The organism is Nocardia sp. NBC_00881 (assembly GCF_045207455.1).
Lineage (GTDB): Bacteria > Actinomycetota > Actinomycetes > Mycobacteriales > Mycobacteriaceae > Nocardia.
In genome coordinates this window covers 7587387-7645057 of record NZ_CP108798.1, presented here as the reverse complement: position 1 = coordinate 7645057, position 57671 = coordinate 7587387, and the positions used below count along the sequence as shown (strand labels likewise).

47 protein-coding genes and 2 pseudogenes (2 of these 49 cut by a window edge) are annotated in these 57671 nt (G+C 67.3%); 14 read left to right on the top strand and 35 right to left on the bottom strand.

Annotation, left to right across the window (positions count from 1 at the left end; translation table 11 throughout):
- On the bottom strand, positions 1–177 hold the beginning of the coding sequence (locus tag OH799_RS32410) for a flavin monoamine oxidase family protein (RefSeq protein ID WP_406272191.1). 1245 nt of this gene lie to the left of the window's left edge; 177 of the gene's 1422 nt are visible here — the first part of the coding sequence; the start codon lies at positions 175–177; the stop codon falls past the left edge of the window.
- Between the two features lie 99 nt (positions 178–276).
- On the opposite strand from OH799_RS32410, the gene OH799_RS32405 reads away from it, so the two are divergent.
- Entirely contained in the window at positions 277–954 is a 678-nt protein-coding gene (locus tag OH799_RS32405; protein ID WP_406272188.1) for a TetR/AcrR family transcriptional regulator, read from the top strand.
- Between the two features lie 262 nt (positions 955–1216).
- Here the strand turns inward: OH799_RS32405 and OH799_RS32400 are convergent, their stop codons facing one another.
- Positions 1217–2011, bottom strand: coding sequence for an HAD-IIB family hydrolase (locus OH799_RS32400; RefSeq protein WP_406272185.1), 795 nt, complete (start codon positions 2009–2011; stop codon positions 1217–1219).
- Positions 2012–2109: 98 nt separating this feature from the next.
- A complete protein-coding gene (locus OH799_RS32395) occupies positions 2110–4416 on the bottom strand; it encodes an Hsp70 family protein (protein WP_406272182.1) in 2307 nt (768 codons plus the stop codon).
- A 500-nt stretch (positions 4417–4916) separates the two neighbouring features.
- Between OH799_RS32395 and OH799_RS32390 the strand changes: the two genes are divergently transcribed.
- A complete protein-coding gene (locus tag OH799_RS32390; protein WP_406272179.1) occupies positions 4917–5678 on the top strand; it encodes an SDR family NAD(P)-dependent oxidoreductase in 762 nt (253 codons plus the stop codon).
- 159 nt (positions 5679–5837) lie between these two features.
- Here the strand turns inward: OH799_RS32390 and OH799_RS32385 are convergent, their stop codons facing one another.
- The 8 genes from OH799_RS32385 to OH799_RS32350 form a co-directional block, all read right to left on the bottom strand.
- A complete protein-coding gene (locus tag OH799_RS32385; RefSeq protein ID WP_406272176.1) occupies positions 5838–7421 on the bottom strand; it encodes an FAD-dependent oxidoreductase in 1584 nt (527 codons plus the stop codon).
- Positions 7422–7428: 7 nt separating this feature from the next.
- Positions 7429–8436: a diiron oxygenase gene (locus OH799_RS32380; RefSeq protein WP_406282791.1), complete on the bottom strand. Its 1008-nt coding sequence runs from the start codon at positions 8434–8436 to the stop codon at positions 7429–7431.
- A gap of 137 nt (positions 8437–8573) precedes the next feature.
- Entirely contained in the window at positions 8574–9737 is a 1164-nt protein-coding gene (locus tag OH799_RS32375; RefSeq protein ID WP_406272173.1) for an Hsp70 family protein, read from the bottom strand.
- 560 nt (positions 9738–10297) lie between these two features.
- The gene (locus tag OH799_RS32370; RefSeq protein WP_357266481.1) at positions 10298–11293 is read right to left on the bottom strand and encodes a sulfate ABC transporter ATP-binding protein; all 996 of its coding nucleotides are present in this window, start codon (positions 11291–11293) and stop codon (positions 10298–10300) included.
- Positions 11290–12096, bottom strand: a complete 807-nt coding sequence (cysW, locus tag OH799_RS32365) for a sulfate ABC transporter permease subunit CysW (protein ID WP_406272170.1) — start codon at positions 12094–12096, stop codon at positions 11290–11292. Before cysW ends, OH799_RS32370 begins: the two co-directional genes overlap by 4 nt.
- A gap of 138 nt (positions 12097–12234) precedes the next feature.
- On the bottom strand, positions 12235–13035 hold the full coding sequence (cysT, locus tag OH799_RS32360; protein ID WP_357266627.1) for a sulfate ABC transporter permease subunit CysT: 801 nt from the start codon (positions 13033–13035) through the stop codon (positions 12235–12237).
- 136 nt (positions 13036–13171) lie between these two features.
- Complete coding sequence (locus OH799_RS32355; protein ID WP_406272167.1) at positions 13172–14218, bottom strand: sulfate ABC transporter substrate-binding protein; 1047 nt, start codon at positions 14216–14218, stop codon at positions 13172–13174.
- 205 nt (positions 14219–14423) lie between these two features.
- Positions 14424–14513, bottom strand: coding sequence for an Ms4533A family Cys-rich leader peptide (locus OH799_RS32350; protein WP_406272165.1), 90 nt, complete (start codon positions 14511–14513; stop codon positions 14424–14426).
- Between the two features lie 71 nt (positions 14514–14584).
- Between OH799_RS32350 and OH799_RS32345 the strand changes: the two genes are divergently transcribed.
- A complete protein-coding gene (locus OH799_RS32345) occupies positions 14585–15640 on the top strand; it encodes a M48 family metallopeptidase (protein ID WP_406272162.1) in 1056 nt (351 codons plus the stop codon).
- 84 nt (positions 15641–15724) lie between these two features.
- Here the strand turns inward: OH799_RS32345 and OH799_RS32340 are convergent, their stop codons facing one another.
- Positions 15725–16003, bottom strand: a complete 279-nt coding sequence (locus tag OH799_RS32340; RefSeq protein WP_406272159.1) for a hypothetical protein — start codon at positions 16001–16003, stop codon at positions 15725–15727.
- A gap of 108 nt (positions 16004–16111) precedes the next feature.
- Between OH799_RS32340 and OH799_RS32335 the strand changes: the two genes are divergently transcribed.
- Positions 16112–18100, top strand: a complete 1989-nt coding sequence (locus tag OH799_RS32335; RefSeq protein ID WP_406272157.1) for a glycoside hydrolase family 15 protein — start codon at positions 16112–16114, stop codon at positions 18098–18100.
- 23 nt (positions 18101–18123) lie between these two features.
- Here the strand turns inward: OH799_RS32335 and OH799_RS32330 are convergent, their stop codons facing one another.
- Together OH799_RS32330 and OH799_RS32325 are read right to left on the bottom strand one after the other, a co-directional pair.
- A complete protein-coding gene (locus tag OH799_RS32330) occupies positions 18124–19929 on the bottom strand; it encodes a dynamin family protein (protein ID WP_406272154.1) in 1806 nt (601 codons plus the stop codon).
- A 79-nt stretch (positions 19930–20008) separates the two neighbouring features.
- Positions 20009–22339, bottom strand: coding sequence for a hypothetical protein (locus tag OH799_RS32325; RefSeq protein WP_406272152.1), 2331 nt, complete (start codon positions 22337–22339; stop codon positions 20009–20011).
- A 609-nt stretch (positions 22340–22948) separates the two neighbouring features.
- Between OH799_RS32325 and OH799_RS32320 the strand changes: the two are divergent.
- Positions 22949–23104, top strand: a pseudogene (locus OH799_RS32320) (sensor histidine kinase); the annotation flags it as partial.
- Positions 23105–23141: 37 nt separating this feature from the next.
- Here the strand turns inward: OH799_RS32320 and lepA are convergent.
- Complete coding sequence (lepA, locus tag OH799_RS32315; protein ID WP_406272149.1) at positions 23142–25019, bottom strand: translation elongation factor 4; 1878 nt, start codon at positions 25017–25019, stop codon at positions 23142–23144.
- Between the two features lie 281 nt (positions 25020–25300).
- Between lepA and OH799_RS32310 the strand changes: the two genes are divergently transcribed.
- Positions 25301–25855 carry a type II toxin-antitoxin system PemK/MazF family toxin gene (locus OH799_RS32310; RefSeq protein ID WP_357266452.1) on the top strand — a complete coding sequence of 185 codons (555 nt, stop codon included), beginning with the start codon at positions 25301–25303 and terminating at the stop codon, positions 25853–25855.
- Positions 25856–25917: 62 nt separating this feature from the next.
- On the opposite strand, the gene OH799_RS32305 is transcribed toward OH799_RS32310, so the two are convergent.
- Positions 25918–26706: an aquaporin gene (locus OH799_RS32305; RefSeq protein ID WP_406272146.1), complete on the bottom strand. Its 789-nt coding sequence runs from the start codon at positions 26704–26706 to the stop codon at positions 25918–25920.
- A 96-nt stretch (positions 26707–26802) separates the two neighbouring features.
- A pseudogene (locus OH799_RS32300) lies at positions 26803–27121 on the bottom strand (transglutaminase family protein); the annotation flags it as partial.
- Positions 27122–27394: 273 nt separating this feature from the next.
- Here OH799_RS32300 and rpsT point away from each other — a divergent pair.
- Both rpsT and OH799_RS32290 read left to right on the top strand, forming a co-directional pair.
- A complete protein-coding gene (gene rpsT, locus OH799_RS32295) occupies positions 27395–27655 on the top strand; it encodes a 30S ribosomal protein S20 (RefSeq protein ID WP_327113827.1) in 261 nt (86 codons plus the stop codon).
- Between the two features lie 204 nt (positions 27656–27859).
- The gene (locus OH799_RS32290; RefSeq protein WP_357266444.1) at positions 27860–28108 is read left to right on the top strand and encodes a hypothetical protein; all 249 of its coding nucleotides are present in this window, start codon (positions 27860–27862) and stop codon (positions 28106–28108) included.
- Here OH799_RS32290 and OH799_RS32285 read toward each other — a convergent pair.
- Positions 28092–28940: a helix-turn-helix domain-containing protein gene (locus tag OH799_RS32285; RefSeq protein ID WP_406272142.1), complete on the bottom strand. Its 849-nt coding sequence runs from the start codon at positions 28938–28940 to the stop codon at positions 28092–28094. The genes OH799_RS32290 and OH799_RS32285 overlap by 17 nt on opposite strands.
- A gap of 283 nt (positions 28941–29223) precedes the next feature.
- Here OH799_RS32285 and OH799_RS32280 point away from each other — a divergent pair, with 283 nt between their 5' ends.
- The 3 genes from OH799_RS32280 to OH799_RS32270 all read left to right on the top strand — a co-directional run bounded on the left by OH799_RS32280 (position 29224) and on the right by OH799_RS32270 (position 31427).
- A complete protein-coding gene (locus tag OH799_RS32280) occupies positions 29224–30294 on the top strand; it encodes an aldo/keto reductase (protein WP_406272140.1) in 1071 nt (356 codons plus the stop codon).
- Between the two features lie 162 nt (positions 30295–30456).
- Positions 30457–30714 (top strand): DUF2798 domain-containing protein, encoded by a 258-nt coding sequence (locus OH799_RS32275; RefSeq protein ID WP_406272137.1) that lies wholly within the window; start codon positions 30457–30459, stop codon positions 30712–30714.
- A gap of 80 nt (positions 30715–30794) precedes the next feature.
- Positions 30795–31427, top strand: a complete 633-nt coding sequence (locus tag OH799_RS32270) for a maleylpyruvate isomerase family mycothiol-dependent enzyme (RefSeq protein WP_406272134.1) — start codon at positions 30795–30797, stop codon at positions 31425–31427.
- Positions 31428–31818: 391 nt separating this feature from the next.
- Here the strand turns inward: OH799_RS32270 and holA are convergent, their stop codons facing one another.
- The 10 genes from holA to OH799_RS32220 all read right to left on the bottom strand — a co-directional run bounded on the left by holA (position 31819) and on the right by OH799_RS32220 (position 43274).
- Positions 31819–32790 carry a DNA polymerase III subunit delta gene (holA, locus tag OH799_RS32265; RefSeq protein ID WP_406272132.1) on the bottom strand — a complete coding sequence of 324 codons (972 nt, stop codon included), beginning with the start codon at positions 32788–32790 and terminating at the stop codon, positions 31819–31821.
- A 489-nt stretch (positions 32791–33279) separates the two neighbouring features.
- Positions 33280–36123 (bottom strand): ComEC/Rec2 family competence protein, encoded by a 2844-nt coding sequence (locus tag OH799_RS32260; protein ID WP_406272130.1) that lies wholly within the window; start codon positions 36121–36123, stop codon positions 33280–33282.
- Positions 36120–37103 (bottom strand): helix-hairpin-helix domain-containing protein, encoded by a 984-nt coding sequence (locus OH799_RS32255; RefSeq protein ID WP_406272128.1) that lies wholly within the window; start codon positions 37101–37103, stop codon positions 36120–36122. The genes OH799_RS32260 and OH799_RS32255 overlap by 4 nt, the downstream gene beginning before the upstream one ends.
- Before the next feature lie 188 nt (positions 37104–37291).
- A complete protein-coding gene (locus OH799_RS32250) occupies positions 37292–37780 on the bottom strand; it encodes a GNAT family N-acetyltransferase (protein WP_406272126.1) in 489 nt (162 codons plus the stop codon).
- A 283-nt stretch (positions 37781–38063) separates the two neighbouring features.
- Positions 38064–38906: a DegV family protein gene (locus tag OH799_RS32245; protein ID WP_406272123.1), complete on the bottom strand. Its 843-nt coding sequence runs from the start codon at positions 38904–38906 to the stop codon at positions 38064–38066.
- Between the two features lie 3 nt (positions 38907–38909).
- Complete coding sequence (gene octT, locus OH799_RS32240; RefSeq protein ID WP_406282788.1) at positions 38910–39644, bottom strand: diglucosylglycerate octanoyltransferase; 735 nt, start codon at positions 39642–39644, stop codon at positions 38910–38912.
- An 802-nt stretch (positions 39645–40446) separates the two neighbouring features.
- A complete protein-coding gene (locus OH799_RS32235; protein ID WP_406272121.1) occupies positions 40447–41106 on the bottom strand; it encodes a histidine phosphatase family protein in 660 nt (219 codons plus the stop codon).
- A 61-nt stretch (positions 41107–41167) separates the two neighbouring features.
- Positions 41168–41578, bottom strand: a complete 411-nt coding sequence (gene rsfS, locus OH799_RS32230) for a ribosome silencing factor (protein ID WP_406272118.1) — start codon at positions 41576–41578, stop codon at positions 41168–41170.
- Positions 41579–41630: 52 nt separating this feature from the next.
- The gene (gene nadD / locus OH799_RS32225) at positions 41631–42272 is read right to left on the bottom strand and encodes a nicotinate-nucleotide adenylyltransferase (RefSeq protein ID WP_406272115.1); all 642 of its coding nucleotides are present in this window, start codon (positions 42270–42272) and stop codon (positions 41631–41633) included.
- Positions 42273–42596: 324 nt separating this feature from the next.
- Positions 42597–43274 (bottom strand): macro domain-containing protein, encoded by a 678-nt coding sequence (locus OH799_RS32220; RefSeq protein ID WP_406272112.1) that lies wholly within the window; start codon positions 43272–43274, stop codon positions 42597–42599.
- A gap of 105 nt (positions 43275–43379) precedes the next feature.
- Between OH799_RS32220 and OH799_RS32215 the strand changes: the two genes are divergently transcribed.
- Complete coding sequence (locus OH799_RS32215) at positions 43380–44969, top strand: ADP-ribosyltransferase domain-containing protein (RefSeq protein WP_406272109.1); 1590 nt, start codon at positions 43380–43382, stop codon at positions 44967–44969.
- A gap of 149 nt (positions 44970–45118) precedes the next feature.
- Here the strand turns inward: OH799_RS32215 and OH799_RS32210 are convergent, their stop codons facing one another.
- The 5 genes from OH799_RS32210 to OH799_RS32190 all read right to left on the bottom strand — a co-directional run bounded on the left by OH799_RS32210 (position 45119) and on the right by OH799_RS32190 (position 53404).
- Positions 45119–46627 (bottom strand): FAD-binding oxidoreductase, encoded by a 1509-nt coding sequence (locus OH799_RS32210; protein WP_406272106.1) that lies wholly within the window; start codon positions 46625–46627, stop codon positions 45119–45121.
- Between the two features lie 24 nt (positions 46628–46651).
- A complete protein-coding gene (locus OH799_RS32205; protein ID WP_406272103.1) occupies positions 46652–48082 on the bottom strand; it encodes an aminobutyraldehyde dehydrogenase in 1431 nt (476 codons plus the stop codon).
- Positions 48083–48125: 43 nt separating this feature from the next.
- On the bottom strand, positions 48126–49373 hold the full coding sequence (locus OH799_RS32200; RefSeq protein ID WP_406272100.1) for a cytochrome P450: 1248 nt from the start codon (positions 49371–49373) through the stop codon (positions 48126–48128).
- A gap of 216 nt (positions 49374–49589) precedes the next feature.
- A complete protein-coding gene (locus tag OH799_RS32195) occupies positions 49590–51551 on the bottom strand; it encodes a hypothetical protein (RefSeq protein ID WP_406272097.1) in 1962 nt (653 codons plus the stop codon).
- A 2-nt stretch (positions 51552–51553) separates the two neighbouring features.
- On the bottom strand, positions 51554–53404 hold the full coding sequence (locus OH799_RS32190; protein ID WP_406272095.1) for an HSP90 family protein: 1851 nt from the start codon (positions 53402–53404) through the stop codon (positions 51554–51556).
- Between the two features lie 327 nt (positions 53405–53731).
- Between OH799_RS32190 and OH799_RS32185 the strand changes: the two genes are divergently transcribed.
- On the top strand, positions 53732–53977 hold the full coding sequence (locus OH799_RS32185) for a hypothetical protein (RefSeq protein WP_406272091.1): 246 nt from the start codon (positions 53732–53734) through the stop codon (positions 53975–53977).
- A 65-nt stretch (positions 53978–54042) separates the two neighbouring features.
- Here the strand turns inward: OH799_RS32185 and OH799_RS32180 are convergent, their stop codons facing one another.
- On the bottom strand, positions 54043–55470 hold the full coding sequence (locus OH799_RS32180; RefSeq protein ID WP_406272088.1) for a vWA domain-containing protein: 1428 nt from the start codon (positions 55468–55470) through the stop codon (positions 54043–54045).
- 3 nt (positions 55471–55473) lie between these two features.
- Positions 55474–56352, bottom strand: a complete 879-nt coding sequence (locus OH799_RS32175; protein ID WP_406272085.1) for an AAA family ATPase — start codon at positions 56350–56352, stop codon at positions 55474–55476.
- A 500-nt stretch (positions 56353–56852) separates the two neighbouring features.
- On the opposite strand from OH799_RS32175, the gene OH799_RS32170 reads away from it, so the two are divergent.
- Positions 56853–57671, top strand: partial view of an arylsulfatase gene (locus OH799_RS32170; RefSeq protein ID WP_406272082.1) — the beginning only. Its footprint extends 1539 nt past the window's final position; only the first 819 of its 2358 coding nucleotides appear in the window; the start codon lies at positions 56853–56855; the stop codon falls past the right edge of the window.

Here is a 57671-nt window from a genome sequence, read left to right as displayed (position 1 = left end):
TTGGTCCAACGCGAGATCGCCCGCCCAGCCGGTCAGTGTTCGTCCGCCGACGCGCGCTCCGGCCTCCAGCACTCTAACCGAACGGCCGTGCTCGACCAGCCGCCGCGCGGCGGCCAGTCCGGACAATCCGCCACCGACGACCACCACATCGGTCTTGCGCACGTTACGTGTCGACATCATTACCTCCCGGATTCGAGCACTGGCCGTACATTGTACGTTCAGACCGTACAATGTACGTAACATCGTTCAATGTACGCGGTCCCGTATGATCGGGCAATGCCCGAGAGGAAGTCGATATGGCTGCGCCCGGCGAAGGCCGGGCGCGGTCGGCCTTCGCTGGATCTCGACCGGATCGTGACGGCCGCGGTCGCGCTGCTCGACGAGGAATCAGTCGCCGGATTGACCATGCGCAAGCTGGCCGAGCGGCTCGGCGTCCCGCCGATGACGCTCTACGGCTACATCGCCACGAAGGATGACCTGCTCGAATACGCGCTGGACGCGGTCTTCGCCGAGACGCTGGAAGATGCCGAACCCCGCGCGATTTGGCGAGCCGAGCTCGCCGCGATCGGACGACGCACCTTCGAAGCGCTGCTGCGCCACCACTGGGCGGCCGCACTGGTCGGCGACAACCCGCCGATGGGACCCGCGGCCGTCGCTCAATTCGGTGCGATCCTGCGAGTGCTCACCGCCGCGGGATTCACCGGCGAGCGACTGGAATCCGCGACAACGGGCTTCTACTACTACGTGCTCGGCGCGGCGCTTGCCGAATCGGCCTGGGCTGGAACCAGTTCGACCGTAGCGGAACTCACCGCCGATCTACCACGTCTGAGCTCTGCCGACGGCGCGGAGATCGCGCCTGCGGCCGAGTTCCTCACCGGCTACGCGAAGGCCGACGCGGGCCAACGCTTCGAGCGCGGTCTCGGCGCGATCCTGGACGGTCTTCGGCCCGCATAGCCACGGATTGCACGGACTTTCGCCGCCTGCCGGTGACGTCAGCATCGTGCCGCCTGCTTCCGGGCGATACACACCGCGGGTGAGCGTGACAGGCAGCGACTCGTCGGTGCGCAGCAGTACCGGTTGCCGCGATCACCTGGCAACTCGATCGCGTCGATGGGACTCATCCGGCGAACCACAGCTCAGCGGCATGGCCATTCGCCACTTCGCACGCAACGAACCTGACCGCGATGGGCGCGACCCGACCGAAAGGACGACCACGTCAGGCGCGGAACCATCGCTCCAAGACGGTCGCGACGCCGTCCTCGAGTACGTGGTCGGTAACCTCATCAGCCAGGCTCCGCACCTCTGCGGGGGCATTCGCCATCGCCACGGAATGCGCTGCCCAACGGAGCATCTCCCGGTCGTTGTAACCGTCGCCGATGGCCAAGGTCGCGTCGTGTGGAATGCCGAGGGACATGCGCAGTCGCTCGAGCGCCCAGCCCTTGGACACCCCCTGACGGGAGACGGTCAACCACGGGCCGAACTCACCGTGCACCCAGCTCGCTCCCGGCACCTGGAGGGTGCGCAACGCACGGAGCATCTCCGCCGGCGACCCGTCCGGCCACCAGCCGTTCAGCCGCGGGGTGGGTTCGCTGCTCAACGCGTGGTAGTCGACGAGCAGGTACTCCCCGATCGAGAACTCGCCTGGACTGATGCCGGTGGCCCAGGTTCCGATTCCGACCTTCTCCACGGCAAAGATCATTTCCGGGAACAGCGCACGCAGCGCGGTGACGGCCGGTGCGGGGTCGAAGGCCTGCACGGTGACCGGCTCCCCCTTCGCCACGTCGATGTGCACCGCCCCGTTCGAGCACAGCGCGTGCCCTTCGTTCAGACCGAGTTCGGTCAGCACGGACCGCGTCGTCAGCAGGGTGCGCCCGGTCGTCACGATGACATGCGCGCCTGCCTCGACGGCAGCACGCACGGCAGCGATCACGCGCGCACTGACCGGTGTCCCGGTGTCCAGCAGCGTCCCATCCACGTCCAGCGCGATCAGCTGGGGTCCCCCGCATACCACTAACCCATTGTGCCTCCGCACCGCGGCCCTCGTCAGCCGATCGACAGCACCGAGATACCTGCTCGCGCCGGAGAATTCGGCGCCGACTCGGCTGGGGTCTAACGACCGCGAGCTCCGCTCCCGCCTGCGCCGCCGACGCCACCGGGCGACGAACCGCCGGAGGTCGGCCCTCCGCCCGAGCCGAAACGGCCCGTGGAACCACCGGAAGATGAAGCCCCCGGGGAATTTCCGGCCGAGGACCCGCCGCTGGAAGACGGACGCCCAGCGCCACCACCCGACGCGGAACCACCGGGCGACGCACCTCCGGCATAGCCACCAGAGGACGCACCACCGGAGGTAGACGCCCCATTCGAGCCAGGACGCCCTGCCGCACCACCGGAAGACGAAGCCCCCGCGGAGTTTCCGGCCGACGCCGCGCCACTGGAAGATGAAGCCCCCGCGGAGTTCCCGGCCGACGCGCCACTGGAAGACGGACGCCCAGCGCCACCACCCGACGAGGAACCACCAGGCGACGTACCCGCTGTGGTGTCGCCCGACGACGCACCACCCGCGGGACCACCAGTAGAACTGTCCGAGGCGGAACCACCTGTCGAGGAACCTCCTGAGGTGGTACCGCCGGGGGCACCGTTGCCCGAAGACGCTCCACCGGTCCAGGTTCCCTCAGACGCTTCTGACGACGCGCCACCGGTTGAAGCACCGCCAGAGGAGGAGTCCGGTGGGGTGGCATCAGAGGGGTCGCCGTAATTTCCACCATGCGTTCCGGATGCCGGAGTACCAGACACACCCCCGGTGGACGGAGCTTCGGTCGAACGACCCGGCCTCGTCGCGCCGGGGCTGGTCGGGGTGGACCCGCGGTTCGGAACCCCAGGTGTCGAACCCGACTGGCGCGCAGGTGCGGTCGCGCCCGGTGCCGGGACCGGCGCCCCCACAGACGGTGCGGTCGGCGTCTCGTTACCCGACGCGGGCGGCTCAGCAGGCACCGGCGGCTCAGCAGGCACCAGCGGCCGAGTAGGCACGGGCGGCTGATCGGGGACTTTGGGGACGCGGTGGACGAAAGGACCGAACGGCAGCGGGTTCACGAAGTAGGCCGGGTTGGAGTACGTCCCGCCTCGGGATCCCTCCGGGCCGCAGCATGTTCGAGGCTCCCGATGCGGGCCGCTCGGTGAGTTGGACACCGAAGGACCAGGCGCCGTGCTGCGAGGCGCCGGCTTGACGAACCGGCTGTACGCGGAGGTTCGCGGCGAAAGCAACGACGGCATCACCTGCCCTGAGTTCCATCGCACGGGGGCGGCCATCCAGGACCAGGCCTCGGCGGCCTCGCCCCGCGCGTCGTACAGGATGGCGTCGGTCGGCGCGTCGATATCCGGTAAGCGGTCGAGCATCGGTGACAGCTCGGGAACAGTGGGACCGCCGAAGACGGTGACGGCCGACATGGCGACCGCTGAAACCACAGCGGCGCTGGAGAACACGGCCACGCGCTGCGCGCCGGCCCGGCCGCCGGACGCGCCGAGTGCCATGGTCCGCGCCGCCATGAGGGCGGCGCCCGCTGCGACAGTCTGCCCGGGGTCGGCCGAAATCACCACGGGTCGGCCGAGTTCGGCGAGCGTGCGCGCCACTTCGGCGGGCCGGGACGCGCCGCCGACCAGGAGGACACGACCGATGTCGGACATCGTGATCTCTGCCTGCCGGACGCAGGCACGGACCACCTCGAGCGAGTCGTGCACATGTGCGGTGCGGAGCCCGTCGATGTCGACGATCGACGTCATCGACACGCCCGCGGACCGCGGCGTGACGTCCGGGGCGTAACGCGCGATCATCGATCCCAGCGGCCTGCCACCGAAATCGTAGGAGCGAACCGGCTTTCCGATCATCGGATGGTTATCCCAATCCGGGCCGACGCGCACGACGGTCACGTCGAGGCTGGTGCCGCCGAGGTCATAGACCAGGACGAAGCTCGACTCCAGGGGGCCGTGCTCATGTTCCAACCATTCGGCCGCCGCCACCGGTTCGGGCACCAGCAGCACGTCGCCGCCACCGGAGAGGTCCAGCGCCTGGCGTAGCAGCGCGACCTGCTTGTCGGAATAGCTTGCCGGATAGGTCGCGATTACGCCGGACGCACATGCGCCGGGCTCGGCCGCGCGCAGTTCGTTCACCACCGCCGCGACCAGGTTGGCGGGCGACCAGATGCGGCCCCCGACGATCACGGTATCCGGGTCGCGGCTCAGGTCGGCGAAATCTTTGACTGCCGTCGTGAATTGGGGAATTCCGCCGATACGGAGTCTACCCGCACTGTCGAACGTCACCGCGGTGCGCCGCGAACGCACCACGGGACGAGTGCGCTCTCCGGTCACCGATGCCGTCACGGAGTTCACTGCACCGATGCTGAAACCCAAGCCTGTGGTCATCTGCTATCCCGTCAACGCACCGTGACCACGTCCATCACATAGGAGAACCATGTGGCCGCGGTCGTCTTCCAAACAGCGACTACAGGTTAGCTGCTTCGAGTCAATACATATGCGTAATTGATATGCAGTGTTTCGCTGATAGCCATGATCAATCCGAACATGCAGGTAGAACGATTAAGATCTCGCGTTCAGCACCCTCGACATGCCAATTCGACTGCGAGCCGCATATTTCCGCTACTTTACAGCGATTGCGATATGGCGGTCATAACCCAACCGAAGGACGGCTTTCCCACCCAGAAACACACCGCGCGATCGACACCGACCGGTCGGTAACCAGATCATTGCCATCGCTGGGGATTTCATGGAACGGCCGCGCCGCAGCAATTAATGACACGTCAAACGCAAAGTCCGATATACGCCAGCCTCGGCCGCTTCCGCCAGCTTGACTCGACAGCGCGACCACCACCGAGGTGGGTCGCGAGTGGAAAGGGAGTGCAGAGATGGGAACACGGTTCGCCGAGCAGGTCGTCCTGATCACCGGCGCCAGCTCGGGGGTGGGCAAGGCGGTGGCGATGCGGGTCGCCGGCGAAGGCGCCGCAGTCGTCCTCGGCGCGCGTGGCAAGGACGCGGGCGAGCAGGTTGCCACCGAGATCCGCGCGGCCGGCGGACATGCGCTGTTCGTGCCGACCGATGTCACGGTGGAGCAGGACGTGGCGCGTCTGACCCAGGCAGCGCTGTCCGAATACGGCCGTCTGGACGCGGCATTCAACAATGCGGGCGCCGTGCACGCGTTCGGGCCGATCGAAGAGATCGAGGAGCCGGGCTGGCGCGCCGACCTCGAGCTCAACCTCACCAGTGTGTACTACGGCCTGCGGCACCAGATTCCCGCGCTCGTCGCCTCGGGTGGCGGAGCGATCCTGAACAACGCCTCGAATCTCGGCGTGGTCGGAATGGGCTCTGTGGCGCCGTACGTGGCGGCCAAGCACGGCGTGGTCGGGTTGACCAGGGCGGCGGCATTGGAGGCTGCTGACAAAGGTATTCGGGTCAACGCACTGGTGTCCGGGGCGGTGGACACACCGGCGTTCCGGAACACGATGGGTGCGACGCCAGAGGCTGTGGCGACCATCGCCGCGCTGCACCCGCTGGGCCGGATCAGCACGCCGGAGGAGATCGCGTCGTTCTGCGCGTACCTGCTCAGCCGCGAGGCGAGCTTCGTCACCGGTGCGGCGCTGGCCGTCGACGGCGGGTTCACCGCGCGCTGACCATCCGGGTTCGGTCGCCGCGAGCGCCGAAGGGCCGGATGCCTGGTCCACGTCCTCATAGCGTGGGCCTGTGGCCGAAACGGCGGACGCTGGAAACGAAATACCGCGATGTGTGACCTCGAGGTACCGGCGGTGGCGGTACCTCGAGGCGGGGTTAGGTCAGGTGCGGGTCAGCAGACGGCGGACGCGGCTCGGGCGAGCGACGGCTCCCCCGGCGTGGACCGCGGGCCGGCGCCGACGCACCAAGCGGTCGAACTCCGCGGCGGTGCCGCCGGGTTCGGCCAGTCGGCCCGCGTTGAAGTCCGCGGCGAGCTGCCGCACCGTCTCCTGCGCGCAGGACTTGTTGGTTCCGATGAAGCCGGTGGGACCGCGCTTGATCCAGCCGGTGACGTAGCTGCCCGGCAGCAGCGCGCCGCCGACACGGTCCAGTACCCGCCCGTCCTGGTTCGGAATCACGGCCGCGGTCTCGTCGAACGGCAGACCTGGCACCGGAACGCCGCGGTAGCCGACCGAAGTGAGGACCAGGCCCGCGTCGAGCCGATCGGTCTCCCCCGTCGCGACCGCGCGGACGCGTCCGTCCGGATCGATGACGAGGTCGGTGCGGCCGACCTCGACGCCGGTCACCCGGTCGCTACCGAGGATCGCGGTGGGCGCGGCCAAGTATCGGAACACGATCCGCTTGCGCGTGCCGCCGGGGCGGGTGTGCAGGCTGTGCAGTAGCCGCAGCTTCTGTTCGACCTGATAGGGCAGCTCCGCATCGAGCTCGGGTAGCTCCCCCTCGATCACGACATTCACATCGGAGCCGAGCAGGCCGACGAATTCCGGCACAGTGAACGCGGATTCGAGCGGACCGCGGCGGCCGAGCACGACCACTTCCTCGAGCTTGCTCTCCCGCAACGCGCGCAGCGCGTACGGGGCGATATCGGTGTCGGCCAGCGTGTCGGGGTCACTGGTCAGAATGCGCGCGACGTCCAAGGCGACGTTCCCGTTGCCGACGATCACCGCGCGCTGCCCAGACAAGTCGAAGACACGGGCGGTGTGATCAGGATGTCCGTTGTACCAGGCGACGAAGTCGGTGGCCGACGCGCTGCCCGCCAGCCCTTCACCCGGGATGCCGAGCTTGCGGTCCGAGGACGCACCCACCGCGTAGATCACCGCGTGGAAGTGGTCGAGCAGCTCGGCCTGCGAAATGTGCGCCCCGATCTCGACATTCAGGTACGACCCGAACCCCGGCTGCGCCGAGATCACATCGAACAGTTCGCTGACCTTGCGTGTCTTGGGGTGGTCGGGCGCGACGCCGTGCCTGGCGAGTCCGTAGGGCGTCGGCAGCCGGTCGAACACGGTCACCGACACATCCGGCTGGGTCAGCAACTCGTCCGCCGCATACATCGCCGACGGCCCGGACCCCACGATCGCCACCCGGAGCGGCTGCCGCTCGGTATGGATCTTCGCCGCGGGCACCGGCCGCGCCAGCAGCGGGCGCGGGCGCGTCTGCCGGTAAAAATCCGCGTTGATCTCGATGAACGGCTTCTGCTCCTCGGTCAGCTTCTTCGATGACACGATGGCGTCGACTGGGCACGCGGTGGCGCAGGCGCCGCAGTCGACGCACGCCTCGGGGTCCACATACAGCATCTCCGCCGTCGGAAAGTCCGGTTCGTCGGGTGTGGGATGGATACAGTTGACCGGGCAGGCGTACACGCACGACGCGTCGCTGCAACAGGACTGGGTGACGACGTAGGGCATGGTCGGCTCAGGCGACCTTGCTCACTGCGCGACGCGGCTCGGAGCGGTACCGGGTGGTGTGGCCATCGATCCGAAGCAGCTTCCAGACCGCCTTGGCGGCCGGGTTGATCAGCCCGATGTCCTTGGCCAGGGTGCGCACATCGCAAAAGTAGTCACTGAAGGTCTGTTTGGCCTCCTCGGACCCGTAGAAGAGCTCCTTGCGGACCTTCTCCGGGATGTCGAACTTCTCGAAGAACGACCGCGGCGGGGTCACGATGGCGCGGCCGAGGATCCACATGACGATCGGCATGGCCAGTGACAGCACGAACTTCTGGCCCGTTTTCGTCTGGGGCACATGGTTCTTCAGGAACTCGTGCGCAAAGGAGATGTGCCGCGCCTCTTCCGCCACATGGATGGCCATGACCCCGCGCATGATCGGGTGCACCTCTTCGCCCGAGCGCAGGATCTGCTTCTGGATGTGGTCGATCGGCTCCTCGCCGGCCAGGACGGCCATGAAGAACAGGTTCGGGAACAAAGCCGCCACCGGCGCGCCCAAGTACTTGAATTTGCTGACCAGCGGACCCATCCCGGGAACGTCCAGCCCGATTCGGTTGACCATCTCCTGGAACATCAGCGTGTGGTTGTGCTCCTCGATCATCTCGTGGGAGCAGTACCGGAACTCCGGCGAGCCGTTGGGCAGGCCGAAGTTGTGAATGACCATGCCGCTGATCAAGATCGACTCGAACTGCAGACCGACCTTGGCGATATTGGACTGCCGATACTTGCCGACCGCGATCTTGGTTTCGGTCGGCAGCGCCTGATACCAGGGGTGGCGACCGAGCGTATCGGCGGACACGGGCAGGATCCAGCGATCTTCACCAGCGTCGGCGGCGAAGTCGGGGTTGTCCCAGTCGATGTCCTCGAACGGGTCGAAGTGCTTGTCGACCGAACCCTCGGAGAGGAGCAGCAGCTTCGCGGCGTACTCCTGCGCCTTCGCCAGATCGGGATCGACTGTGGGCGTCACGGCTGTGGACATCGTCGTCACTGCCTCTCCTTGGTGGGACCTTTATCTGTATCCCATAGTTACACCAACGGAGAGTTACGTCAACCCGATAGTCGCCAGGATGGTCCGGCGATGCCCGCCCTCATCGCGGGCATCGCCGGACAGCCCGCCTACCGCAGCCCGAGCTGCGACAATCCCACGATCACCCCATCACTGGGCACGACGGACAGACCGATACCGGCCAACGACAGCGCCGCGACGACGACACCCCTGGCCAACCGGCGTTTGGTCCGACGCGACAGAAGCAAGGCACGGGTGGCCGCGGGACGACCGGCGCCCCCGCGGCGGCCGCCCCGGCGCTGGTCGGCCGGCGGCTCGGCGGCAGCCTCGGCCTCGGCGGCCGCCCTGCGCCCGATGATCGCGGCGCCGTCGGCGATGGTGCGCTCCGGGTCCGGCGCGGTGATCACCGGCCTGGCCAGCTCGTCCGCGAGGACTCGCGCCACCTCCACCGGCCGGGCCGCACCGCCGACCACGAGGACGCGATCGACGTCGGCCATGGTGACGTCCGCCGTCCGCAGGCAGCGGTACACGAGTTCGAGGGATTTCTTGATATGCGCCGAACGCAGCTCGTCGGCATCGGCGACCGACTCCGTTATCGAAGACGAGGGCAGACCGTGTCCGGCGCGTTCGGCGCACCGCGCCCCGAACGCGCGTCCGCCGAACTCGGTGGAGCGCAACGACTCACCGACGATCGGATTGCGTGGACGTCCCACGCCGACCCGGACCAGCGTGACGTCGAGGCCGGCGCCACCGAGGTCGTAGACCAGCGCGAGGCCGGGCATGAGCGGGCCGCGATCGGCCTCGAGCCAAGTTGCCGCCGCGATGGGTTCGGCGACCAAAGCCACCTGGGTGAGGTCCGCGCCGTCCAGCGCGGCACGTAGCTCCCCTACCTGCTCGTCGGTATAGCGGGCCGGATGGGTCAGCGCGATCCCGACACCGGCGCCACGGGACGGATGATCATGCAGCACCTCACGGATCACGCAGTCGGCGACCGTCGCGACGAGATTCGCCGGCGAGAGCGTACGGCGCCCGACCCGCGCCCGGGTGGTCGAGCGCTGGGTGAGGTCGGCGAATTCGGTGATCGCGCGACCGTGCCGGGGAATCATGCCAACCCTGGCGACTCCGGTGCTGTAGAACGTCAGCGTGGTGCGGCGGGTAATCGCCTGCGGGCGCAGCTTTTTGCGCGGCCCCGGCGGAGCCTTGGCCGAACCTTCCTCCGCCAGAGCGGAAACCGTGTTCACCGTACCGATGCTCAAACCGAGACCAACCGCCATCGCAATCCACCTGATCGCCGTGCCGATTTGCTTCGAACGCCGTCCAGGCAACCACTCCGCGATCTTCGTGCCAACCCCGGACAACCAATTGTCCGCATGCCGCCTGTTCCGAGCCGCGGCACACAGCTCGACCCATCGATCGGTCCACCCGCGCGCCGCCCCTCACACAGGCCGACCGGTCGGATTTCCTTGTGCCACGCCGGGTTCGGCGCGGCAATCCCAATGTTTGCCAAACGGCGGTCATCATCGCATCAATCTCGCTTTGATGCCTTTCCAACTGCGGTGATATCCCAGAACAAATGGAAGCGAGCAATTAGCTGAACCAGATCGGCGTACTGATTCCGGAACGACGCCGAGCTGACTCGGAAGCCGTGACCGGCAGGATGCCCGACCACGAAAGGGAGCCTTCCCCGGCGGTTTCAGCGCGGCCGGAGACTGCCGTCCATGCCCGCACGAGACGGCATCCGCCGAGAACTCGAGGAGCTCAGCTACATTCCAGCTGCCAAGCGACATGCGGCGCGTCGAGAACGACGCGCCGTTGGCCGAATTCGCACCGACCGCTAATGCGTAGGCAGTTCCGGGATACGGGTGGCGCGGGCGTAGACCGTCTCGCCGTCCGACAGCCGCAGTGCCTCCGCGTCACCGCGAGTGACCTGCGCGGCGAACAGGTCGCCGGTCGCGGCATTACGCATTTCGACACGCACCTCGAAACCGAGATGGACCACGCGCTCCACCGTCGCCCTTGTGACGCCCGCCGATTCCGCGGTGCCCTCGTGCTCGGCGAGCGCCATGCTCGGGTCGCGGCCGACGCGAATGTCGTGCGGGCGCACCAGATGTCCGTTGAGCCGGGCCACCGCGCCGAGGAAGGACATGACGAACTCGTTGGCGGGACGGTCGTACACGTCCTCCGGACTGCCGATCTGCTCGATGCGCCCCTTGTTCATCACCGCGATCCGGTCGGCGACGTCGAGCGCCTCCTCCTGGTCGTGCGTGACCAGCACAGTGGTCACGTGGACTTCCTCATGCAGGCGGCGCAGCCAGGTGCGCAGGTCTGCGCGGACCTTCGCGTCCAGCGCGCCGAACGGCTCGTCCAGCAGCAGCACTTGCGGGTCGACGGCCAGCGCGCGGGCCAGCGCCATGCGCTGCCGCTGCCCTCCCGACAGCTGCGCCGGGTAGCGGTGCTGGAAGCCGTCCAGCCCAACGATGCCGAGCAGTTCGTCAACGCGCTTGCGGATCTCGCCCTTGGGGCGCTTACGGATCTTCAGGCCGAACGCCACATTGTCGCGCACCGTCATGTGCTTGAACGCCGCGTAATGCTGGAACACGAAACCGATGTCGCGCTTCTGCGGCGCCACCCTGGTGACGTCACGGCCCGCGATGGTGACCACCCCGGAGTCCAGCGACTCGAGCCCGGCGATCGAGCGCAGAAGCGTCGACTTGCCGGAGCCGGAGGGGCCGAGCAGTGCGGTCAGCTCACCGGACGGGATGTCGATGGTGACGTCGTCGAGGGCCGCGAACGAGCCGTAGTTCTTTTTCGCGTTGGTCACGGTGATCACTTGGTGCCCCGCTTACGTTCGAGGAGGGTCATCAGCAGGAGGCTGACGAGAGCGATGCCCATCAGCAAGGTTGCGGCAGCGTAGGCACCGAAGGTGTTGTGATCGTTGATGTATCGCCCGTGCACGAGCAGCGTCAACGTCTGCGACTTGCCGGGGAGGGCAGAGGACACCATGATCACCGCGCCGAACTCCCCAAGCGCGCGAGCCACCGTGAGCACCACACCATAGGTGAGGCCCCACCGGATTGCGGGCAAGGTGATCCGCCAGAACGTCTGCCATCGAGACGCGCCGAGGGTGGCCGCGGCCTGCTCCTGGTCATCGCCGATCTCGTGGAGCACCGGCTCGACCTCGCGCACCACGAACGGCAGGGTGACGAATATGGTGGCGATCACCATGCCAGGCAAGTTGAAGATCACCTCGAGTCCCAAGGCTTCGAGCCCGCCGAACCAGCCGCCCGCGCCCCACAGCAGGATCAGCGACACGCCGACCACCACCGGTGAGACGGCGAACGGCAGGTCCACGATGCCCTGGACCAGGCTACGGCCGGGGAACTTCCCGCGGACCAGCGCGATCGCGGTGACGATGCCGAAGACGACGTTCACCGGAACGACGATCGCCACGATGAGAATGGACAGCTGGAAGGCCGAGATAGCCGCGGGCGTGCTGATCGAGTCGATGAACGCGCCGACGCCCCGCTCGAAAGTGCGCCACAGAATGATGACCAACGGCAGAACCAGCAACACGAACAGATAACCCAGCGCCACCGTCCGGAGTGAGACGCGGGTCGGTGCGGACAGTTTCATCGGGCGGGTTCCATCCTGCGGGGGTTCCCGCACCCCGGCGACCCGACGAGCGCTGCGCGATTATGTCTCATCGGGTCGGCTCCATCCTGCGGGGGTTCCCGCACCCCGGCGACCCGACGAGCGCTGCGCGATTATGTCTCATCGGGTCGCCTGTTCCTTGCGCGCGGCGCGTTCGGCGAGCAGCCGCAGCACCAGCAGCGTCGCGAACGAGATGGCCAGTAGCGCGACCGAGACGGCCGCCGCGTTCACCGGCCGGTCGATCTCGATCTGCTTCTGGATGTACTGCGAAGCCATCTCCGTCTTGCGCGGAATAGCACCGCCGATCAGCACCACCGACCCGTATTCGCCGATCGCGCGAGCGAAGGCCAAGCCTCCGCCGCTGATGATCGCGGGCGCCAGCGTAGGCAGCACGATCCGGCGGAAGGTGGTCCAGTTGTCCGCTCCGAGCGAGAGCGCAGCCTGCTCGACCTCGAGGTCGGCCTCGATGAGCACCGGCTGCACCGAACGCACCACGAACGGCAGGGTAACGAACGCCAATGCCACGACCAGACCGGGCTGCGTCGCGTTGAGGTGGATATCGATCGGGCTCTGCGGCCCATACAGCGACAGCAGCACGATGCTCGCCACGATTGTCGGTAGCGCGAACGGTAGATCGATCAACGCGTTGACGATGCTTTTACCAGGGAACTCGTCGCGGACCAGGACCCAGGCGATCAGCGTTCCCATCACCACGTTGATCAGCCCCACCACCACCGACACCAGCACGGTGATACGGAGCGAGTCCAGCGCGGCGGGCGCGGTGACCGCATCCCAGAAGCCGGACCAGCCGTCCTCGAAGCTGGTCACGGTGAGCGCGGCCAGCGGCAGCAGCACGATGATGCTGAGCCACAGCACCGCGGTGGCGATGCCAAGCGGACCCACCGAGCCGGTCACGCGCAGCCACGACCAATTCCAGCGTCCAGCTCGGCGCGCGGAACCGGTCTCGGTGCCGGAGCCGCCGGGACCGGCCGGATCGGTCCCGGCGTTCCTGCTGTCAGTCACGATCGTTCAGTTTCCCGTATCCGAAAACGCCCGGTTACTTGGTCGCCTTGTCGTAGATCACCGCGACGGATCCGGTGTTCGGCGTGAACAGCTCCTTGTCCACGGTCTTCCAGCCACCGAGGTCGGCGATCGTCCACAGCTTCTGGGGCGTCGGGAAGTCCTCGGCGTAGTCGGCGGCCACGTTCGGGTCGACCGGCCGGAAACCGGCCGTGGCCCATGCCTTCTGTCCCTCGGTGGTGAACAGGAAGTCTCGGAAGGCCACGGCCTTCTCCTTGTTCTTGCTGTTCTTCAGCACCGCGACCGGGTTCTCGATCTTGAAGGTGACCGGCGGGACGGTGTGCTCGATCGGGTCGCCGTTGCGCTCCGAGAAGATCGCCTCGTTCTCGTAGCTCAGCAGCACGTCACCGGTGCCCTGCAAGAAGGTCTCGGTCGCCTCGCGGCCCGACTTGGGCTGTACCTTCACGTGGTCCGTGGAGATCAGCTGGCTCAGAAAGTCCAGGCCCGCCTGCGGGTTCTTGCCGCCATCACTCTTGGCCGCGTATGGCGCGAGCAAGTTCCACTTGGCCGAACCGGAGCTGAACGGGTTCGGTGTGACCACTTCGACGCCCGGCTTCAGCAGGTCGTCCCAATCTTTGACGCCCTTCGGGTTTCCCTTGCGGACCACGATCGCGACGACCGAGCCGAATGGAATCCCCTTGGTGGCGTCGGCATTCCAGCTCTCGTCCACCAGGCCGGCGTCGACAAGGCGGGTGATGTCGGGCTCGACGGAGAAGTTCACGATGTCGGCCTCGGCGCCGTCCTTCACCTTGCGGGACTGATCGCCCGAAGCGCCGTAGGACTGCTGGATCTGGATGCCTTTGCCCTGCTCGGTCTTGTTGAACTCGGGGATTACTTTGTCGAAGCCGGGCTTCGGCACAGCGTAGGCATAGAGGTTCAGGGTGCCACCGCTGCCGTCGGCGCCGCCTCCCCCGGTCGAGTCGCTGGCTCCGCCGCCGCACGCGGTGAGCGCGACCGCCGCGAGCGCAGTGAGTGCGACGGCGCCGTAGCGTCGGCGCGAGGAGAGCCAGGATTTGCGAGACATCAGGGTTGGCCTTTCCTGCGGACCGCCATTGTCCGGTAGTAGTCATCGGTGGCGGAGACATTGCGGTAATCAGTAGACCTGCCGCCAGTGTTATGGCGATGGCGCGATTGTCGGCCGAATCGACCGCCGGGGTTCGGGTACGTCTGCGGAAAGGTTGCGCGCCAGTCTACGAGGGCAGGGAGGCACAGAAGGACCCGGTCTCCGATCAGCGACAGAGAATGTCCGCGACCGCGAGATCCCCGATAGCGATCAACGCCAATTCATGGCGGACCCGCGGCACGGCACTCGAAGACACGGGCAGACTGTAGCAGAGCACAGCGTCTGAGTTCGAATCATAGAGTTTCGACATAAAGGGGGGTTCATCCCATGACCACCAGCCCAGACCGGGTCCGCACGCGGTTCCCCGGCATCAGCACGCGCGCATGGGAACACCCCGCGGACCGCACCGCCCTGGTGACGCTGCGCTCGCTGCCCGGGTTCGATGTCGTGCTGCGGACGCTGTCGAGTTTGCTGCGGGAACGCCAGCACCGGCTGCTGTACCTGGCCACCGCGGTCCGGGTGGACGAGCGTCAATTCCGCACGCTGCACCACCTGCGCCAGGACTGCATGGAGATCCTCGATGCGCGCACGACGCCGGAGCTCTTCGTGCTACAGAGCCCGCAGGTGAACGCCTTCACCATCGGAATGGACCAGCCGTTCATCGTGCTGACGACCGGACTGATCGACCTGATGGACACCGAGGAACTGCGCTTCGTGATCGGACATGAGCTCGGGCACGCGCTGTCCGGGCACGCGGTGTACCGCACCATGCTGATGCACCTGCTGCGGATCACGGCAAGCGTCGGATGGATGCCGGTGGGTGGCTGGGCGCTGCGCGCCATTGTCGCGGCGCTGATGGAGTGGAGCCGCAAGTCCGAGCTGTCCGGCGACCGCGCCGGACTGCTGTGCGGCCAGGACGTCGACGCCTCGGTGCGGGTGCACATGAAGACGGCGGGCGGCACCTGGATCAAGGAGATGAACCACGGGGCGTTCCTCGCCCAGGCCGACGACTACGAGCGGTCCGGCGACCTGCGCGACGGGGTGCTCAAACTACTCAACCTGGAACTACAGAGCCACCCGTTCTCCGTGCTGCGCGCCGCCGAGCTGCGCCGCTGGATTCAGAGCGGCGACTACGACCGCATGGTTGCCGGCGACTATCCCCGCCGCGAGCAGGACAAGAACACCCGGATCGGCGACGAGATGAGGGAGGCGGCTCGCGCCTACAAGGCGAACTTCGACCAGTCGGAGGACCCGCTGATCCGGACCGTGCGCACCCTCGGTAGGGATGTCGGCTCGGCGGCGAGCACGGTCGCACACGAAGTCGGCGGCACTGTCTCGAAGCTCGGCAAGCGGTTCAACGACTGGCGGACGGGCGAGAACTAACCGGCGCTCAGCGGGTGAACAACCAGGCGACGACGACGAGCAAGAGCAGCGCGACCAGCGCGAGCTGGACCCGCGAACGAGGCATCAACGCGCCCCGCTCTGCACGGGCTGACGGTTCTCGGCGGTGACGACGAGCTCGGGTTCCTCGGCGGACGAACCGGACCTGATCGCGGGCGGCGCCGCCAAGGTGGCGTTCCTGCGGTCGAGCATGCGCAGCACGGAGCGCAGAAGGCGGTCCAGCCCATAAGCGATGGCGAAGCTGATCGGAACCATCCCCACGAGAACCACGAGGAACTGCGGAATGAATGGCAATCCCGCAACCCACAGCTCGAAGCCGTCCCACCAACCTGCTATGCGATGCACGGCTCCAGCCTAGTAGGTCCGCCCAGGTGCGCCTCGACACCGACCACCCCGGGACCGACAAGACGCTGTAGCAGTAGACGACGGGGCGGATCGGTCCGAAGATGGGGTATGGCGTCCTCCGATGATCTCACCGTCGACGAACCGTACGACCTACCGGTGCCGACTTCGTTGATCGAAACGCGGCGCTACGGCGCCTATCCCCCGATCGACGACTATGCCTTCTTGTCCGACTGCGAGACCTGCTGTCTGGTCGCCAGCAACGGCGCGGTCGAATGGATGTGCGTGCCACGCCCGGATTCGCCGAGCGTCTTCGGCGCGATGCTGGACCGCAGCGCCGGGCACTTCCGGATCGGACCCTACGGCGTCAGCGTCCCCGCCGCCCGCCGCTACCTGCCCGGCGGGATGATCCTGGAGACCACCTGGCAGACCGACACCGGATGGCTGATCGTGCGCGACGCGCTGGCGCTCGGGCCGTGGCACAACAACGATCAGCGCAGCAAGACGCACCGACGCACGCCGATGGACTGGGATGCCGAGCACTTGCTGCTGCGCACGGTGAAATGCGTGAGCGGCACGGTAGAACTCGAGATGAGCTGTGAGCCCGCATTCGAGTACCACCGCGCCACCGCCCGCTGGGAATACACCGGCAAGGTGTACGAGGAGGCGACCGCGGTCCGCAGCGACGACCCGAGCGCGGGCCCGAGCCTGGTGCTCACCACCGATCTGCGCCTCGGCCTGGAGGGCAGGGAGGCGCGCGCCCGCACCAGGATGAAGGAGGGCGACGAGGTTTTCGTCGCGCTCACCTGGTCGGATCTGCCCGCGCCGCGCAGCTTCGAGGAGGCCGCACAGCGGATGTGGCAGACCACCGAGTGCTGGCGCCAGTGGATTACGCTCGGCAACTTCCCGGATCATCCATGGCGCGACTACTTGCAACGCAGCGCGCTCACACTCAAGGGCCTCACCTACGCTCCGACCGGAGCACTGCTCGCGGCGGCGACCACCTCACTACCGGAAACACCTTGCGGACAACGCAATTGGGACTACCGCTACACCTGGGTGCGGGACGCCAGCTTCGCGCTGTGGGGCTTGTACACGCTAGGTCTCGACCGCGAGGCCGACGACTTCTTCGCCTTCCTCAACGACTCGACCACCGGCGAGAACGGCGAACCCGTCCCGCTGCAGGTGCTCTACGGCATCGGCGGCGAGCGCGATATCACCGAGAGCATCCTCGACCACCTCGGCGGTTACGACAACGCCCGGCCGGTGCGGATCGGCAACGGCGCCTACAACCAGGACCAGCACGACATCTGGGGCACCATGCTCGACGCGGTGTACCTGCACGTGAAGTCGCGCCAGCAGGTACCGGAGACGTTGTGGCCGTTCCTGGTTCGCCAGGTGCACGCGGCCATCGCGTACTGGAGGGAACCCGATCGCGGCATCTGGGAGATCCGGGGCGAACCGCAGCACTTCACCTCCTCCAAGGTGATGTGCTGGGTGGCATTGGACCGCGGCGCGAAACTCGCCGAACTGCACGGCCAGTACGAGCACGCCACCGAGTGGCACACCATCGCCGACGAGATCAAGGACGACGTCCTCGCCAACGGCGTGAACTCCGAAGGCGTGTTCACCCAGACCTATGGCGGCAACACTCTGGACGCCTCACTGCTGTTGGTGGTGCTCACGCGCTTCCTGCCGCCGGAGGATCACCGGGTGCGCGCCACGGTGCTGTCCATCGCCGATCGGCTCACCGAGAACGGCTTGGTACTGCGGTACCGGACCGAAACCACTGACGACGGATTGACCGGAGCGGAAGGAGCTTTCACGATCTGCTCGTTCTGGCTGGTGTCCGCGCTGGTGGAGATCGGCGAGCTCCAGCGTGCCAGGCATCTGTGCGAGCGACTGCTCGGCTTTGCCAGCCCGCTGAGCCTCTACGCCGAGGAGATCGATCCACGCAGCGGCCGCCACCTCGGCAACTTCCCGCAAGCGTTCACCCACCTGGCGCTGATCAACGCCCTGACCCATGTGATCAGGGCTGAGGAATCCCGGCACGCGGGCCAATTCCAGCCCGCGCACGCGCCACAGGGCCATCCGGTCTGACCGACCCTCCGGCCGATGGCTGCTTACTCGGCGACGAGGCCGTCGGCCTCCGCACGGAGCACACGCAGTTTGCGGAGCCTCGCGTCGAGGTCGGCGATTCGCTCTTCCCTGCGATCGCCGTACTTCCCGTAGGCCTCCTCCGCGACGCGCAACGCCTCGTCCGCGCGGCGCGACGCCTCCGTCGCGATGTCGGTGAAGTAGTCGCGCAACACCCGCTGCATGCCGCGCAAGCGGTTGCGCGACTCCTTTCCGACCTGGAAGATCACATCGTCCATCAGCCGGGCGACCGCGACCTTCGCCTCGGCGCGCCTGCGCAGCTTGCGGTTCTTGCGGTCGTCCCACAGCGCGTTGACGCCGAGCAGCACGCCCGCGCCCGCCGAGTACCAGTTCACCAGCGACATGCCGAGCAAGCTGGTGGCGAGCCCGACCATCAGGATGCCGCCGTAGGACCCACGCAAACCGGTCAGGAACTGCTGGGTGACCCCGGCTTTCGCACTCTCCAGCGGTTCCAGCGGCTGCACGTGTCGAAGCACCTCTTCCGGGTCGGCCAGACGCAGGTCGAGCAGTGGCGCGGTGTGGTTGTCGGCCGGGAACTTCGCGGCAACCTGCTCGCTCAGCTCCATGGAGCGGTAGTGCGCTACGGCGAAGTTCTCCTCCACCGCTTGGCAGATCCGGGTGTCCAGGTCGTCGCCGAAGTCCCGCCATCGGCGAGCCGGATCGGACTTGGCAATCTCGGCCTCCGCGTCGCGGATCAGGCTGCGCAGTCGGTGCCGCAGATCGTGCTCGATATCGGCCATCAGTTCCGTACTGCCGTCGACCAGGGCGACCTGCCAGTTCGCCGTGCGCTGCCGCAGCTGATCGGCCTCGTCGCGGGCACGGACGAGCTGGCCGGTGAGCTCGGCCCTGCGCCGCGTATCGCGCAGCGCCTCGGACTCGGTCCGCAACGTCACCGCGAGGTGGTCGCCGACCAGGCGGATGTCCTGCACCGCTGCTTCCAGCGCGACCGCGTCGGCGCGTGTGATCACATAGTCGCGCAGGTGGTCGATCAGTTGTGGGACACCGGATTCGATGTCGCGCTGATGGTCGCCCGACAACCCCGCCTGCCGGTGCAGCGCCGCCGACACCGGCGCCACCGCGAAACCCAGACCCGCCACGTCGAGCAGTTCTCGGTTCCGCTGCTGGATGTGCGACCAGTTCGGGTGCAGGTCGATCTTGTTCAGCACGCACACCACGGTGGGGCAGATCTGCTGGATGCGTTGCAGCTGAGCGATCTGCTCCATGGTCAGCTCCGCGCCCGCGTCACCGATGTAGAGCACGGCGTCGGCGGCAGCGATCATCGACCAAGTGGTGCGGTTGTCGCCGAGCGCGCCCGGCGCGTCCATGACTACGACTCCGTCGGCGAGCAGCGGGCTCGGATGAGTGAATTCAGCCCGTACGACGCCCTGGGTGGCCAGCGCCGGGCCCGGATCGAGCGGATCGACCGAATGACGCTCGGTGCGGCCCGACTCGGTCTGACGCACCAGCGTCGCGGTCGGCTCTGGACCGTACTCGACGATCACCGGGACGCTCAGATCGCTGTTCGTCGCGCTGACCGACGCACCGACCAAGCTGTTGACCAGCGTGCTCATGCCGTTCTTCGGCTCGCCGACGACCGCGAGCCGTACTCGCGGATCGGTCACCCTGGCGTGGACCATGTTCAGCCGACTGCCCAGGTCGTCACGTCCCGCGAATCGGGCCGTCTCCCGCAGCTCGTCGAGTATTCGGATGAGCGGGGCCATCGCGTCCGGATGTTTCACCGTCGCGGCCTTCAGCCCGGCAGCGGCAGACAACCCTCCTCCTTACTCTCGGTGACTCTTGATCGATATACCCCCTGCGAATACTCCGCAGTCGTCCAATCTTTCAACCCCGCTACATGAGCGGGAAGTCCAGCCCACCGAACGTCATGTGGTGTGTCTCGGTCATGGTCGTCTCCGGCAGCAGTGCACCGGACAGGCTGCCGCCTGAGACCATCGCGAGCACCGAGTGGTCGGCGAACGTGTGGTCGGCGATCGGGAGCGGGGCGTAAACGGGGTCGGCGGGATGGTCAACCGCGAGCGGAGCGGAAATCCCGTGCGGCTTGGGGTCCATGACCGGTGGCTTGACCGGAGCGGGTACATGGGTCGGCGCGGGAGCGATGTGGGTGGGCGCGACCGGGGTGGGCGGATCGATGTCGACCGTGGGCGGGTGAGCGGGCGCACTGTAGGTCGGCGGCTCTGGCGCGGAATACGTGGGCTCGGACGGACGGGATACGGTCGGCAGGTCGTTGGTCGGCAGGTCGTCGGTTGGCAGGTCGTCGGTCGGCTGGGTGTGCGAGGTACCCGCTCCGGTGCTCGGGCGGCCCGTGCCACCCGGGGTCGTCACGTCGTCGTCCGGTGTAGAAGTCGGGTGCACCGGGGTGTGGGTGATCGTCGCGCCGGGCGGCTTGGTAATCGTCACGTCCGGACCGGTGACACCGCCGTTCGGCACCGTGATGGTGCCCGCGCCCGGGATTCTGGTGATGTCGTCGTCCGGCGTTGTCGGCACGGACGGGATGGTCGGCGGCGTGGTGACGTGGCCGGAGATGGCCGGCGTCGGCGTGGTCTTGATGATCGTCGTCGGCGTGGTCACCGTCGTGATGGGCAACTGGGTCGGGTCGGACGGATGCGAATCGGTCATCGGCGCCGGTTTCACCACAGGCGTCGGCCGCACCGCGTCGAACAGCGCGGGGACGGCCGCGGCCGGAGCCGTCAACACCGACGGCCCCTCTGACGCGGCAAGCACATTCGCGATCGGTGTGGAGGCCGCGTCCGGCTGGATGGTGGTCTGCAACGGGGTGGCCGCGACGATCGGAGCGGCCGCGGACGCGGCCTGGGCCGGGGCCACCGTGGCGGCGGGGGCGACGGGGGCGACGGGCACCACCGACGCGGTCGGAGCGGACCCGGCGGCGATCGGCATCGAGGTCGCCAGCGGCTGGGCCGCCCCGGTCGCCGCCGAGAACTGCCCGGCGGACGTGCCGGCGGGGGGCATCGTGACGCCGCCGGCGAGACCGGGATTGCCCTGGCCCGGCGATTGCGCCTCGGTGACCATGCGATCGGTGCCGTACGGCACGTGCATGCCGTCCGAGAGCCAGTCGGTGTAATCGTCGAGCTGGTCCCCAACCTGGCCGACCGCGACGTCGACCTCCAGCTCCGAGGTGAAGTAGACCCCGTTCTGGCCGCCGAGCCCGAAGTCGACCGACCACTGCGTGCCGATGAAAACCCCGAGCTGATCGCCGCCCACGCCGATGCCGTCGAACGGATCTGCCGTCGTCGGCGTCGCACCGAGGCCGTTGCTGCCCGGAAGGTCGAAGATCGTGGAGCCGGGCGCGGCGAAGCCGTTCGCGCCGGGCAAGCCGAAGCCGTGCCCGGCCTGGCCGAGTCCGTGGCCGGGCAGACCGAAGCCGTGGCCGCCGGGAAGGTCGGCATCACCGGACGATTCGGTGCGGGCGGCTTCGAGCGTCGACAGTTCGTCGGACACAAAACCGTCCGTTCCGGCGATGGGCAGCGCGGCGTTGTGACCGGCGATGCCGGGAATACCAGGCACACCGGGAATACCAGGGAGACCAGGGATACCCGACATACCAGGGATACCAGGGATACCAGGGATACCAGGGATACCAGGTGCAGGATGTATGCCCGGCACACCGGGGATTCCGCCCAGTCCGGGGATTCCGGCACCGGACGATCCGGGCACCTGCGTTCCGTGCCCGCCATCGTCGGCGCCCAGCGGGGTCTGCATCGGCACGCCCGCATCGGTTCCGCTGTAATCGCCGTCGAACGTGGGCATCGGCGCGTTACCGGTACCGCCAACGCGAACGTCGACGTGAACATCAACGTGCAGTGTGAAGCCCGGTGCACCCGCTCCTTGCGCGACAGGGGCGATCGGTGGATGCGGCGGTGTGAACGGCGCGGGCTCCACCACGGGGTCCGGGAAGGTGATCACCGGGCTCGGCTCGTCGGGATCGGGGTCGCTGTTGTGCGCCCAGCCGGTGTTCCAGCTGTCGAGCCGGGATTCGCCCGGCTGCGCGGGAACACCACCGCCGTTCGCGGCCACGAGAGCGCCGCCCGTGACATACGCACCCGCACGCGCAACCCGCGCGACGCCGGTTGCCACACGATAGGCGGTGTCACCCGCGCGTTCGGCCGCTTCGGTGTCGTCGTCGAAGGGCAGATCACGCGTCATAGAAACTCCACTCTCGGGTGTCCAGCATCCCCACCGCGCCGGACCGACCGAGTGAAGATCACCTAACAATATTTCGGGAATACGCGCCTGTCACATTCTTCAGGACTGTAGAGAATACGACCGTGGCGAGCAACACGACCTTGCCATCAGCGTTTCAGGAACGAAAGCCCTATTTCGGGTGGCTTTACGGACTGGACGCAGTCTCGAAAACGCAGTGTTGCCAGGTGCCCGGTACTTTCCGGTGGTTGCTTCGACCATCCACCCGCCGAATGGGCGAGAACTAACGAATTTCTAACAGCAGCCTGAGGAGTGCTGAAGATCCGCTTCCGACTGTCGAATTCGCCGAACCACAGGGTCGGCCGCATCGCGAAGGAGACAGCACCACGGCCACATCTACCGGGCGCCCTCGGGCGCGCATTGCCGTCGTCGTCACCGGAGCCCGCGTCGCCGCCGCGCTGACCGCCGGTGGCCACGGCGGCTGCCGTGCAGCGGCTCCAGCCCGCCGCTACCTGCGAGGTCGTCGTCCGTATCCGACCGGACGTGTCGCCGCCCGGCACAATGATCCCCCGCCCGGCATGTTGATCGCTCCACCCGGGCGTCGATGACGACGGTCGCGGCGTCCCGGACGCCGTGCGCGCCGCCGCCTTCGACTGCTTCGTCAAGAGGCCCGGCTCCCCCGGCTCCCTCCTGGGGCTCGCCCTGGTCCGTCAGCAGGCCGAATTGCATTCCGGCACCGCCGAACTCGACGAAAGCCCGCTGGGGGCATCCACTTGCGCGTGCTTCTACGCGGGCCGGGCCAGCGCTATTTTTTGTCCTTCGGTTTGTCGGAGGCGGCATCCGAGGACAGCGCGGCCACGAAGGCTTCCTGCGGGACGTCGACGCGGCCGATCGTCTTCATCCGCTTCTTGCCTTCCTTCTGCTTCTCGAGCAGCTTGCGCTTACGGCTGATGTCACCGCCGTAGCACTTCGCGAGCACGTCCTTGCGGATGGCCCGGATGTTCTCGCGCGCGATGATCTTCGAGCCGATCGCGGCCTGGATCGGCACCTCGAACTGCTGGCGTGGGATCAGCTCGCGCAACTTGGTGGTCATCTTGTGGCCGTAGGCTTGGGCAGCGTCCTTGTGCACGATCGCGCTGAACGCGTCCACCGCCTCGCCCTGCAACAGGATGTCCACCTTCACCAGCTGCGACTCCTGCTCACCCGCCTCTTCGTAATCGAGACTCGCGTACCCGCGGGTGCGCGACTTCAGCGAGTCGAAGAAATCGAAGATGATCTCGGCCATCGGCATGGTGTAGCGCAGCTCGACGCGGGTCTCGGACAGGTAGTCCATGCCGCCGAGCTCGCCGCGGCGGGACTGGCACAGCTCCATGATCGAGCCGATGAACTCGCTCGGGGAGATGATGGTGCACTTCACGATCGGCTCGTAAACGTTGCGCACCTTGCCTTCCGGCCAATAAGAGGGATTGGTGACAACCTGTTCGGCACCGTCTTCCATCTCCACCCGGTACACCACGTTCGGCGCGGTCGAGATCAGATCCAGGTCGAATTCGCGCTGCAACCGCTCACGGGTGATCTCCATGTGCAGCAGTCCGAGGAAGCCGCAGCGGAAACCGAACCCGAGCGCGACCGATGTCTCCGGGGTGTAGGTCAGCGCGGCGTCGTTGAGCTGGAGCTTCTCCAGGGCATCACGCAGGTCCGGATAGTCGGAGCCGTCGACCGGGTAGAGGCCGGAGTAAACCATCGGGCGCGGCTCGCGGTACCCGGTGAGCGGTTCGGTCGCGCCGCCGCGCGCGCCGGTCACCGTGTCGCCGACCTTCGACTGGCGCACGTCCTTCACGCCGGTGATCAGGTAGCCGACCTCGCCGACGCCGAGCCCCTGAGTCGGCTTGGGCTCCGGAGAGACGATGCCGATCTCCAGCAGCTCGTGCGTGGCGCCAGTAGACATCATCTTGATCTTCTCGCGCGGGGTCAGCTTGCCGTCCACCACGCGGACGTAGGTGACCACGCCACGGTAGGTGTCGTAGACCGAGTCGAAGATCATCGCGCGGGCGGGCGCGTCGGCGTCGCCGACCGGCGGCGGCACCTGGGCGATCACCTGGTCGAGCAGGTCGGCCACGCCCTCACCGGTCTTGCCGGACACGCGCAGCACGTCCGACGGCTCACAACCCACGATGTGGGCCAGCTCGGCGGCATAGCGCTCCGGGTCGGCGGCGGGCAGGTCGATCTTGTTCAGTACCGGGATGACCGTCAGATCCTTGTCCAGCGCCAGGTACAGGTTGGCCAGTGTCTGTGCCTCGATGCCCTGCGCGGCGTCGACCAGCAGGATCGCGCCCTCACACGCCTCGAGCGCACGCGACACCTCGTAGGTGAAGTCCACGTGGCCGGGCGTGTCGATGAGATGCAGTACGAAATCGGTGCCCACGCTCTCCCCCGTCCGGGGATTCCAGGGCAGCCGCACGTTCTGGGCCTTGATCGTGATGCCGCGTTCGCGCTCGATATCCATCCGGTCCAGATACTGAGCGCGCATCTGCCGCTCCTCGACCACACCGGTCAGTTGCAGCATCCGGTCGGCCAGCGTCGACTTGCCGTGGTCGATGTGCGCGATGATGCAGAAGTTCCGGATCCGGGTGGGATCGGTGAAAGTCGTGTCGGCGAAGCTGGCGGGCACTCCACTCCTCATGGGTATCGGCAAACTGCCGTCTATCGTCCCATGAGCAGTGCGAAGGCTCCGCCAGTGGTGCTGTGTTGGTTTTGCAGCGCCTGCGGCGCTGCGTGTTCGCGCCTCGATGGCTCGCGTCCGAGCGGGCGAGACTCGCACCCGACGGGGCTGAGAATCTCGTGGCTTGCCCCCGGTTCCCGCCGCACTCCGCAATCATGTGCCGCCCAGATCGCGGATAACCTCGGCGACACGGCGAATCGGGCGCGGATGAGAAGAGGCTGACGCGCCGTTATTCTCCAGGGATGGCCCGAAGTTGGAACTCTCTCGGCAAGCAACTCGGTCTCCTCGCGAAGGAGCAGGGGCCCAAGATCGTCAAGCAGCAGGGACCCAAGCTGGTGGAACGACTGGTGGGGACGCTGGCGCAGCGTCGCGCGCCCAGCGGCGTGTCCGTGCGTCCTGCCGCGTCGACACCGGTCCCGACGGCCGAGCGGGCACGACAGATCGTTTATTCGCCGCAGCTGGACGGACGGGCCGATCCGGGCGAGATCGTCTGGACCTGGGTGCCCTTCGAGGAGGATCCGAGCAACGGCAAGGACCGGCCGGTGCTGGTGGTCGGCCGCGACCGCCGCACGCTGCTGGGCCTGATGCTGTCGTCGAATCCCGAACGCGCGTACGACCACAACTGGATCGGCATCGGCAGCGGGTCCTGGGACCACGACGCACGGCCCAGCTGGGTCCGGCTCGACCGGGTACTCGACGTGCCGGAGGCGAGCATCCGCCGCGAGGGAGCGATCCTGCCACGCAAGACCTTCGACTTGGTCGCACACCGGCTGGTGATCGAATACCGGTGGAGCTGATCCGCTCCGGAAGTGTGGGGCCCGGACCGACACGGCCCAGTGTCCGGCCCGGTGCCACGCCATCAGGAGAGCATCTCGCGGGAACGGCCGAACAGCAGGCCGTACACCAACGCGCCGAGCACGCCGCCGATCAGCGGGAACACCACGAACGCCCAGACCTGTCCCATCGCACCGTTCTGGTAGGGGGCCACGGCGAGGCTGCGGGCCGGGTTGACCGAGGTGCCGTCCACCGGAATCGAGACCAAGTGGATCACCGCCAGCGTGACACCGATGGACAGCCCGGCCAGCGGTACGTCGGAGATCTGGTCGGTGGAGGCCAGCACCACGAATACCAGCAGTGCCGTCAGCATCACCTCGATGATGATCATGGCAGCCATCCCGTAGCCGTTCTGCACGACCACCTCACCGAGCGGCCCGGTCTTCGCCGACGGACTGTGCGCGCCCCACCCGTTCGCACCGAGCCCGTCTAACGAACGGTCATAGGATGGCAAATTCTTGGCCAGCGCGAACAACACGAGGCCGGCCAAGAAACCGCCGATCAACTGGGCGATCACGTATCCGGCCGCGGACAACGCCCCCACCCGGCCGAGCAGCAGCTGACCGATCGTGACCGCCGGGTTGACATGGCAACCCGAGATCGGCCCGATCGCGTAGACCAGGAAAATCAGCGTGAGTCCGAAGGCCAGCGCAATCCCGAGCGCGCCGACCCGCTCCCCCGCCAGCACCGCCGTGCCGACGCCGCCGATCACCAGGACAAAGGTGCCGATCGCCTCGGCGCCCCATTTCTTGCTGTCGGGAATCGGTTTGTTCTCGGCAACCTCTTCCACGACTTCCTGAGCCGTTGGAGACATCTGTCCACCTTCCGTGTTCCAGACGTGGTGCTCTTGCGAGCCGTGGTACCGCTTCGACAACAGAGCCGCTCGAGATCAACGGTTGCTCGCCGGACGCTACGCGAGTCTGGTGATCTCTACATCGACTTCGAGATCGGTGGAGCCACCTACGGAGAATATGCCCTTCAGAGGCGGAGCATCGGCATAATCGCGGCCGACCTCCATGGAAACGTGCTGTTCAGTGCTGGAGATGTTGTTCGTCGGGGCTGTTCATCGGGACGTAACCCCATCAGGCGCCGGTTCACGCCTCCATCCAGGCTCGCGACTATCCAGCAACCGTTAGGCCGATCTCGGCGGACGGGTCGCGGTACAGATAGCCGGAACGTACCGGCTTGGACGCCCTGCTGCGCAGCGACGCCAGGGCCGAGTGCGCATAGGCGCCGTCCGCCCATCCCGGACGCAACGGCCCGACCCAGCTGGTCGCGCCGAAAGTTCCGCGCGTCACTCGCCGCCGCCCGGTGGAACTCCTGCGGCCGGACGCAGCGGTCGTCCGCACTTCAGGTCGGACACGCACCGATTTCGTGTGCCGAAGGGCGACTGGTACCCTCGATCTTCGGCGCTGCGTTACCCATTTACCCGGGGTTGTGTCGCGCGCTCCCGAACTTTTTCAGGACAGACATCCACCAGACAGGAACACGAGGAAACAGGCGTGGCCAACATCAAGTCCCAGATGAAGCGGATCCGCACCAACGAGGAAGCGCGCAAGCGCAACCAGTCGGTCAAGTCCGCGCTGCGCACCGCCATCCGCAGCTTCCGGGAGGCTGCGGCCACCGGTGACAAGGAGCAGGCCACCGAGCGTCTGCAGTTCGCCAGCCGCAAGCTGGACAAGGCCGCCTCGAAGGGCGTCATCCACGCCAACCAGGCCGCCAACAAGAAATCGGCCCTGGCGTTGGCCCTCAACAAGCTCTGACGCACCGGTACCGCACGCCGATACCGCCCACGCTCTGACGCAGCCGCCGTGGCCTCGATGACCACGGCGGCTTTTGTCGTGCCCAGACCGCGTCGCCGACGTTCGGCGGATCCGTCCTTCGTCCATTCGGTTCCCACCTCGCACTCTCCAGGGGATTCCGGATCAGCCCGCGCCGTGTCTATGGTTCCAGCTACCATTCGGCGCATGGTAACCGTGTATGCCAATCAGACCGTCGTCCGCGCCGAGGACCTGCCGGATGTGATCCGGGCGGCCGAGGTGCTCGGATTCGGCTTGAAGATCGAGAATGTGCTGGTTCCCGACGATGACGGCGGTTACTCGTTGGAGTGGATCGTCACGCGGGACGAGGACGTGCCCGCCTTCGAGGAGTGGGAAGGCCGCTACGAGGACGCGGAGGACGACGAGGAGCTGGTGGTACTCAGCTCCGCGGAGTAGTCCCGGTCACGGCTGGATCGGCGGCCAGCCGATCCAGCGTGGTCTGGGAATCCTCGTCCGCCGCCCGGTAGATGATGATCCGCTGGTCCGGATCCTGCACCGGCATCAGGACCTCATAGGTGACCACCAGCGGGCCCACCACCGGATGGCGCAGCGGCTTGTTCCCGCGCCCCTGCACTCGGACGTCGTGGCGGGCCCACGCTTGTTCGAACTCAGGGCTGTGCGCGGTGAACTCGGCGATCAAGTCGGCCAGCACCTGGTCGTCGGGGTGGGCGGCCCACGCCGCGCGCAGATCCGCGATGCCCTCGCGGATGATGCGTTCCCGTTCGACGTAGAACTCTCGCATGCCCGGGGCCATCAGGCACAGCCACATGGAGTTTCGCTGCCGCTCCGGCAGGGCTCCGAAGTCGGTGATCAGCCACGCCATCTCCCGGTTCCAGGCCAGGATGTCGTAGCGGTGGTTCACCAGCATCGCGGGCAACGGCGATAGATCGCGCACCAGCATGGCCAGCGCCGGCGCGGGCACCGTGCTCGGTTTGCCGTTGTTCGGCAGCCGCTGCAGCGCCAGATCGAACAGGTAGACGCGCTCGTCGCTGTTCAGCCGAAGCGCCTGTGACAGCGCCTCGAGTACTTCCGCCGACGGCCGCAGCCCGCGTCCCTGTTCGAGTCGCACGATGTAGTCCGTGCTCACTCCCGCCAGCTCGGCGACCTCCTCACGCCGCAGTCCCGGCGTCCGCCGCGCCTGTCTGCGCTGCGGCAATCCGAGGTCGCGTGGGGTCAGGCGTTCTCGCCGGGCCCGCAGGAAGGCCGCCAGTTCCTGTGTTCGATCCACGCCGCTCCCGGCCCCTCCGTGGTTACGCAAGCTTCCGCCTCCAGGCCTGAGATCGCGGCGCGGTGTTGGATCTGCGCCGCTCTCGGGCCCTCCGTGGTTACGCAAGCTTCCGCCTCCAGGCCTGAGATCGCGGCGCGGTCGCATTCACCGTGCCAGTCATCACCGTCGATCCTACGGCTGCCTAGGACTGGCTTTCCCAGGAAGAAGCCTCCCTTACCCTGCACCGCGCGCAGCTGAAGACTGGGTACCGACAACGCAGCATCTCGACGACAAGGAGCTGGACATGTCCGGAGCCCGCACCCTCGACACCTATCGGCTGCTCGGCCGCTCAGGTCTTCGGGTGTCTCCCCTGTCCCTCGGAACCATGACCTTCGGCGCCGACTGGGGGTGGGGCGCCGACAAGGACGAGGCACGCAAGATCTTCGACACCTACGTCGACCGCGGCGGCAACTTCATCGACACGGCCAACCAGTACACCAACGGCACCTCCGAGCAACTGCTTGGCGAATTCACCGCGGACAACCGCGAAAGCCTGGTGCTGGCAACCAAGTACACGATGCTGCGCCGCCCGGGCGACCCGAATTCCGGTGGCAACCACCGCAAGAGCATGTTCGCCTCGGTCGAGGCCAGCCTGCGCAGGCTGAACACCGACTACATCGACTTGCTCTACCTGCACGCCTGGGACTTCCTGACCCCGGTCGAGGAAATCCTGCGCGGCATGGACGATCTGGTGCGCACGGGCAAGGTGCTCTACGTGGGCATCTCCGACGCACCGGCCTGGCAGGTCTCCCGGATGCAGACCATCGCCGACCTACGTGGCTGGTCGCCGCTGATCGCGCTACAGATCGAATACAGCCTGATCGAGCGGACCGTGGAACGCGACCTCATCCCGATGGCGCGTGAGCTGGGCCTCGGGGTGATCCCGTGGTCACCGCTGGCCAGCGGCGTACTCACCGGCAAGTACAGCCGCGCCGATCTGGACCACGAGGCGGAAAGTTCGCCCGAGGGCAGCCGCAAGAACGTGGCCGCCGCCAACGGCTCGCTCACCGAACGCGGCCTCGCCATCGCCGACGTGGTGAAGGAGGTCGCGGGCGAAATCGGCACGACCCCCTCACAAGTCGCGTTGGCTTGGACCCTGCGCAACCCCGGTGTCACGTCGCCGATCATCGGCGCGCGTACCGCCGCGCAGCTCGAGGACAACCTAGGGGCGCTCGACGTCGAATTCGACGCGGCCCAGCTCGTCCGGCTGGAGCAGGCCAGCGCCCTCGACCTCGGCTTCCCGCACGAGATGCTCGCCCGCCCGATGACGCGCAGCGTTACCTTCGGAGACCTGAAAATCGAAGGGCGCGACTGATCATCGGCCCGTGCGGCGGTGCGACCGGAATTTGCACCGCCGTATGGGGCTGTCCTAGGCTCGTGTCGCGACCTCACGTCGTCGTAAGCGTTCACGTCAACCAACGCACCGGCCCGCCGCCCGGCGGAGTCGTTGCTTGACGAGAAACCTTCGGAGCGACCGATGAATTCCGCGAAGTCCCATTCCCGCATCCGATTCGGCAAGCTGCCCGCCCGCTACGCGGCGGTACTCATGCCCATGCTGCTGTCGATCCTGATGACCTGCATAGTTTCCCTGATCAGCACCCTGATGAGCGACGGCGTCGCGGTCGGCGTGTGGCTGCGTTCTTGGGCCGTGTCCTGGCCCATCGCGTTTCCGACGCTGCTGCTGGTCCTGCCTTTGGTTCGCCGCGCCACCGCAGCACTGGTCCAGACGCCGTAGCCACGTCACCGCTCGGGGCGATGAATTCCGGTCCGCCGAATCGTCTGTATCGGTGACAGCACCGACCGCGGAGAGTGACGATGGACTTGGACGAGATCATGGTGTGGACCCGCGCCGAACGGCTCGGGCTCGCCGAATTCCTCGATGACCTGGACGAACACGAGTGGTTGGCCGACTCCCTGTGTCCCGGCTGGACCGTACACGACGTGCTCGCCCACGTCACGCTGTCCAACCGGGTCACCTTCTGGCCGACGGTCGCCGGAGTGATCCGGGCTCTGGGGAACTGGAATCGGATGACCGAGCGGATGGCACGCGATCGCGCCGCCCGCTACACACCGGCCGAGCTGATCGCGCAATTACGCGAGGGTGCCGGATCGGCGCGGCGGGCGCCGGGAGCAGGTCCCCTGGATCCTTTGGTGGACACCATGATCCATGGACAGGACATCGCGCGGCCACTCGGACGGGGGCGGGCGATGCCGACCGAACAGGCGGTCGTCGCGCTGGAACATGTACTGCGCAGCCCGTTCTACGGCGCGGAGAAGCGGGTGCACGGCGTTCGGCTGATATCCACGGACGCGGACTGGTCGACAGGTGCCGGGACAGAGGAGATTCGCGGACCACTGAGCGACCTGCTGCTTATGGCGACCGGGCGCACAGCCGGGCTCGACGGCGTGACCGGGACGGGTGTGCAGCGTGTCGCGAACAGACTGTAGGTGTCCGGAAGTCCGCACAACCGAAGACGCGGACAGAGGCGACTGAAGCGCGCAACTGGCCAACCGGGCGACAACCCAGTGGTGTGTGGGGCGACGCAGGATAAGCGAAGGCGCGAGCCAAGTCCGTTCGCAGAACCGATTGGATTCGCCGGCGCGAGTCGACTCGGCAGTCCGGAAGCCGCACCGATCGACTGGCACGGCGCGGCGTGTCGCTCCACCACACTGTTCGGCACCACCACACCGCGACCGCGACGGTCGAGGTGGGACGGCCCGCCCGACGGCCGAAGGAAAGGCCGACAGTCGGCTACCTCTGTGGGCCTAGCGCGCCGCGATCAGCACCCACCGGCGAAACTGGTGACCACCTCAGGAGTCCCCGGTGGATCCACCTCAGTCAGCTTGCGCCGTGCAGGTCCAGGATCTGGGTGAGGGCATGTTCGAGGGCGTAACCGGCGTCGGCGGCGCCGCCTTTGACGTCGGCGTTGAGAGTGGCGACCACCTGGAGGGCCGAGCCGATAGTCGCCGGGGTCCAGCTGCGGGCTTGCGCCTGCGCCTTTTTAACCTTCCAGGGCGGCATGCCGAGCTGCTGGGCCAGTTTGAACGGGTCGCCGCGGCCTGCCGAGCCGACCCGCGCGATGGTGTGCACCGAATCGGCGAGGGCGTCGGCGAGCAGGACATACGGCACGCCACGGTCGTTCGCCCAACGCAGTGCCTCCATCGCGCCGGGGCGGTCGCCCGCGACGGCGAGTTCGGCCACATCGAACCCGGAGACTTCGGCCTTGCCCGAGTAGTAACGACGCACAGCCGCGCCATCGATCTTGCCTCCGGTGTCGGCGGCCAGCTGCGCGCACGCGGCCGCCAACTCGCGTAAATCCGAGCCCACCGCTTCCACCAAGACCTGCACGACTTCGCCCGACACCCGGACACCGGCGTTGCGGAACTCGCCGCGAACGAACTCGATCCGCTGCGCGGCCTTGGTCAGCTTCGCGCAGTCGTGGGTGACGGCTCCAGCCTTCTGCAACGCGGGCACCAGAGCCTTTGCCCGCCCGCCCCCGGAGTGCAGGACCACCAGTACTACGCCCTCGGGCGGGTCCTGGGCCGCCTCGGTGATCACCGCGACCGCGTCTTTGCCCGCCTCGGCCGCCGCCTCGAGAACGATCACCCGATCCTCGGCAAACAGCGACGGGCTCAGCAGTTCGGCCAGCTCGGCAGTGCTCGCATCCCCCGCCCGCAGCCGATCCACCGGCACCGCGTCCCCGTCCGGCGCCGACGCCCGCACCTGCGCGGTAACCTCCGCCAACGCGCGCTCGATCAGCAGTTCTTCTTCCCCGAGCGCCAAGTGCAACTGCGCGGGACGCCCGCTCACCACAGCGCCTTCCCCATACCCGACTCCACCGCGCCCGAGGGCCATGCCTCGGTAGTTCGCTCCCTCATGCCTCCACCTCGCTAGCGCTCGGCTCCACCATGACCGAGAACTCGGCTGTGCCCATCGCTCGCTCGCTGCGCTCGCCCACGGCCTGATCCTACGATCTCCCACCAAGGATCGGAGCCCGGCACCTAGTCGGCCGAAGCCGCCGAATCGCCTCGGCTCCCGCCGTCGGTGCGCTGCGGCGGTCGCCGAATGCCACCGTGCGTCCGACACGGGCTCGCACACCGCGATGCAGCTCTCGCCTTGGTCGCCGCCGCGGCCAACTCCGAAGTCAGCTGACGACACCGAAAACTACACCGCCGCGAATTCTCCGGAGCCGTGCGCACCGAGCCAGCGGCACATCTCAACTGCATCACCATGCTTCGTGGCCCCCGGCGATCGACAAGCCGCATCGACCATTCGATGAGCACCTTCCGACCTCGTGACTCACCGGGAGGTCGTCATGCCCAGGCTTCGGCCGTCGCCGACGATCACGATGTCGCCACGCTGGTCGGTGCGTGCCACCGTCGCGCCGAGAGCCGACAGTTCCGCGAGGACGGCGGGATTCGGGTGGCCGAAAGTGTTGTCCGCGCCGACGCTGACGAGAACGACGCGGGGACGCACCGAGTCGAGGAAATCCCTTGTGGTAGTGCGTGATCCGTGGTGTGGAAGCTTGAGGATGTCGGCCTGGATGGGGATTCCGGCATGCATCAGCGCGCGCTGCGCGGGTGCTTCGATATCACCGGTGAGCAGGATGCGACCAGCAGGAGTGCTGGCGGCGACAACCACGGAGCGGTCGTTCGCGTCATCGGCTTCGGCTCCGCGGATGGGCCGTGGCCCATGCGGGTTCGGCGCCAGCACTTCGAGTTCGACCGCGCCGAAACTCAACGCCTGTCCGGCGGACAGCTCCAACAGCGGCACCCCTGCATTTCTGGCGACGGTCGCGACCTGCGACAGACCCGCGACCGGCACCAGTGGGTCGGTGCTGCCGGCCCGATTCACCGTCGGCGCATGCCCGTATCCCCCAGGCCGGCAAGGAATGTCCGCCCGTGTCGAAGCGCCGTCGCCGGTCCGGTTGCCTCCGGACAGTCGCCACTCGGCCACGGATGCCGTCTTGTCGTGGGTACGTATCTGCACACCCGCGTCACGCTCGGCTGCATTATCGAGCCCGTCGCCGGTTCGGAACCGCGCACCTCTGGGCACCACGCGGATGTCGCGCACACGGCTGGGCCAGGCGTCCGCATGTCTCCGCTCGCCTGACGGTGTTGCGGGATTATTTGATTCGCAGTTCGCGTCGGCCCCAGGGGGCGGGTGCGCGTGTTCGGATGCGATGGCCGGTGGGAGTCCGTCGAGCTCGTGCAGGCCGACAGCTATAGCGGCGACCGCTCGGTGCTGCAAGGCGCCGGTCAGGCCGCCGATGTGGTCGGCATGCGGATGGGTGAGGATGAGCAGGGGGATCTGCGAGATATGGAGGCGGTCCAGACAGGTTCGGATCGGACCCGGGTCGGGTCCGACGTCGATCACCACGGCGGTGCCGGGACCGACCGCGAGGGCAAGGCCGTCGCCTTGGCCGACGTCGCAAGCCGCGAGGATCCAGCCGTTCGGCGGCCAGCCGGGATGCCAGACGCGGACCGGGACCAGGACCGCCGCGACACCGAGCGCGACCGCGGCGGCGATTCGACGCACGGCACGCGAGCGCAGCGCCACGATTGCGGTCGCGATGGCGATGCTCGCCATCAGCCCACCCGCGACACCGCCCGGCACCGCGACAGACGCCCCGGGTAGGGCGGCCGCATGTTCGGCGACGAACAACAACCACCACATCGGTGGAGCGACGCACCGTAGAACGAGACCGGCGAGTGGCGAGCAGAGGCAGGACAGGACCGCACCACCTGCCCCTATTACGGTGATCGGCGCGACAACCGGTGCCACAAGAACATTCGCGAGGACGGCAATGAGGCTGAGCCGCCCCGTAAGTGCGATCATGATCGGCGCGGTGACCACGAACGCTCCCGCGGACACCGCGACGATCTCGGCGGGTGCGCGCCACCAACCCCTGGCCCGCAACCAATCGGCCCAGCTGGGCGCCACCAGAATCAGACCGGCGGTCGCGACAACCGACAGCGCGAAACCAGCGTTTACGGCGAGTCCGGGCCACAAGGCGAGCAGCGCGATGGTCGCGGCGCACAGCGCGGGCAGTGCCTGTTTCCGACGACCGGTGATCAAGGCCAGCACCGTGATCGCACCCATCGCCCCGGCACGCAGCACACTCGGGTCCGGACGCGCGACGACCACGAACATGAGCAGCGCCGCCGCCGCGACAGCCGCCGCGGTACGCGGGCCGAGGGTCAACAGCCGCACGGCGAACAACACGACGGATAAGAGAATGGTGAAGTTCGCGCCACTGACCACACAGAGGTGTTGCATCCCCGCGATGTCGAACTCGCCGCGAACCTGGGCGGGCAGCGCCGAGGTGTCGCCGACGACGAGCGCAGGCAGGAGCCCCGCGGCATCGGCCGGCAGGACCCGTGCGGCCGCCGCCGCGAAATCGGCACGCACCGAGCCAGCGACGCCCTGCCACCACGGCAGCGGTCCGACGACCTTCGGCGGTCCGTGCGCGCTCAGCGCCACGACGGTGAGATCGGCTCGACGCGGCTGATCCACCCGCGCGAGGAACTCGACCGGCCTGCCGGGCGACAGCTCGGCCCACTCCTCCCCGGTGGCAAGGACCACCACCGCACCACCGGCACGAACTGTCGCGTCGCCGCGCCGGAACTCCCGCAGATCCGCCCGGATCACCCATTGCTTATCACCACCGAATGTCTTGCTGCGCACCGCTTTCGGATCGTCGGTCGGCGCCGCTACTACGTGTAGCGACTGTCCCGACGCTGCCCGCAGCGGATGTGTCGCCACCCGATGTGCCCGCCACGCCGCGGCGGCCGCGAATCCCGCGCCGAGCACCACGGCCGCGAGTGCCACCACCGCCACGGCCCGCCATCGTTCACCGCGGTGCGCGATCGCCCACAGCAACAGCACCCACAGCCCGATAGCCAACACGGCCAATGCGGCGGCCAGCATCACTCCCGTCCTCCACCCCGCCGTCAACGCCACGATCGTCGCTGCCCAGCAGCACAGGGCCGCGGGCAATAGCCTGGCATCGAGCACCTGCGCGGCATCGGAATCGTCTCGAGCCGAACGGTGACCGCCGACGTGCGCAGTGGCGTCGTCCCCCTCCGAACGTGCACCTGTTGCGCTCGTCGAGCCGATCTCGCCGCTCGAGCCGGACCTCATACCGTCACCAGATCGCGCAGCCGGGCAAGCCGGGCGGGGCCGATTCCCTCGACCTCCCCGAGTTGCTCCACGGAGGTGAAGCGACCATTGGTGGTACGCCAGCTGACGATGGCGCGGGCGGTGACCGGCCCGACACCCGGAAGGGCGTCGAGTTCGGTCTCGGAAGCGGTATTGAGGTCGACCCTGGCCGCCGGTCCCGACGGGCGGCCCGAGGAAGACGACGAGCCGGACGGTGGGCGACCGCCCGCGCTGATCGTCGAGCTGCCGGGCTGCGGCAGACCCGGGTTCGGTGTAACCGGACCGACCAGCACCTGGTCTCCATCCGACAGACGCTGGGCGAGGTTGAGGCCGCTGGTGTCGGCGCCGTCGATCGGTCCGCCTGCCGCGGCGATCGCGTCGGCGACCCGCGACCCCCCGGGCAGCCGGACCAGACCGGTGTGATGGACCAGGCCGACGACGCTGACGACCAGTTCGGTCGCCGACTGGCCCGGATCAGTGTGCACCGGCAACGCACCGGGCGGCGCGGCCATGCTCGCCGACAGAACCGCGGCAGGTCGCGAAGCGGCCGTCGGCCGTATCGCGGGCAGCGGCGGAACCACCTGGGCTATCGGACGCTCACGGAACACGACCACCGCGGCGACCGCCATCGCGGCCAGCCCGACCACCACCAGCGCGCGCACACCGCGACGGCCCGGATCGAGCCGGACACCCCGGAACCGCACCGGCACAAGGCGATCCCGCCAGCCCGAGCCGGCAACCGGTTCCTCGAGCCAGCCGGGAGACCGCACGCGACAGACCTCGCGCTCGTTCTCCTCCGCCGGGTCCAGGTCGGCGGGCAACTGCTCGAGATCCCATTGCCCCAACCCGGCGGGCGGACCGGCCGCGCGGATGCCGGCACCGGCCGTTCCGCTCGCCCCGATCTGGGCGGTCAGGGCGCCCAGTCGCCGTCGCACTCGCTCGCGTTCGTCCTGTCGTGACATGGCGGCGACGGTAATGCCACGGCACGGCGCAAGGCCCCACACGACCAGCCGATTCAATGAACCTGTTGATAGCGATCGCACTGTGGACAACTCGATCCGGAGACACGGGTCAGCGACTGCGACGAGCCCTCGGCGCGACACCGACTGCGCCCCGCCATTCCTCCTCCGCAATACGCTGATCCGACACGTCAGCTCAGATCTTTGGCGAAGCAGTTCGACAACGGCAGCGGCTCGTAAGGCGAGAAGATCGGAATCCGATGGTAGCCACTGCGTCGGTAGAACCGAACCGCTTCCGGTTGCAGGTGACCGGTCTGCAAAATCAGTCGCGGGCGCCCCGCCGCGCGGGCGGCGTCCTCGGCGGCGCCCAGGAGCAGCGCCGCGGCGCCGGAACCGCGGCGCGCTGGACGAACGAACATCCGTTTGACTTCGAGATCGTCGGCGTTCCAGCGGATCCCGGCGTGGCCGGCGGGCTCATCCGAGTACGCGACGAAGGTGCGGTGCACAGTGGCGGGATCGACCGCATGCGGGTCGGTGCGCAACGTCTGCTCCAGGTCGGCGTAGCGCGGTCGGACCTCGGCGGCCATCTCCGCTCGCAGTGCCACCGCATCGGGATGCTCCCAGTGGACCGAGGATACGGTCAGCGGCGGACGGATCGGCGGAATCGCGGAACTTTTCATCAGATGTTCAGCGCGGATTCCTCCTCGTTCACAAACAGGAGGAAGCGCTTTCCTCCTTTTGGTGTCGGTGGTGGCGGCTAGGTTGTCGGGTATGGATGAGGTGGTGCGGTACAGCTATCGGCTGCGGCCGGACCGCGCGGCGGGGCGTGCTTTGCCGGCGGTTTCTGTGGGATGAGCCGTCAATCAGCAGAAATCGGAGCCCATCGGCGTTCGGTACGTTGAGCAAACTCCTGACCGATGCCCGCCGTGCTCGAATACGGATCACCGAGATTGCTGCGTCGGGTCAGGCACAGCCGCCGGGGACGACGAGAACGCCGACGGCGCCGAGGCCGAGATGGACGGCGAGAATGGGGCCGAATTCGGCGATCACGAGTTCACGGATGCCGGGGATGAGGTCACGCAACTGGGCGGCAACGGTGTTTGCCGCGTCCGCGGCGGCGAGATGCTGGACGGCGACCGCCGCGCCGCCCTCGCCTGCGGCGTCGACGGCCGCCGCGACGAGTTTCGCGTACGCCTTGGAGCGGGTGCGGGCTTTCTCGCGGAGTTCGAGTCGCCCCTCGACGATGTGCAACAGCGGCTTGGTGACCAACTCCGTGCCGAAGAACGCCGCCGCGGACGACAGCCTGCCACCGCGCCGCAGCTGCTCCGTGCGGTTGACGAGGATGAACGCGCGGGCGCGGCTGGAGGTGGTGACCGCCGTGTCGTACACGACGTCCAGCGGCGCCCCGGCACGCGCCCGCCGCGCGGCGGCAAGCACCGGCAGCCCGGTCGCCAGCCCAGCGCCCAGCGAGTCGACCAGGCGCACCCGGTCGGCGGCGTCCATGTCGCGGACAGCCTGCCGACCCGCCTCCCAGGTCGCGGACAGCTGCCGGGAAATGTGCACCGCGACAACACCGTCACCGCCGCTGCGTATCAGTGCCTGCTCGTACACCGCGCGAAGCTCCCCCGGCGACGCCGCGGAAGTGGTCACCGTGTCCGCGGCGTAGTCGATATCGACCGGATCCACACCCTCCCTGATCGCCCGGTCACCGATCAGGACATGCAGTGGGGCGACGACGATATCCAGCTCGTCGACGTGTTCGGCAGGGACGTTGGCGGACGAATCGGTGACGACCACGACGGCCACGGACTACCGAACCTCCTGCAGGGTCTTCACCATCGCGTTGGCCACGGCGGTGTGCCCCGCCCAGCCCCAGTGGATTCCGTCCGGGTTCGCCTCACCGGAGAAGATGTTGTCGCGCACCGCTTCAGCGAGGTCGACCAGCGGCACCGAGGTGCGGCCCGACCAGGCTCGCAACGCCTTGACAGCGGGCTCCCGACCGGAGTGTACGCGCCCGTAGGCGTCGCATTGATGCACCGACGGCAGCACCGCGACAACCGGCAGATCGGGCCGCAGCTGAGCCAGCGCGTTGCGCGACTGTTCCAGGTAGTCGACGCTCACCTTCGGCGGAAGCGCCACGGGACGGCCGAGTTTCGAGAGTTTCGGCTGCAACCAGGTATAGGTGGCGCGGACCGCGCGGCGGATGGCGGGTGGGCGCACGTAACGGATCAGCTCGCGTAGCGCGGTCGGCAGTGGCGAGGGTAGCGTGTCCATGCCGCCGACGGCGAAGACCACCGCACCGGCGCGCGGTACCGCGGCCCACACGCGCGGATCACCGATCAGTGCCCAGTAGGCGTCGCGGCAGGTCCAGCCGATACGGCCGACCAGTTCGACGTCCCAATCCAATTCGGCGGCAACCAGATTCGGCCAAATCCGCGGATCGTCGGCAGGCAGTCCACCCTTCGGCCCGAAATAGGCGAGCGAGTCGGCGATCACCAGCAGCACGGGGCGCGGGGAATACCGCGGTTCGGCGGATACTTCCACTTCCACTGATTCCGCTGTGGGAGAGAAAGATTCGGCAGCGACGACAGAATCTGCTGCCTGAATTACCATGTCAGCGGCGGACTCGGCAACGGATGCCGACTCCGCTGCGAGGACCACGCCGGCGGCGGAATCGGCGTTGGCGGCAACCTCCGGGTCCGCGGAAAGCTCCGCATCAGCCGCAAGCCCCGCGTCCGCGGCAACCTCCGCATCCGCGGCCGAGTCTGCGGCGGCAAGCCCCGCGTCCGTGGCAACCTCCGCATCGGCGGCACAGTGGGCCGCGGCAACTTCTGAGTCGGCGGCAGGCTCCGCATCAGCCGCAAGCTCCGCGTCCAGGGCACGGACCACGTCGGCGGCAACCTCGGCGTCAGCCGCAGGCCACGCGGCAGTGGCGGCGTCGGCGACGGCGACGACCCCGACGGCAAGCTCGTCGTCGCGGATGCGGTCGATATCGGCGGCGGCTGCGGCGGATGAGCCGGTCTCGACCCCCACGACGACGGAATCGGTTGCCGGATCAGCAGACTCCACCACGGCGGCAGCCGCGACATCACCATCCGCAACGGCGACTCCGACAGCATCCGCTACCGCTGCGTCACCCTCCGCGTCCGCTCCGTCGGATTCCTCGGCGGATGACGTTTCCGCCGCGCCGGATTCACCGACCGCGCCCGACGACGCTCCCTCGGGCTGGACACCGGATTCGTGTCGAGCCGGTGGCGGGCCGCCGAACAGCGCGTCCGGCAAGTGTCGTTCGGCTTTTGCCGAAACCTTCCGGAACAGTTCGTCCGGGACCGACCTGATCGGCTCTTCAGAGGACATCGGGTGCTACCTTCGCCGCTGCGTTCCACACATCCAGACGCCAGCCGGGCTGTTCGATGCTCGGGCCGTGGCTGCTGAGCTGCACCCAGCTGGTATTGGCCAGTCCTCCGAGGATGGGCCAGTTCTGGGGCGGCAGGTCGAGCAGCGCGGCCGTGAGGGCGGCGATCAGCCCGCCGTGCGCCACCAGGATGATAGTCCGGCCGGGCCAGTCCTGCCGCTCGACAAGCAATTCCTGGACCACCGGCAGCGACCGCGCGCCGACCTCGAGTTTGCTCTCGCCGTTCGGCGGGGTGTAGCTAGCGTCGAGCCGCCACGCCATGCGCGCGCCCGGGTAGTCGGCGTCGACCTCGAGGTGAGTCAATCCCTCCCAGTCGCCGAGGTCGGTCTCCCGCAGCCGGGTGTCCGGGGCGATGGTCAGCCCGGTGTGGTCGGCAAGCGCCGTAGCGGTGTCGAACGCACGGCGCAGGTCCGAGGAGAGAATCGCGATGGCGTTGCGCGACACGAGTTCGCGGGCAGCCTCTTTGGCCTGCCTGCGACCGAGCTCGGTGAGATCGGTGTCGATCTGGCCCTGCATCCGGTCGGTGGCATTCCATTCGGTTTGCCCGTGGCGCAGCAGGATCAAGGTGCGCACTCCGGCGTATTTGCTCACGGTCTCGCCTCACCGATGATCGGTGTGGCCGCGAACCATGTTGTCGCGACAGCTCGTTCGCTCACCGGGCCTCGTCCTCCGTCGCCGCGCCGGACCGAACCTTCGGCGTGCCGGTGATCCCCTCGACCGGCACGACCGGGCAATCCTTCCACAGACGTTCCAGGGCATAGAAATTGCGCTCGTCGTTGTGCTGAATGTGCACCACTACGTCGACGTAGTCCAGCAGTGCCCAGCGGCCTTCTCGGGTGCCCTCGCGCCGGACCGGCTTGTGCCCGGCCGCGCGCAGCTTCTCTTCCACGTTGTCGACGATGGCATTCACCTGGCGCTCGTTGGGCGCGGAAGCGATCACGAAGCAGTCGGTGATCACCAGTTGCTCGGACACGTCGAGCACCACCACGTCGGCGGCCAGTTTCTCGTCCGCCGCCCGCGCGGCGACCTGCGCAATCTCCACCGACTCGACAGACGCCGTCATACCTGCACCTCGCTGACGCTCATTGCCCGCACCTCGCTGCGCTCGCTCACGCTCAGCTACCTTCCGCTGCTCCGGGCACATACAGGTGCCGCTTCGATATGTACTGCACCACGCCGTCGGGGACGAGGTACCACACCGGCCGGTTCTCGGCGGCGCGGCGACGGCATTCGCTCGACGAGATCGCCAGCGCCGGGATCTCGATCATGGTCACCGCGTCGGCCGGAAAATCCCGCAGATGCTCCTCGAGATGATCGGTGTTCAGCTCGTACCCCGGACGGCTCACCCCGACAAACTTCGCCAGTTCGAACAGTTCCGCCCAATCCTGCCATGTCAGGATGCTGGCCAGAGCGTCAGCACCGGTGATGAAGTACAGCTCGGCGTCGGTATTCTGCGTCTGCATCTCCCGCAGCGTATCGACGGTGTAGGTGACCTTGCCACGGTCGATGTCCATGCGGCTGACCGAGAACCGGGGGTTGGACGCGGTCGCGATAACGGTCATCAGATAGCGGTCCTCAGCCGGGCTGACCTGCTTATGCGCCTTCTGCCATGGCTCGCCGGTTGGGACGAAAATCACTTCATCCAGGTCGAAGCGGTTCGCGACCTCACTGGCCGCGACCAGGTGACCGTGGTGGATAGGGTCGAACGTGCCGCCCATCACGCCCAGCTTGCGGCGGCGCCGACCTGTTTCGTGCATGACTGCCGAGCTTAACCGGGTCGGCTCCGGCCTGCTCGGGCCGGTCAGCGGGGCGGACGTCAGCTGTGGACGGCCGCCCACGCAGTGGACTCGGCACCATGGTCGACATGACACGCACCGCACCGGGCTTTCTCCAGCTCCAGAGGCGGTGAACGCGCCATCCTGCACGTCAGCGGTGAAAGCGCCCACTCGCCAGGAGTGAAATGCAACGCATGGCCCGTCGGGTTCTTCGAGTTCGCACGCCTTCGTGAAGGATGATCTCGAGGCGTGCGCCCGCGACGTGCGCTGGACCCGGTGACCGCACCATCCGAGAATGCCGGTCGATCAGCGGCCGGTCGCGGAGCGTTCGGGTCGCGCGATGCGTACCCGCTGGTCGGTGGGCGCATTCTCGATGTCGTCGAGTTGCGCGATGATTGTGCTGCGCAGGTCGTCGTAGTCTTCGAACCGGTAGTCCTTGAACAACGTGTAGCCCGTCCACATCAGGTTGGCGCACACGCGGGCAGGCACACGGCCGGTTTCGGCGCCCATGCCGACCAGCGCCACAGACTCGATGCTGCCTGGCGCCTCGTTGTTCTGTCGGTGGATCGCCTGGAACCCGGCAGCACACGCCAAGGCCACATTCAGGGTCTCGCTGACGTTCTGTGCCGACGTTTCCATAGTCGGCGTGGAGATCAGGAACTTCGGGTTGGTCGCCCCGGACGGAACGCACACCGCGCTTCCAACCGGAAGTCTTCCCGCGCACTGATCACGGATCGCCCGCTGCACTCGCAGTTGAATCCCCGCCCCGAGGTGCCGCTTGATGACCGCGTCGACCCCTCCGTCCATCCGACCCCGAGAGTTGGTCGGGGTGACCCAGGCATCGACGTTCTCATCAAGGATTGAGCCCCTATGGATCTCGATCTCGGGGTTGTCGGCAAATGCCGCCCGCCACGCCTCTACAACGTGCAGGTTGATGTCGGTCAACACCACCCTCAGCGGCGCCTGCACTCGGTTCATACTCATGATCCACTCCAATAGATGATGCGGTTCTTCCACCGTTCGCGACGCTACCGCGCCCCACTGACATGGCCGCTACCACAGCGTATTTCATGACATATAGTGCCGATGGTGAGCACAAACGATCCGCTTGCCCTTGCTGAATTGTTCAAAGGTGGCGGTGAACCGTGGCTTCCACTGCTGAAGCCCGTCATAGAGGCACAGCCGGACGCGGCCATGTTCATGGGTCCGGGCAGAAGCCCGCACGTGGTCCCTGTTCGGGAACTGACCTTCCAGGCGCTGAAGCCCAATCCACCGCACAAGTGGAAGGTCGTCGTCTTCGGCCAGAACCCGTACCCGCGGCCGGAGAGCGCCACCGGCATCGCCATGTTCGACAACAGCTTCCACAACTGGAAAGACAGCCAGTTCGGAAGGGTCGTCAGCATCCGCTGCATTATCAAAGCAGCGGCGATGTGGAAGTACGGCATACCCAAGAAGACCCCGATTGCCGATATTCGTGCACTGCTGCACGAGCAGGATGCCGTCCAGCCGCCGGAATGGTTCCAGGCGATGCTCACCCAAGGTGTGCTGCTGCTGAACGCGGCGCTCACCGCCAGTGGCGACGGGGCGATGGGAACCGACCAGCACACTGCGTTCTGGCGTCCCGTTGCCGAGCGGATCGTCGAAGAGATCCTCAGGGCCAAGCAGAACGCCGACGAGGCCGACCGTGGTGTCGCCTTCGCGTGGTGGGGTGCCCACGCACGCAGTCTGAAAAATGTTGTCCTGCGACTCCAGAAGAAGTATCCCCAGGTCGAGGTCCGGCATGTAGACCACGCCAATCCCGCGGCGCAGGGCGACATCTTCTGCAACGGTGACCATTTCGAAACGGTGAACGCGGCCCTCGCAGCGCTGGGCGCCGAGGAGATCGACTGGTTGCCGAGCACCGGGTGGAACAAGCTTGCGGCGGAAGCCGGCGGGACGGACCACGGCATCGCCGAACGCATGGGCGCGTTCATCGCGTCCACCATGGAGCTGCATCAGCTGTACCTCGAACGGCTCGCGAGCGTCAAGGACGAGGGGCTCGTCCTCCCCGCGATCACCGGCGTGTTCGAGACCCCCCTCATGGACTTCCACGACGCCATCGCCCCGGTCGCCAAGCTGCTGTCCGGTCTCGACCGGCACGCCGCGCCGTCGCACGAGTTCGGCAAGAGGCGGGCGGACCAGACGACCGGGAGTCTGTCCGCCGACGCGATTGCCGCGCTCCACCTCTACACCTGCGAGTCCGCGTTCTATCGGCAGATCAACACCGTCCTGCGCGCCCCGGACCGGGCGAAGCTCCTCCCATACCTCCCGTACCTGCGACTGCTGTTCTCGGCGGTGTCACAGCTTCCCGCCCGCAGCGAGCCGTTGTGGCGCGGGGTATCGCTGGACCTGCGTGCGCAGTATTCGCCAGGTCGGACCGTGACCTGGTGGGGAGTGTCCTCCTGCACGTCCAAGCCCAGCGTGGCGCGGGCATTCCTCGGCAGTCGCGGTAAGCGGACACTCTTCGAGGTGCACCCCACCCGGGCCGTGAGCATCCGGAATTTCTCCGCGTTCACCGACGAAGAGGAATTCATCCTCTTGCCGGGCACTCAACTGGAGGTGACGGACGTCAAGGCCGAGCGCGGTGGACTGTACATCGTGAAGTTGACCGAATCGGACGAGCAACCCCTCGTGTCCTGAGCATCGAGCCGCATCAGTAGTTCGGATGCGGATGTCTGCAAAACGGTGCGCGACAGCGTGATCGCCCCGAGCTGCTCTGGGTTCAGATAGCGGTCCTCGGCCAGGCTGACCCGCTTCTGCGACTTCCGCTCGAAAGAACCGGGGCGACTTCAAGATCGTGTGGTCGGGGTGTATCGGCCGGACAGGATGTCGTGCGGATCGAGGACTCGCTTGATGGCGGCGACACAGCGCCAGAAATCGTCGTCTGTTCGCTCGATGAACCGGTCGATCGAGTCCACGTCCATCCGCACCGGATAGATTCCCCCGGCTTCGAGTCGGCGCAGCAACAGATCCTTGTAGGCGTGCGCCGCGGCCACCGCACGTGCGTCGTTCCGGTCGAAGTAGAACGGGAACAAGCCGAACAGCGCTGTCGCACCTGCCCTTTCGTACAGCTGCGAGGTCGGCATCCTCGCCTCCTCGGCAGCCGCGCGCACGATCGAGGAGCATGCGGCCATCCGGTCCCCGGCGAACGGCAGTGTCACATTCGCGCACAACATGCCTGGCAGGTCACGGTCGTGATCGAGATCCACCGAGTCCGGCGGCACCGACTTGCCGGCCATGTCAGCGAACCCGATCAGCAGGCGGTCGGAGGGCGTGCCGTTCACCAGCCCCAGTCGCGCCTGCGCCAGTAACCGGTCCTGCGTATTCTCCGGCGGGGTTTGGTCACCTTCGGTGTCGGCCGAAACGAAGTGGTCCGTCGAACCGCCGAGTCGCCGCCGGAGTTCGCGCACTGCCTCGGCCCGCATGGCGGGGACTCCGTTGAGCACGACCTGTGCCTTCCAGACGGACGGATCGGTATTGCCGAAGTACCGGATGATCGGGTCGGTGCCGTCGGTGATCCGCAGGTGTCCGGTGATGACACCGTCGTCCTTGGCGAGCCACAGTGCGTCGACCACCTCGGTAAGGCGGCTGTCGGCCACTTCGAATGTCACTACCGTCAGCGGCGCGACCGGATGCAGGCGCAGAACGATTTTGGTGACGATGCCGAAGCCGGACTGCACGAACAACCCGCGCAGGTCTGGGCCGAGGCCGTGCGGGTAGTGGTGAACCACGGTTCCGTGGTCGGGTAGATGCCACAGGCCGGTCCGCACGACTCCCCCGTTCCCGAGCACCACCTCGACGCCGAGCAAGTCGTCCACCCGAGCACCGAGGTTGCCGCAGCCTCGGTCAAGCACGTTCCCGACGATGCTGGTGTCGGTGCCCGCGCCCGTCACGTTCAGCTTGAGCCGAGTTCCGTGCTCGGCAAGGTGCCTGGACAACTGTCCCTGGGTCACACCTGGTTCGATCACCACATACCGGTAGCGGGTATCGAGGTCCACGATCCGGTTCATGCCTGCCAGGTCGACCAGGGCAGCCGGACCGAGGCTCGGCAGCGCCGAGCCGAACCCCCAGTTGCGTCCGGTGCTCACCGGATGCACCCGAACATCCGTGGCGCGTGCGACGTCGATGACGCCGCGCACCTCGTCGAGCGAGGTGGGCCGGAGCACAGCGTGCAGGTCGCGCGCCGCGAACTCCGACACATTCATCCCGTAGTGCGCGAGCTCGCGCGGGTCGGTGGAGACCGCCGAGGCACCGAGCGCGGCGCGCCAATCGGAGATCGCCCGTTCGATCGCTTCCATCCGCGAGTTCCTCATGTGCTCAGTTCACCGCGTGGGTGATCCGGTGTGGTGTACCACGTGCTTGATTCGCGAGTAGTCATCCAAGGAGTACGTCGACAGGTCCTTACCGAACCCGGAGTACTTGAAGCCACCATGGGGCATTTCGGACGGATAGGCGAAATGCGTATTGACCCGCACGGTGCCGTAATCGAGCCGCTGGCAGAGCCGCATCGCCCGCGCGTCGTCGCGCGTCCACACACCGGCGGCGAGCCCGTAGTCGACTCCATTCGCTGCCCGGACCGCGTCGTCTTCGGTGGCGAATCGCTGGATGGTGATCACCGGTCCGAAAACCTCGCGCTGTGTGATCTCGTCGTCTTGGCGCACGTCAGCGACAACCGTCGGCTGGAAGAAGTAGCCGATGTCACCGGCGACCGCGCCTCCGGTCAGCACGCGGGCGTGCGACGGGAGCCGCTCGAGGAAACCTGATACCCGTTGGAGTTGGCGGGCGTTGTTCAGCGGTCCGTACAGCGCCACCGGATCCGACGGTGGTCCGATCCGGCACGACCGGGCGGCGGTGACCAGCGCGTCCACCAGTTCGTCGTAGATCTCATGGTGGGCGAGGATGCGCGACGCCGCCGTGCAATCCTGCCCGGCGTTGCCGAATCCGGCCTCGATTGCGGTCGCCGTGACAGCCGTGATGTCCGCGTCCGGGAACACGATCACAGGTGTCTTGCCGCCGAGCTCGAAATGCAACCGTTTGAGGTGCGGCGCCGATGTTCTGGCGACCTCGATCCCCGTCTCGACGGATCCGGTCAAGGACACGAGGCTCGGGGTCGGATGTGCCACCATGCGGCGCCCGGTGTCGTCCCCGCCGCAAATGACGTTCAACACCCCGGCGGGTAGGTGTTCGGCCGCGAGGTCGGCGAACATGAGCGCGGTTGTCGGTGTGGTCTCCGCGGGCTTCAGCACCACGGTGTTGCCCGCGGCGATCGCGGGGGCCGCCTTGAGGACCGCCATCATCAACGGATAGTTCCAGGGAGCCAGTTGCGCGCAAACGCCCACCGGCTCTCGCCGCACATACGAGGTGTGGTCCGGCACGTACTCGGCGGCGGACTTGCCCTCGAGTATCCGCGCAGCGCCGGCGAAGAAGCGCAGCTGGTCGACGACAAGGGACACATCGGACGCCGCCCGGTTCCCGGTGTTGCGGACCTCCGCCTCGGTGAACTCGTCCGCACGCCGCTCCAATTCGTCGGCAATACGCAGCAGTGCCAGCTGCCGTTCGGCGGGCGTTGTCGACCGCCACTTCTCGAAGCCGGCCGTCGCGGCCCGCACCGCCACATCGACATCGGCCGCGCCGCAGATCGGCGCCCGCAGGTACGCCTCCGCGGTGCACGGGTCGATCACATCCTGGTAGACCGCGTCCTTCGGCGTCACGAATTCGCCATCGACGAAGTTCTCCAGGGCATCGGTACCCATGCACAACCCTCTCATCCGAAGTGTCGTATCGAGTCTGTCTCGCTCACGCACGCGCGGTGACGCGCAACGACTGAAAGCCATGAAATCCGAGGTTGTTGTTCCAGTCGAGATCTTGCCGGCACACCCGCAGATGGGGCATTCGGCGATAGAGCGATGCCAACCCGATTCGGGTCGTGGAGCGCACCAGCGGATCGCCGAAACACAGGTGCCGGCCGGCTCCGAAGGTCAGGTGTTCGTTGGGGCTCGGCCGGGTGAGGACGAGCTCGTCCGCTCGGGAGAACTTGTCGGCATCCCGATTAGCCGATCCGATGTACAGCAACAACGGCTGTCCCTCCCGAATAGGGGCTTCCACACCGTTGCGACAGAGGTATGTGAAGTCGGCGCCCGCGACACGACCGATGAACTGGACCGGGTTGCAGTACCGCAGCAGTTCCTCGACAGCCGTGGCCGCGGTGTTCTCCTCGAGCAGCAACTGCCGCTCATGCGGTGGCCGTTGGTCGAGCGCGTGCACGCTGTTTCCGATGAGATATCGGATCGACGCGGCGCCGGCGAACAGCAACAAGGCGGACTGGGCAATGACTTCTTCCTCGTCGAACCGGTAACCGTGGCTTTCGGTACGGCGCATCTGGTGCATCAAGCCGCCGCGCTGTTCGGACCGTCTCGCGGACTCCGGCGCGGACAGGAACCGCACCAGCTCCCGAGTACTGTGCTGCGTTCGATGGACGTGTTCGGTGGATACCTGAGTGGACCCGAATAAATGGGCGATATCGTCGGTCCACCGTGTGAGATCGGCATGGGCCTCGCTCGGCACACCAAGGAGGTCCGCGATAACGATGGCCGACAGCGGAAAGGCGAAATCCGACATCATATCGAATTCATCTTGATCGATACCGTCGAGCAAATTATCGACCACACGCTGGATCAATGGCTCGACCCGCTCGTCGCGAAACGGGGCGTAGCTGCGGTTGGCGTGCCGCCGCAACCGGGTATGGCTCGCACCGTCGTGAAAGGCCAACCAGCGTTCGAACACGCTGAGCATATCGCCGAAGCCGGATTGCTGATCGGGCGGCAGGAACCGCAGGGGTACGTCCGCCCGTGAGTTGGACAATCGCTCATCCGACATGAGCGCCCGGCAATCCGCATACGAAAAGAATAGCCACGTGCCGCCGAAGATTCTTTCCGAAAAATACGCAGGCTGCGCGAAACGCATCTTCGCATAGAAAGGGAACGGATCGGGAATGTAGCCGACCTCGTTGTGCGAGAAAGTCTCCACGGAGAGGCTTTGCGACATCAGGGCCCTTCTTGCCGACAATATCAAGGCACGACCGCTAGTCTGCATGCCTCCCTCGCCGAAAGACTCCCCAGAAGCGGGAACGCGTGGCCCGAGCGCCTCCATCACCGCCAAGGGCTCGGCTCCGCCTCACCGCCGACCTTCAGCATCCTGGCCAGCCGGGTGTCGCGGCGGATCTCGGATCACGTGGTCCGCCCGCGGCATGCCGATGCGACACTAGGGGCTCAGCTTCGCTTCATCGCCGATCGCCAGCATCCGAGCCAATTGCTCGCGGGTGTGCGCGAGTTCCTCGGCCGCTTCGGTCGAGTGATCGGCCAGCGCCGCCAGTTCGTCGGTGAGCGCCCGCATCGACGGGAGCCAGCGCTCCGGATCGCCGCTCGCGTACACCTGGAGCCAGGCCGCCGACCGCTGGCAGCGTGCCTGTGACACCACTCGGCCCAAGTCCGCCCAGAGCTCGGCCGCGCGGCGGTAGGCCGCCACCGCCTCGTCGTCCTGCCCGCAGCACTCCAGAGCGGCGGCGGCCGACCACGCGAGATCGGCGTGCAGTTCCTTGCGATCCGGGTCGTGCTCGACGAGGCGAGCCCCCTCGATGAAGTGGTGCGCCGCGTCGCGGTGCCGGTTCAGCGCGGTCAGCGATCGGCCGAACTGCGCTCGCACCACGGCCAATTCGGCTGGCGGGTAGGGAATTTCCGCTCCCGCGAACGCCTGGTCGAACAATGCGACCGCCTCGCCGTGACGCTCGGCGCGGTGGAAGGCGCGCGCGGCGACCACGGTGTGGTGCAGCACGTCCGGTTCGGACAGGCCCTCCCATCGGGCGGCGGCGCGGACCGCGGCGTCGGCCAAGTCGAGCGCGCGGTCCGGCCGGCTCGCGATCGCGATGACGAGTTGCGAGCCGAGCCGGGCGAGGTGATCCTCGGGCAGCACCGCCGAGCCGAACGTCAGCGCCTCCCGCAGGTGTGCCTCCGCCTCTTCGGGTGCGGCGGCGAGCCGGGCGGAACCGAGTTCGGCGAGCCGCCGCGCCTCGGCTAGCCGGTCGCCGGTGAAGTCGTCCGCGGTGGGAATCGCGGCCGGGACGCTCGTCGGGTGAGGCAGCCTGCTGCGCACGCCGAGCGGCAGCTGGTCCAGCAGCGGTCGCGCGGCGAGTCGAGCGGCTGTCCGCAGGCTGACCGTGCTGTTGCCGTTGCGTGCGTCGTATCTGGCGCACAAGTCCCCGATCTCGACCTCCAGGTCCGCACGCACCGATTCCACGGTCTGCGCCCCGAGCGGCAGATCACTCAGGCCGCGCGCTACCAGTCTGCGCAACAGCACGCAGACGCCGGTCGCGAAGGCGAGCCGTGCGGCGGCGTCCGCGCCCGGGTCGGTGAGCCAGCTCAGGTGTTCGGCGAGGATTTCCAGCCCGCGCGCCTCGTTGCCGGTCAGCGCGCAGAACTCTAGGTGGAGCGCGACCGAGGGCCGCAGGGCCTCGGTGTGCCGCACCAACGGGTACCCGGTCAGGTGCGCGCTGCGCGCGGCGGCGACGCGGCCGGTGCGCACCAGCGGCAGCAGGGCCTGCGCGAGCACCCGGTGCGGTTCCTCGGCGCAGGTCCGATCGCCGTCCAGCACGGGCCGCCAGTGGGCGAGACCGGCCTCGTCGTCGCCGAGATACACCCTGGCGGTGCCCCATTCGTTGCGCTCACAAGCATCGCAATCGGACATGCTGTCGCGCGGCGCCGCGAGCGCTGACTCCAGCAGGGCGGCGGCACCCTCGCGGTCCCCGATCTCACGGGCCAGCTCCAAACGCAATGCGAGCACCGGGCGCAGGCTGTACCCGCGCTGGCGGTAGCGGTCCTCCAGTTCGTCGAACCAGCGATACACCGTCGGCAGCGGCATCGCGGGGTTGTCGATCAACCCCCAGGTCATCCACTTCATGTACCAGTGCACCAAATGAGTCATCGATCCCATCTCCGCGGGGTTGTCGTCGTAGCTGCGCAGCAGCCTTCCGTATGCGACCGGCGCCAGATCACGTTCGCCCGCATAGGTATAGGACTTGGCCAGCTCCAGCAGCACACGGCCCTCGAGCGCGCGGTCCGGTCCCGTTTTCGCGGCAGCGGAGAGGGTTTCGAGTCGTTCGGTACGTGTCCGGCCCTGCGGCAGGGCGCAGACCTGTGCAAGGGCGGCAGTGATCTCGGCGGAATCCATGCTCACTCCGTCTCTTCGCCGCGGTCCGCGGCACGTTGCGTCGCCCAGCCCAGGAATTCGCCGAAGGCCCGGTTGAGCAGCGCCGTGTCGGCTGCGCGCAGCGGGCGGTGGGTCATCAGCAGGGCTTGGCCGTACAGCGATTCCACGGCTGTCTTCAGAAAGCCTGGGTCCTCGATACGGGTCAGCCTGCGCACGATCGGGCTGTGATAGTTGAGGACGAGCCGGGCGCGCGGCGCGGCCGCTTCCAGGGCGCCCAGGATTTCGGTCCACAGCTCGTCGGCGCCCTCGATGGTCTCGGTCCTGGTGCGCTCGTTGCGGGCCGCGCGGCCGTCCAGGTAAAGCGCGGGCACCGACACCGGCTGAAAAGCCCGAAGGATCACATCGCAAGACAGCGGGTCGAGCACGGTGCGCGCGAGACCGAGCACCGGGGTGAACGCCAGTTCCTCAGCCGGATCGACCGGATCGAGCGCCGCGGTAATCGCGTCGGCATCGAGGTCGACCACCTCGATGCCGTGCAGCAGCCTCGGAAGCAGCGCCACCAGGTCGCGGTCGTAGGTGTAGCCGCCGTTGATGATGCCGATCCCCTGCGCGGCGGCGGTCGGCGCCACCTGGCGGAACTCCTCGACCGTCGAGGTCACCCGGACCGTGCGGTGGTTACGGGTGAACTCGGTCAGCGGCACCCGGCCGTCGGTGGTCTCGAACATCAAGTGGGGCAGCATGATTCGCAACAGATCCGGCGAGTGGCTGGCCATCGCCTTGACCCCGAGCGCGTGCACCGACAGAAATTCCGCCAGCCGCTGCGGCTGCGCGGCGGCGATCTCGGTGAGCCAGTCGCGCACCTGGTCGCCGAGCGCCTCCCGGACGATGGCCAACCGCTCGTCCTCGTAGAGTCCCTCCCGCGACGCGGTGGGCCGCAGCGTGTCGGTGTCGATCACGCAGCGCACGAAGAACGCCCAGTCCGGTAGCACGCCGCGCACCGCGTCACCCAACAGCATGCCCTTCAGGTACACCCGGTGCGCGCTGCTCTCGGCCGGATTTCCGGGCTGCGGCAGCACGTAGGCAACACCGCTCACCCCGGCCGCTCTGGCATCGAGCTCGATTACATCGAGCGGCGCAAAGCCGAGTGCCCGCACCCCGTAGTCGAGCAGCGCGGTTCTGCGTTCCCCAGCCGTCGGATAATTGCGCCGCCATACCGGTATGCCCTCGGTGACCGGCGCGACGACCCCGTCGGACTCGACCGTCACCTCATAGGGCAGGAACGACCCGAACTCGCGCGCCAGGTCGATCACCCGGTTCGGCGCGAACCACGACTCCGCCCCGGCGCGCGGGGTGAGCCACACCGTCGTACCCGGCTCCAGGTGCTCCCGCGGGTCGAGCGCGCGCAGTGTGTAGGTACCGTCCGCGGCGGCCAGCCACTCGATCGGAAGGGCCGAGCTGTCGATAGCTGATCGAGTGACCACCCGAATGGTCTCGGCGACCGTGAAGCAGGCCAGTAGCCCGATACCGAACTGCCCGAGGAACTCTCGCCGCGCCCCTTCGATGTCATCGCGTTTGGACGAGCGCCCGATGGTGGCCAAGAAGCGGTGCACATCGGCCTCGGTCAACCCGACGCCGGGATCGCTTATCCGCAGGCCGGTCTCGTCCACGACCAGCCGAATCGAACTGGACGTCAAAGGATCCGATGGGAAACGCGCCGTGATCGCGTCGACAGCGTTCTGCAGCAGCTCACGCAGATAGACCCTGGGACTGGAATACAGGTGATGGGATAGGAGATCGACGATTCCGCGCAGATCGACCTGGAACGAATAGCTGGCCCCCACTGCCGCTGAACCATTCGGCGTTCTGTTCACCATGCAACCGATCTTGTCGGCGTACGCCAATGGTTCGCTTAACGAACCCTTTTCGATCAGCGGTAGGGCGCAGGGCACGACCCTTCGGCGGGTTGGGGTTCGCTTCATTCGCCCGACCCAGCCGGGCTGACATCGTCCTTCCTTCAGTCATGTGACGAATCGCCGGTGCCGCCGACGCGTTCGACCAGAGGCGACACCGATTGGTTAGGGTCTGCAACCGCAGGCGGCGAGACGCCTGCCCGGGACGCCTGACATCTTCAGGACAGTTCGATCACCCGGACGAGACATCAACGCAAGCTGTGCACAACCGCTACTCGAAGGAGGACACTCGTGCGATTCGTCAATACAGGTGCTATCGCTCTGGCATTCGCCTGTTCAACCATCATCGGAGCCGGTGCGGCACACGCCGACCAATCCGTCACCGTCTCCGCCGACCTGCTGGACTGCGCCATCGATTCCGGGGTGGACGTGGACGCGGATGCGGTGCTGACGGCCGGTAATGGCGGCAAGATCACCGTCTCCGACGAGGTGTACACCCAGCTCCAGGCTGAAGGCTGCCTCTCTGAGCCCAGTTAGCCAGAAGGTCGTCTTGGCCGTCCAGCGGCGGACAAGACGACCTTCGCTCGTTCGCGGCCGTCTGCTCAGACCGGTAGCAGCCGGGACACCACGGCGGTCAGCTGTTTCGCCGAGCGGCACTCGTGCATCTCGATCACCTGCCCGTACTTGTCGGCGGCGGAATCGCCCGAACCCCACTGGTTGCGCGGCTCCGGGTTGAGCCAGTGCGCGTGTTTGGCGACCTCGACAAGCGACCGCAGCGTCGCCAGTTCCGGGTCTCGGTAATTGGTGCGGGCATCGCCGAGAATCAGCAACGAACTTCGGCTGGTGACGGCGTCGGGATAGTCCCCGGCGAATCCAGCCAGCGCGTTGCCGTAGTCCGAGTGTCCGTCCACACCGACCACGCTCGCCTCGGTGAAGATCTTCGCCATCGCGGTGTCCAGCCGAGTGTGTGGATCGAAGAACCGGGTCACCTCGTCCACCTGGTCGACGAACGCGAAGATCCGCACCCGGGAGAACTGTTCGCGCAACGCGCTCACCAGCAGCAACGTGAAGTTGCTGAAGCCGGCCACCGAGCCGGACACATCGCAGAGCAGCACCAACTCGGGGCGGCCCGGACGCGGCTTGCGGTGCACCAGGTCGATCGGCACTCCGCCGGTCGACATGGATTTGCGGAGGGTGCGCCGTAGATCTATCTCGCCGCGGCGAGAGTGCCTTCGCCGCACCGCGAGACGCGCCGCGAGGATGCGCGCCAGCCGCTGCGTACCACGTTTGAGCTCGGCCAGCTCGGCCTCGGAGGCGCGCAGGAAGTCCACCTCCTCGGCTTGGCGGGCGACCCCATAGGTCGCGACGCGCTCGCGGCCGATCTGTTCGGCGACCCGCCGCCTGGTCTCGGCCTCCACAGTCGCGCGGAAGCGGTCGATGCGCTGCCGCACCGCGCGGCGGGCGATCTCGGTGTCGAAGTCGCTGGTGTTCGGTCCGGCAACCAGCCCTGCGACGATCTTGGCCAGCAACGTCTGCGGCTGCACCTCGCGCAACGCCTGGTACGCCGAAAACGAAGGGCCACGGGCGGCTTGGTACTGACCGAGCTGTTCGACCAGCTGCGCGGCCAGTGCTTCCAGCTGCGGGGCGGCCTGCTCCTGCCCCAGCAGTTCCGCGAGCAGCTCGCGCAGCGCCGAAATGTCCACGTCACCTGTGCGTGTGTGCGGAATCTCGACCTCGTCCGGCGCCGCGGTGCGCTCACCGATCGCGACCGGAAACCACAGGTCGAACAGCCCGTCGAAGGTCGCGCGATGCGTGATGCGCCGCAGCAGCGCGCAGGCCAGGCCCTCGCGCAGGACCTCGCGGTCCATCAGGTCGAGCACAGTCACCACGCGACCCGCGTCCACCGTTTCCGAGGGACCGACCGGAATTCCGCGCGCCCGCAGTGCCTCCACGAATCCGACCAGATGCCCAGGCAGTCCGTGCGGCGCGCGCAGTGGCCCGACATCCGCGGGGACCGATCCCGCCGCCATGGCTCAGGCCAGCTTCAGTTCGGCCAACGCGCGCTGGTGGTCGCTCTGGTGTTTGAGCAGGACACCAAGGGTGGCGCGGACCGTGGTGTCGTCCAGATCCTTCAGCCCGAGAGCGAGCAACGTGCGTCCCCAGTCGATCGATTCGGCGACCGAGGGCAGCTTCTTCAACTGCATGCCGCGCAGGACGTGCACGATCCGCACCAGCTGCGCGGCGACCGCGGCGGACAGCTCAGGGACCCGGCTGGCCAGGATGCGGCGCTCGAGCTCCTCGTCCGGGAAGTCCAGGTGCAGGTAGAGGCAGCGGCGCTTGAGCGCCTCGGATAGTTCGCGGGTGGCGTTCGAGGTGAGGACGACGAACGGCTTGCGGCTGGCGGTGATGGTGCCCAGTTCCGGGACGGTCACCGCGAAGTCGCTGAGCACCTCGAGCAGCAGCCCTTCGATCTCGACGTCGGCCTTGTCGGTCTCGTCGATCAGCAGCACCGTCGGATCGGTGCGCCGGATCGCGGTGAGCAGCGGCCGGGAGAGCAGGAACTCCTCGGTGAAGACGTCGGCCTTCGTCTCCTCCCAGTCGTTTTCACTGGACGCTTGGATGCGCAGGATCTGCTTGGCGTGGTTCCACTCGTACAGCGCGCGCGCCTCGTCGACGCCCTCGTAGCACTGCAGACGGACCAGCTCGGCGCCCGAAGCCTGCGCGACCGCGCGCGCCAACTCGGTCTTGCCGACACCCGCCGGACCCTCGATCAGCAGCGGCTTGCCCAGCCGATCGGCGAGGAACACCGAGGTAGCGGTGGCCTTGTCCGCCAGGTACCCCGTGCTCGCCAACCGGTCGACCACGTCTTCCACCGATCCGAAGACCGGTTCTTGACCTGCACTCTCCGACACCACGCACCACCTTCCCTTCCAACCACCCACCACGCTACGGCAGCGCCTCGAGGACGCCGACTCGACGTCGGGGTCTGTGGTCCTGCCACTGGGTGACCCGCCGACGCCGCGGCTCGGCCCTCACTGAGTGCACACAGCCCGGGTCCGCGATGACGCAAAAGTCCAACGGAGATCGGCGGGGTGTCGGCAATGTGTGGCCGGGCGGTCAAGGCGCCTTTTCGGCCAACTCCTCCTGAGGATCCCTTCCGGTCGGTATTCTCGATGCATACGAAAGGCGTTGACCAGCGAATATCCGGACATCCTGTCCGGGAATCGGCATGGCCACCGCACGTCGACTCGAACACTCGAACCCCCTCCGCGGTATCGCCGGAGCTGTGAATACCCGTCCTGGCACCGCGGCCGCGTCGATCGGCGTTGTGTGCGTGCGCGCAGCATGAGGTCCAGAGCCCGACCCACAGAATCAACGGCGAACGAAGGGCTCTCGTTTCTGGAGGTGGATGATGGCCAGGAAGTTCGAGGGGCACGTCGCGCTCGATATCCGCGATTCGGTGCCCGACTGGGGGCCTTTCGCGGAGCCGACGGCACCGCAGGGTGCGCCGAACGTGCTGTACCTGGTGTGGGATGACATCGGGATCGGTACCTGGGACTGCTACGGCGGTCTGGTGGAGATGCCGAATATGAGGCGAATCGCTGATCGTGGTGTGCGCTTCACGCAGTTCCATACCACCGCGCTGTGTTCGCCCAGCCGTGCCGCGTTGCTGACCGGCCGGAATGCGACTTCCGTCGGTATGGCGACGATCGAGGAATTCACCGATGGATTCCCGAGTATGAGTGGACGTATACCGGCCGAAACCGCGTTGCTGCCTGAAGTATTGGCGGAGCGGGGGTGGAACACGTATGCGGTCGGTAAGTGGCATCTGACGCCGCTGGAGGAGGAGAATCTGGCGGCGTCGAAGCGGCATTGGCCACTGGGGCGTGGGTTCGAGCGGTTCTACGGTTTCCTGGGTGGAGAGGCCGACCAGTGGTATCCGAATCTGGTGTACGACAATCACCCGATCTCGCAACCGTACACACCGGAGGACGGCTACCACCTGTCGAAGGATCTGGCCGACAAGTCGATCGAGTTCATCCGGGACGCGAAGGTGATTGCCACCGGCAAGCCATGGTTCATGTACCTGTGCCCAGGGTGCGGACACGCGCCACACCACGTGCCGCGGGAATGGGCTGACAAGTACCGCGGCCGGTTCGATATGGGCTATGAGAAGTATCGCGAGATCGTGCTGGAGAACCAGAAGCGCATGGGTCTGCTGCCGGAGAAC

Excerpts from the sequence above, each read along its gene's own strand:
- OH799_RS32405 (WP_406272188.1), top strand. The coding sequence starts at position 277 with ATGCCCGAGAGGAAGTCGATATGGCTGCGCCCGGCGAAGGCCGGGCGC.
- OH799_RS32395 (WP_406272182.1), bottom strand. The coding sequence starts at position 4,416 with ATGACCACAGGCTTGGGTTTCAGCATCGGTGCAGTGAACTCCGTGACG.
- OH799_RS32390 (WP_406272179.1), top strand. The coding sequence starts at position 4,917 with ATGGGAACACGGTTCGCCGAGCAGGTCGTCCTGATCACCGGCGCCAGC.
- OH799_RS32385 (WP_406272176.1), bottom strand. The coding sequence starts at position 7,421 with ATGCCCTACGTCGTCACCCAGTCCTGTTGCAGCGACGCGTCGTGCGTG.
- OH799_RS32380 (WP_406282791.1), bottom strand. The coding sequence starts at position 8,436 with ATGTCCACAGCCGTGACGCCCACAGTCGATCCCGATCTGGCGAAGGCG.
- OH799_RS32375 (WP_406272173.1), bottom strand. The coding sequence starts at position 9,737 with ATGGCGGTTGGTCTCGGTTTGAGCATCGGTACGGTGAACACGGTTTCC.
- cysW (WP_406272170.1), bottom strand. The coding sequence starts at position 12,096 with ATGAAACTGTCCGCACCGACCCGCGTCTCACTCCGGACGGTGGCGCTG.
- OH799_RS32355 (WP_406272167.1), bottom strand. The coding sequence starts at position 14,218 with ATGTCTCGCAAATCCTGGCTCTCCTCGCGCCGACGCTACGGCGCCGTC.
- OH799_RS32345 (WP_406272162.1), top strand. The coding sequence starts at position 14,585 with ATGACCACCAGCCCAGACCGGGTCCGCACGCGGTTCCCCGGCATCAGC.
- OH799_RS32335 (WP_406272157.1), top strand. The coding sequence starts at position 16,112 with ATGGCGTCCTCCGATGATCTCACCGTCGACGAACCGTACGACCTACCG.
- OH799_RS32325 (WP_406272152.1), bottom strand. The coding sequence starts at position 22,339 with ATGACGCGTGATCTGCCCTTCGACGACGACACCGAAGCGGCCGAACGC.
- lepA (WP_406272149.1), bottom strand. The coding sequence starts at position 25,019 with ATGAGGAGTGGAGTGCCCGCCAGCTTCGCCGACACGACTTTCACCGAT.
- OH799_RS32310 (WP_357266452.1), top strand. The coding sequence starts at position 25,301 with ATGGCCCGAAGTTGGAACTCTCTCGGCAAGCAACTCGGTCTCCTCGCG.
- OH799_RS32305 (WP_406272146.1), bottom strand. The coding sequence starts at position 26,706 with ATGTCTCCAACGGCTCAGGAAGTCGTGGAAGAGGTTGCCGAGAACAAA.
- OH799_RS32290 (WP_357266444.1), top strand. The coding sequence starts at position 27,860 with ATGGTAACCGTGTATGCCAATCAGACCGTCGTCCGCGCCGAGGACCTG.
- OH799_RS32280 (WP_406272140.1), top strand. The coding sequence starts at position 29,224 with ATGTCCGGAGCCCGCACCCTCGACACCTATCGGCTGCTCGGCCGCTCA.
- OH799_RS32275 (WP_406272137.1), top strand. The coding sequence starts at position 30,457 with ATGAATTCCGCGAAGTCCCATTCCCGCATCCGATTCGGCAAGCTGCCC.
- OH799_RS32270 (WP_406272134.1), top strand. The coding sequence starts at position 30,795 with ATGGACTTGGACGAGATCATGGTGTGGACCCGCGCCGAACGGCTCGGG.
- OH799_RS32260 (WP_406272130.1), bottom strand. The coding sequence starts at position 36,123 with ATGAGGTCCGGCTCGAGCGGCGAGATCGGCTCGACGAGCGCAACAGGT.
- OH799_RS32255 (WP_406272128.1), bottom strand. The coding sequence starts at position 37,103 with ATGTCACGACAGGACGAACGCGAGCGAGTGCGACGGCGACTGGGCGCC.
- OH799_RS32250 (WP_406272126.1), bottom strand. The coding sequence starts at position 37,780 with ATGAAAAGTTCCGCGATTCCGCCGATCCGTCCGCCGCTGACCGTATCC.
- rsfS (WP_406272118.1), bottom strand. The coding sequence starts at position 41,578 with ATGACGGCGTCTGTCGAGTCGGTGGAGATTGCGCAGGTCGCCGCGCGG.
- nadD (WP_406272115.1), bottom strand. The coding sequence starts at position 42,272 with ATGCACGAAACAGGTCGGCGCCGCCGCAAGCTGGGCGTGATGGGCGGC.
- OH799_RS32220 (WP_406272112.1), bottom strand. The coding sequence starts at position 43,274 with ATGAGTATGAACCGAGTGCAGGCGCCGCTGAGGGTGGTGTTGACCGAC.
- OH799_RS32210 (WP_406272106.1), bottom strand. The coding sequence starts at position 46,627 with ATGGAAGCGATCGAACGGGCGATCTCCGATTGGCGCGCCGCGCTCGGT.
- OH799_RS32205 (WP_406272103.1), bottom strand. The coding sequence starts at position 48,082 with ATGGGTACCGATGCCCTGGAGAACTTCGTCGATGGCGAATTCGTGACG.
- OH799_RS32200 (WP_406272100.1), bottom strand. The coding sequence starts at position 49,373 with ATGTCGCAAAGCCTCTCCGTGGAGACTTTCTCGCACAACGAGGTCGGC.
- OH799_RS32195 (WP_406272097.1), bottom strand. The coding sequence starts at position 51,551 with ATGGATTCCGCCGAGATCACTGCCGCCCTTGCACAGGTCTGCGCCCTG.
- OH799_RS32190 (WP_406272095.1), bottom strand. The coding sequence starts at position 53,404 with ATGGTGAACAGAACGCCGAATGGTTCAGCGGCAGTGGGGGCCAGCTAT.
- OH799_RS32180 (WP_406272088.1), bottom strand. The coding sequence starts at position 55,470 with ATGGCGGCGGGATCGGTCCCCGCGGATGTCGGGCCACTGCGCGCGCCG.